This is a genomic window from Sneathiella sp. (assembly GCF_002694385.1).
Lineage (GTDB): Bacteria > Pseudomonadota > Alphaproteobacteria > Sneathiellales > Sneathiellaceae > Sneathiella.
Map to the genome: position 1 here is coordinate 57,672 of NZ_NZMB01000003.1, position 56,706 is coordinate 114,377.

The 56,706-nt window shown below is 56.4% G+C and carries 58 protein-coding genes, 1 tRNA gene, 1 other RNA gene and 1 pseudogene (2 of these 61 running past the window's edge); 25 read left to right on the forward strand and 36 right to left on the reverse strand.

Annotation, left to right across the window (positions count from 1 at the left end; translation table 11 throughout):
• Window positions 1-242: the 3' end of a T1SS-143 repeat domain-containing protein gene (locus CMN55_RS00390; RefSeq protein ID WP_293947525.1), read on the forward strand. Its footprint begins 3,886 nt before the window's first position; 242 of the gene's 4,128 nt are visible here — the last part of the coding sequence; the start codon falls outside the window, past its left edge; the stop codon is at window positions 240-242.
• Here CMN55_RS00390 and CMN55_RS00395 read toward each other — a convergent pair.
• The 13 genes from CMN55_RS00395 to ygfZ all read right to left on the reverse strand — a co-directional run bounded on the left by CMN55_RS00395 (window position 239) and on the right by ygfZ (window position 9,330).
• Complete coding sequence (locus CMN55_RS00395; RefSeq protein ID WP_293947526.1) at window positions 239-1,102, reverse strand: adenylate/guanylate cyclase domain-containing protein; 864 nt, start codon at window positions 1,100-1,102, stop codon at window positions 239-241. The genes CMN55_RS00390 and CMN55_RS00395 overlap by 4 nt on opposite strands.
• Before the next feature lie 33 nt (window positions 1,103-1,135).
• Window positions 1,136-1,426, reverse strand: coding sequence for an immunoglobulin domain-containing family protein (locus CMN55_RS00400; RefSeq protein ID WP_293947527.1), 291 nt, complete (start codon window positions 1,424-1,426; stop codon window positions 1,136-1,138).
• Window positions 1,427-1,497: 71 nt separating this feature from the next.
• The gene (locus CMN55_RS00405) at window positions 1,498-2,376 is read right to left on the reverse strand and encodes a haloalkane dehalogenase (protein ID WP_293947528.1); all 879 of its coding nucleotides are present in this window, start codon (window positions 2,374-2,376) and stop codon (window positions 1,498-1,500) included.
• A 400-nt stretch (window positions 2,377-2,776) separates the two neighbouring features.
• Complete coding sequence (locus tag CMN55_RS16910; RefSeq protein ID WP_366931920.1) at window positions 2,777-2,989, reverse strand: DUF4169 family protein; 213 nt, start codon at window positions 2,987-2,989, stop codon at window positions 2,777-2,779.
• A gap of 73 nt (window positions 2,990-3,062) precedes the next feature.
• Window positions 3,063-3,332 (reverse strand): ribbon-helix-helix domain-containing protein, encoded by a 270-nt coding sequence (locus CMN55_RS00410; protein ID WP_293947529.1) that lies wholly within the window; start codon window positions 3,330-3,332, stop codon window positions 3,063-3,065.
• A 2-nt stretch (window positions 3,333-3,334) separates the two neighbouring features.
• Window positions 3,335-4,945 carry a fumarate hydratase gene (locus tag CMN55_RS00415; protein WP_293947530.1) on the reverse strand — a complete coding sequence of 537 codons (1,611 nt, stop codon included), beginning with the start codon at window positions 4,943-4,945 and terminating at the stop codon, window positions 3,335-3,337.
• Window positions 4,946-4,999: 54 nt separating this feature from the next.
• Window positions 5,000-5,485 carry an SspB family protein gene (locus CMN55_RS00420; protein WP_293947531.1) on the reverse strand — a complete coding sequence of 162 codons (486 nt, stop codon included), beginning with the start codon at window positions 5,483-5,485 and terminating at the stop codon, window positions 5,000-5,002.
• 96 nt (window positions 5,486-5,581) lie between these two features.
• Window positions 5,582-5,917: a transfer-messenger RNA gene (gene ssrA / locus CMN55_RS00425) on the reverse strand.
• A 12-nt stretch (window positions 5,918-5,929) separates the two neighbouring features.
• On the reverse strand, window positions 5,930-6,451 hold the full coding sequence (locus tag CMN55_RS00430) for a dihydrofolate reductase (protein WP_293947532.1): 522 nt from the start codon (window positions 6,449-6,451) through the stop codon (window positions 5,930-5,932).
• A 5-nt stretch (window positions 6,452-6,456) separates the two neighbouring features.
• Window positions 6,457-7,251, reverse strand: coding sequence for a thymidylate synthase (locus tag CMN55_RS00435; RefSeq protein ID WP_293947533.1), 795 nt, complete (start codon window positions 7,249-7,251; stop codon window positions 6,457-6,459).
• Window positions 7,252-7,372: 121 nt separating this feature from the next.
• Entirely contained in the window at window positions 7,373-7,711 is a 339-nt protein-coding gene (locus CMN55_RS00440) for a DUF1491 family protein (RefSeq protein ID WP_293947534.1), read from the reverse strand.
• A gap of 71 nt (window positions 7,712-7,782) precedes the next feature.
• Complete coding sequence (locus CMN55_RS00445; RefSeq protein WP_293947535.1) at window positions 7,783-8,361, reverse strand: DNA-3-methyladenine glycosylase I; 579 nt, start codon at window positions 8,359-8,361, stop codon at window positions 7,783-7,785.
• Window positions 8,362-8,445: 84 nt separating this feature from the next.
• Window positions 8,446-9,330 (reverse strand): CAF17-like 4Fe-4S cluster assembly/insertion protein YgfZ, encoded by an 885-nt coding sequence (gene ygfZ, locus CMN55_RS00450; protein WP_293947536.1) that lies wholly within the window; start codon window positions 9,328-9,330, stop codon window positions 8,446-8,448.
• Window positions 9,331-9,456: 126 nt separating this feature from the next.
• Between ygfZ and pyrC the strand changes: the two genes are divergently transcribed.
• A complete protein-coding gene (gene pyrC, locus CMN55_RS00455) occupies window positions 9,457-10,545 on the forward strand; it encodes a dihydroorotase (RefSeq protein WP_293947537.1) in 1,089 nt (362 codons plus the stop codon).
• Window positions 10,546-10,554: 9 nt separating this feature from the next.
• Here pyrC and CMN55_RS00460 read toward each other — a convergent pair whose 3' ends face one another.
• The gene (locus CMN55_RS00460) at window positions 10,555-10,818 is read right to left on the reverse strand and encodes an usg protein (protein ID WP_293947538.1); all 264 of its coding nucleotides are present in this window, start codon (window positions 10,816-10,818) and stop codon (window positions 10,555-10,557) included.
• Between the two features lie 164 nt (window positions 10,819-10,982).
• On the opposite strand from CMN55_RS00460, the gene acuI reads away from it, so the two are divergent.
• Entirely contained in the window at window positions 10,983-11,972 is a 990-nt protein-coding gene (acuI, locus tag CMN55_RS00465; RefSeq protein ID WP_293947539.1) for an acrylyl-CoA reductase (NADPH), read from the forward strand.
• Between the two features lie 12 nt (window positions 11,973-11,984).
• On the opposite strand, the gene cysQ is transcribed toward acuI, so the two are convergent.
• Both cysQ and CMN55_RS00475 read right to left on the reverse strand, forming a co-directional pair.
• Window positions 11,985-12,755, reverse strand: coding sequence for a 3'(2'),5'-bisphosphate nucleotidase CysQ (cysQ, locus tag CMN55_RS00470; RefSeq protein WP_293947540.1), 771 nt, complete (start codon window positions 12,753-12,755; stop codon window positions 11,985-11,987).
• 99 nt (window positions 12,756-12,854) lie between these two features.
• Window positions 12,855-13,907: an acyltransferase family protein gene (locus tag CMN55_RS00475; RefSeq protein WP_293947541.1), complete on the reverse strand. Its 1,053-nt coding sequence runs from the start codon at window positions 13,905-13,907 to the stop codon at window positions 12,855-12,857.
• Between the two features lie 130 nt (window positions 13,908-14,037).
• Between CMN55_RS00475 and mobA the strand changes: the two genes are divergently transcribed.
• Complete coding sequence (mobA, locus tag CMN55_RS00480) at window positions 14,038-14,658, forward strand: molybdenum cofactor guanylyltransferase MobA (protein ID WP_293947542.1); 621 nt, start codon at window positions 14,038-14,040, stop codon at window positions 14,656-14,658.
• On the opposite strand, the gene CMN55_RS00485 is transcribed toward mobA, so the two are convergent.
• A complete protein-coding gene (locus CMN55_RS00485; protein WP_366931923.1) occupies window positions 14,655-15,548 on the reverse strand; it encodes a DMT family transporter in 894 nt (297 codons plus the stop codon). The genes mobA and CMN55_RS00485 overlap by 4 nt on opposite strands.
• Before the next feature lie 120 nt (window positions 15,549-15,668).
• On the reverse strand, window positions 15,669-16,574 hold the full coding sequence (locus CMN55_RS00490; RefSeq protein WP_293947543.1) for a LysR family transcriptional regulator: 906 nt from the start codon (window positions 16,572-16,574) through the stop codon (window positions 15,669-15,671).
• Between the two features lie 103 nt (window positions 16,575-16,677).
• Between CMN55_RS00490 and CMN55_RS00495 the strand changes: the two genes are divergently transcribed.
• The 5 genes from CMN55_RS00495 (at window position 16,678) to CMN55_RS00515 (ending at window position 21,642) form a co-directional block, all read left to right on the forward strand.
• Window positions 16,678-18,171 (forward strand): CoA-acylating methylmalonate-semialdehyde dehydrogenase, encoded by a 1,494-nt coding sequence (locus CMN55_RS00495; protein WP_293947544.1) that lies wholly within the window; start codon window positions 16,678-16,680, stop codon window positions 18,169-18,171.
• Between the two features lie 59 nt (window positions 18,172-18,230).
• Window positions 18,231-19,118, forward strand: coding sequence for a 3-hydroxyisobutyrate dehydrogenase (mmsB, locus tag CMN55_RS00500; RefSeq protein ID WP_293947545.1), 888 nt, complete (start codon window positions 18,231-18,233; stop codon window positions 19,116-19,118).
• The gene (locus CMN55_RS00505) at window positions 19,115-19,918 is read left to right on the forward strand and encodes an alpha/beta fold hydrolase (RefSeq protein WP_293947546.1); all 804 of its coding nucleotides are present in this window, start codon (window positions 19,115-19,117) and stop codon (window positions 19,916-19,918) included. The genes mmsB and CMN55_RS00505 overlap by 4 nt, the downstream gene beginning before the upstream one ends.
• A gap of 63 nt (window positions 19,919-19,981) precedes the next feature.
• A complete protein-coding gene (locus CMN55_RS00510; protein ID WP_293947547.1) occupies window positions 19,982-20,905 on the forward strand; it encodes a DMT family transporter in 924 nt (307 codons plus the stop codon).
• Entirely contained in the window at window positions 20,902-21,642 is a 741-nt protein-coding gene (locus CMN55_RS00515; protein WP_293947548.1) for an enoyl-CoA hydratase/isomerase family protein, read from the forward strand. Before CMN55_RS00510 ends, CMN55_RS00515 begins: the two co-directional genes overlap by 4 nt.
• A 50-nt stretch (window positions 21,643-21,692) precedes the next feature.
• On the opposite strand, the gene CMN55_RS00520 is transcribed toward CMN55_RS00515, so the two are convergent.
• Entirely contained in the window at window positions 21,693-22,406 is a 714-nt protein-coding gene (locus CMN55_RS00520) for a type 1 glutamine amidotransferase (RefSeq protein ID WP_293947549.1), read from the reverse strand.
• 133 nt (window positions 22,407-22,539) lie between these two features.
• On the reverse strand, window positions 22,540-22,737 hold the full coding sequence (locus CMN55_RS00525; protein WP_293947550.1) for a DUF3553 domain-containing protein: 198 nt from the start codon (window positions 22,735-22,737) through the stop codon (window positions 22,540-22,542).
• Window positions 22,738-22,865: 128 nt separating this feature from the next.
• On the opposite strand from CMN55_RS00525, the gene CMN55_RS00530 reads away from it, so the two are divergent.
• From CMN55_RS00530 to CMN55_RS00555, 6 genes are all read left to right on the forward strand, one after another.
• Window positions 22,866-23,504, forward strand: a complete 639-nt coding sequence (locus tag CMN55_RS00530; RefSeq protein WP_293947551.1) for a histidine phosphotransferase family protein — start codon at window positions 22,866-22,868, stop codon at window positions 23,502-23,504.
• A 221-nt stretch (window positions 23,505-23,725) separates the two neighbouring features.
• Window positions 23,726-26,461, forward strand: coding sequence for a hybrid sensor histidine kinase/response regulator (locus CMN55_RS00535; RefSeq protein ID WP_366931924.1), 2,736 nt, complete (start codon window positions 23,726-23,728; stop codon window positions 26,459-26,461).
• Window positions 26,458-26,913, forward strand: coding sequence for a chemotaxis protein CheW (locus CMN55_RS00540; protein WP_293947553.1), 456 nt, complete (start codon window positions 26,458-26,460; stop codon window positions 26,911-26,913). Before CMN55_RS00535 ends, CMN55_RS00540 begins: the two co-directional genes overlap by 4 nt.
• 19 nt (window positions 26,914-26,932) lie before the next feature.
• Window positions 26,933-27,298 carry a response regulator gene (locus CMN55_RS00545; RefSeq protein ID WP_293947554.1) on the forward strand — a complete coding sequence of 122 codons (366 nt, stop codon included), beginning with the start codon at window positions 26,933-26,935 and terminating at the stop codon, window positions 27,296-27,298.
• Window positions 27,299-28,465 (forward strand): protein-glutamate methylesterase/protein-glutamine glutaminase, encoded by a 1,167-nt coding sequence (locus CMN55_RS00550; protein ID WP_293947556.1) that lies wholly within the window; start codon window positions 27,299-27,301, stop codon window positions 28,463-28,465.
• Window positions 28,462-29,298, forward strand: a complete 837-nt coding sequence (locus tag CMN55_RS00555; protein WP_293947557.1) for a CheR family methyltransferase — start codon at window positions 28,462-28,464, stop codon at window positions 29,296-29,298. The genes CMN55_RS00550 and CMN55_RS00555 overlap by 4 nt, the downstream gene beginning before the upstream one ends.
• 111 nt (window positions 29,299-29,409) lie before the next feature.
• On the opposite strand, the gene ctrA is transcribed toward CMN55_RS00555, so the two are convergent.
• Window positions 29,410-30,111 (reverse strand): response regulator transcription factor CtrA, encoded by a 702-nt coding sequence (gene ctrA / locus CMN55_RS00560; protein ID WP_293947559.1) that lies wholly within the window; start codon window positions 30,109-30,111, stop codon window positions 29,410-29,412.
• A gap of 134 nt (window positions 30,112-30,245) precedes the next feature.
• Here ctrA and fliI point away from each other — a divergent pair, with 134 nt between their 5' ends.
• The 3 genes from fliI to CMN55_RS00575 all read left to right on the forward strand — a co-directional run bounded on the left by fliI (window position 30,246) and on the right by CMN55_RS00575 (window position 33,005).
• Window positions 30,246-31,631, forward strand: coding sequence for a flagellar protein export ATPase FliI (fliI, locus tag CMN55_RS00565; protein ID WP_293947561.1), 1,386 nt, complete (start codon window positions 30,246-30,248; stop codon window positions 31,629-31,631).
• A 16-nt stretch (window positions 31,632-31,647) separates the two neighbouring features.
• Entirely contained in the window at window positions 31,648-32,064 is a 417-nt protein-coding gene (locus CMN55_RS00570) for a flagellar export protein FliJ (protein ID WP_293947562.1), read from the forward strand.
• A gap of 80 nt (window positions 32,065-32,144) precedes the next feature.
• Window positions 32,145-33,005: an isocitrate lyase/PEP mutase family protein gene (locus CMN55_RS00575; RefSeq protein WP_293947563.1), complete on the forward strand. Its 861-nt coding sequence runs from the start codon at window positions 32,145-32,147 to the stop codon at window positions 33,003-33,005.
• 11 nt (window positions 33,006-33,016) lie between these two features.
• Here the strand turns inward: CMN55_RS00575 and trhO are convergent, their stop codons facing one another.
• Entirely contained in the window at window positions 33,017-33,922 is a 906-nt protein-coding gene (gene trhO, locus CMN55_RS00580; protein ID WP_293947564.1) for an oxygen-dependent tRNA uridine(34) hydroxylase TrhO, read from the reverse strand.
• Between the two features lie 123 nt (window positions 33,923-34,045).
• On the opposite strand from trhO, the gene CMN55_RS00585 reads away from it, so the two are divergent.
• Window positions 34,046-34,399: an MmcQ/YjbR family DNA-binding protein gene (locus tag CMN55_RS00585; protein ID WP_293947565.1), complete on the forward strand. Its 354-nt coding sequence runs from the start codon at window positions 34,046-34,048 to the stop codon at window positions 34,397-34,399.
• On the opposite strand, the gene CMN55_RS00590 is transcribed toward CMN55_RS00585, so the two are convergent.
• From CMN55_RS00590 to CMN55_RS00655, 14 genes are all read right to left on the reverse strand, one after another.
• The gene (locus CMN55_RS00590; RefSeq protein WP_293947566.1) at window positions 34,396-36,054 is read right to left on the reverse strand and encodes a YML083C domain-containing protein; all 1,659 of its coding nucleotides are present in this window, start codon (window positions 36,052-36,054) and stop codon (window positions 34,396-34,398) included. The genes CMN55_RS00585 and CMN55_RS00590 overlap by 4 nt on opposite strands.
• 141 nt (window positions 36,055-36,195) lie before the next feature.
• The gene (locus tag CMN55_RS00595) at window positions 36,196-37,005 is read right to left on the reverse strand and encodes a nucleotide-binding protein (protein ID WP_293947567.1); all 810 of its coding nucleotides are present in this window, start codon (window positions 37,003-37,005) and stop codon (window positions 36,196-36,198) included.
• The gene (locus CMN55_RS00600; protein WP_293947569.1) at window positions 37,002-38,114 is read right to left on the reverse strand and encodes a flagellar biosynthesis protein FlhF; all 1,113 of its coding nucleotides are present in this window, start codon (window positions 38,112-38,114) and stop codon (window positions 37,002-37,004) included. Before CMN55_RS00600 ends, CMN55_RS00595 begins: the two co-directional genes overlap by 4 nt.
• Window positions 38,115-38,125: 11 nt before the next feature.
• Window positions 38,126-40,240 carry a flagellar biosynthesis protein FlhA gene (flhA, locus tag CMN55_RS00605; protein ID WP_293947570.1) on the reverse strand — a complete coding sequence of 705 codons (2,115 nt, stop codon included), beginning with the start codon at window positions 40,238-40,240 and terminating at the stop codon, window positions 38,126-38,128.
• Window positions 40,241-40,277: 37 nt separating this feature from the next.
• Window positions 40,278-41,651, reverse strand: coding sequence for a sigma-54-dependent transcriptional regulator FlbD (gene flbD / locus CMN55_RS00610; protein ID WP_293947571.1), 1,374 nt, complete (start codon window positions 41,649-41,651; stop codon window positions 40,278-40,280).
• Window positions 41,652-41,671: 20 nt separating this feature from the next.
• Complete coding sequence (locus CMN55_RS00615) at window positions 41,672-42,448, reverse strand: motility protein A (protein WP_293947572.1); 777 nt, start codon at window positions 42,446-42,448, stop codon at window positions 41,672-41,674.
• A gap of 12 nt (window positions 42,449-42,460) precedes the next feature.
• Window positions 42,461-42,850, reverse strand: a complete 390-nt coding sequence (gene fliN / locus CMN55_RS00620) for a flagellar motor switch protein FliN (protein WP_293947573.1) — start codon at window positions 42,848-42,850, stop codon at window positions 42,461-42,463.
• Window positions 42,851-42,862: 12 nt separating this feature from the next.
• Window positions 42,863-43,549, reverse strand: coding sequence for a FliH/SctL family protein (locus tag CMN55_RS00625; RefSeq protein ID WP_293947574.1), 687 nt, complete (start codon window positions 43,547-43,549; stop codon window positions 42,863-42,865).
• 14 nt (window positions 43,550-43,563) lie between these two features.
• Window positions 43,564-44,577, reverse strand: a complete 1,014-nt coding sequence (gene fliG / locus CMN55_RS00630; protein WP_293947575.1) for a flagellar motor switch protein FliG — start codon at window positions 44,575-44,577, stop codon at window positions 43,564-43,566.
• 15 nt (window positions 44,578-44,592) lie between these two features.
• Window positions 44,593-46,269 carry a flagellar basal-body MS-ring/collar protein FliF gene (fliF, locus tag CMN55_RS00635; RefSeq protein WP_293947576.1) on the reverse strand — a complete coding sequence of 559 codons (1,677 nt, stop codon included), beginning with the start codon at window positions 46,267-46,269 and terminating at the stop codon, window positions 44,593-44,595.
• A gap of 243 nt (window positions 46,270-46,512) precedes the next feature.
• Window positions 46,513-46,812 (reverse strand): CtrA inhibitor SciP, encoded by a 300-nt coding sequence (sciP, locus tag CMN55_RS00640; RefSeq protein ID WP_293947577.1) that lies wholly within the window; start codon window positions 46,810-46,812, stop codon window positions 46,513-46,515.
• A 150-nt stretch (window positions 46,813-46,962) separates the two neighbouring features.
• Window positions 46,963-48,285, reverse strand: coding sequence for a flagellar hook protein FlgE (flgE, locus tag CMN55_RS00645; RefSeq protein WP_293947578.1), 1,323 nt, complete (start codon window positions 48,283-48,285; stop codon window positions 46,963-46,965).
• A gap of 58 nt (window positions 48,286-48,343) precedes the next feature.
• Window positions 48,344-49,036: a flagellar hook assembly protein FlgD gene (locus CMN55_RS00650; RefSeq protein ID WP_293947579.1), complete on the reverse strand. Its 693-nt coding sequence runs from the start codon at window positions 49,034-49,036 to the stop codon at window positions 48,344-48,346.
• A 45-nt stretch (window positions 49,037-49,081) separates the two neighbouring features.
• A complete protein-coding gene (locus tag CMN55_RS00655; RefSeq protein ID WP_293947580.1) occupies window positions 49,082-50,680 on the reverse strand; it encodes a flagellar hook-length control protein FliK in 1,599 nt (532 codons plus the stop codon).
• A 299-nt stretch (window positions 50,681-50,979) separates the two neighbouring features.
• Between CMN55_RS00655 and CMN55_RS00660 the strand changes: the two genes are divergently transcribed.
• From CMN55_RS00660 to CMN55_RS00680, 6 genes and pseudogenes are all read left to right on the forward strand, one after another.
• Window positions 50,980-51,132: a hypothetical protein gene (locus tag CMN55_RS00660; protein ID WP_293947581.1), complete on the forward strand. Its 153-nt coding sequence runs from the start codon at window positions 50,980-50,982 to the stop codon at window positions 51,130-51,132.
• Window positions 51,129-53,225: a flagellar hook-associated protein FlgK gene (gene flgK / locus CMN55_RS00665; RefSeq protein WP_293947582.1), complete on the forward strand. Its 2,097-nt coding sequence runs from the start codon at window positions 51,129-51,131 to the stop codon at window positions 53,223-53,225. Before CMN55_RS00660 ends, flgK begins: the two co-directional genes overlap by 4 nt.
• Before the next feature lie 733 nt (window positions 53,226-53,958).
• The gene (locus CMN55_RS17415) at window positions 53,959-54,198 is read left to right on the forward strand and encodes a flagellin (protein ID WP_459253629.1); all 240 of its coding nucleotides are present in this window, start codon (window positions 53,959-53,961) and stop codon (window positions 54,196-54,198) included.
• 56 nt (window positions 54,199-54,254) lie between these two features.
• Window positions 54,255-55,403 (forward strand): annotated as a pseudogene (gene mnmA / locus CMN55_RS16915) (tRNA 2-thiouridine(34) synthase MnmA).
• A gap of 90 nt (window positions 55,404-55,493) precedes the next feature.
• Window positions 55,494-55,570 (forward strand) — tRNA-Met (locus tag CMN55_RS00675).
• Between the two features lie 193 nt (window positions 55,571-55,763).
• Window positions 55,764-56,706: the 5' portion of a thiolase domain-containing protein gene (locus CMN55_RS00680; protein ID WP_293947585.1), read on the forward strand. Its footprint extends 227 nt past the window's final position; the window shows 943 of its 1,170 coding nt (coding positions 1-943); it begins with the start codon at window positions 55,764-55,766; the stop codon falls past the right edge of the window.

Below are 56,706 nucleotides of genomic sequence, written 5' to 3' on the forward strand. Positions count from 1 at the left end.
TCATTGCGGATTTTGATATTGCGGAGGACAGTATCAATCTGGATCAGATATTTGACAGCCTTGGCCTGCTGGCGGAAGAGCGCGGACGCGGCGATGCCTGGGAGCTGTCGGATACGGGCGGGAAGGCAACGCTGAGTTTTCTCATTGCAGATGGCCCCTCTATTGTCATCGACAATTATCAAAGCCCGGATGTGCGCGCGCTCAGTGATATCGCATCAAAAATAGTGGTGGATGAGTCCTAGCGACCGTCCCGTCGATGTCGGGCCTTGATCTCCCGGATCTTCCGCTCTTCCCAGTCATCTGCGTGGCGGTTTCTGCTAAAGAGACGCACGGCCTCCATCAGCAGGACAAATCCCATGGCCCCCGCAGGCCAGAGGAACCACCAGTAGTCAGTCGAACTGGCCAGGTTGATAATGAAAAGGAGCAGGATGATGGCGCCGAAAGTCCCCGCGCGACGATAAAATGCGGCCTGCCGTTTGACATAGGCGCGAATACGGGCGTCTTCTTCCGAAAGGCCGGTTGCCGGATCCGCAGGGCCTTCTGGCAATGGCATGTGGGCGTTATCCGGGGCGGGCATTTCCGTCAGGGACAGGGAATAGACCGCGACAGGGTCGCTGATATTTTTGACTTCTTTGTTGCCTAGGAAACTAAATTTCCTCGGCAGCCGGTTTTTAATCTGTTCAAAGACAGAGCCGGAAATGCAGATGCCCCCGGCAGGCGCCAGCGCTTCCAGTCGGGCCGCGACATTGACGCCATCGCCGAAAAGATCGTTTCCCTCCACAAGCACATCACCAAGATTGATGCCAATGCGATAGAGCATGCGCCTCTCCGGCGGAACAGACCGGCTTTCGCGGTTGATGAGATTCTGCACTTCAACCGCGCATTCAACAGCGCGAATAACGCTGGGAAATTCGCAGACCAGGCCATCGCCCGCCGTATTGACGAGACGCCCGCCATGCTCACCCACGTGATGCAGAAAATCGGCATGAGTTTTTTTTAGCCGGTCGAGGGTCGTCTCTTCATCGGCATTCATAAGCCGACTGTACCCTGCGACATCAGCGCAGAGGATGGTTGTCAGCTTTCTGTCTCTATCAGACGGCATTGGATTTTTTTCCGCCTGTTGATTGGGCGGCTCCTAGTGATCCGAGGCGGCGGCGAAGTTTTTCTCAAGCCCCGTTGAGAAATTCAGGCCATCAGGGGTCAGAATGATTTCCTCTTCAAAATTATCGCGGACCAATCCCTTGCGGGACAGCGCCGTCCAGACAGATTTGTTGGCGAGGCCGCTCGCGTCCCGGCTGGCCACGACATACTGTCCGACATGCATGTGATTGCCATGGGCATGGGGCAGGCGGGTGATTCTCACCTCCCCGCTGTCACCGACGGGGCTGCTGCTGTCCGGGTCGCGCGCCAGCAGTTGGAGGAGCATCAGGGTCTTGCTCTGAAGGGCNTTTAATTTAACCGGCTTTTTTTCCACGATCGTTCCTGTGTANCTGATNACTAAAGGCGGGCGANAAATTCCGACACGGCCCGGCCNATATCATCCGGGCTGTCTTCCTGAATNAAATGCAGGCCANTGACGGTGACTTCGCTCTGGTTGGGCCAGCCGCGGCAANANTCGCGCTGGGCCCCGATCAGGATGGAACCCGGATCGGCATTGATGAAGAGTTTNGGCAGGTCACTCTGGCTGAGCCAGGCGGCATATTCNTCAACGATGGCCACGACATCTTCGGGCTCGCCTTCGANGGGAATCTGGCGCGGCCAGGTCAGGGTCGGCCNNCGNTCCTCCCCGGCATTGCGGAAGGGGCGGATATANTCNCGCATCTCCTCNTCCTCCAGNTTGCGGAGGATGGAGCCCGGCAGTACCCGTTCGACAAAGATNTTTTTCTCCANNACAAGCTCTTCCCCNGCGGGGCTGCGAAANGCCTGAAAGATGTTGCGCGCCGCCTCCGGCCAGTCANTCCAGCTTGCGATNGGCCGCACGATGGCCTCCATATAGGCGATNCCCTTCATGGCGGCCTGATTGCGATAGGCCCAATCAAAGCCGAGGGCCGAGCCCCAGTCATGGACGATGAGCGTGACATTCTTGCNCACCTCAAGATAGGCCAGCAGATCATCCAGNAAGGCGCGATGTTCGCGAAAGCTGTATTTGTCGGGTCCGCTGTCATGCAGCTTTTCGGAATCGCCCATNCCGATCAAATCGGGGGCAATCAGGCGACCCTGCCCTTCCAGATGCGGCATGACATTGCGCCATAGATAGGAGGANGTGGGGTTGCCGTGCAGAAAGACAATCGGATCNCCNTCCCCCTCCTCNATATAGGACATTTTCAATCCCCGGATGGTGGCCGATTTTTTCTTGTATCTGGTTGCTGCCGTCACGTTNCGACTGTCTCCCTGATGGCTNTCGTTCAATACCCGGTAATGATTGTGTTCGCGCGGATNATANCGCGAGCGGGCANTGCNGCACAACAAAAGAGTCGGANGCGGCGAGGAGGGAGNGNCCGCCCGTCAGGGNCNNANGGCCGGTGGGGTNGCCCTTTTCTGATATCGTTTGACAACCTTCTTGACGTCATCAACGGTCAGGCCATCGCGTTTCAGAACGGCNAGCATGACCGGATCTGCAAACAGATCCTTCAGTGCAGGTTCGGGGTATTTCTGTATTTCAACTTCCATGATACCTCCTNANGCGACGCCTTTGCGTCACTNTCCNTATGTAGAAGAAGGTTGCGTCAATTCTGTGACGGTATTTTGATTTTAAACNGGACAGGTAAATAAAGGGCTAACATTTGGCAGGNGGATCTTCNCCGTCNTCATCGTCGCGAATCAGCTTTTTCTGCTCGACNTCCGNCTTNTTCCGNTCGCTTTCGGCGCGATCCAGTTTTTTCTGCTGNCCCGTNCGACCATAGCGGATGCGGTTGTTGCGCGCGTCCTCTTCANTTTTCTTGCGGTCGCGGTTTTTGCGAAANCGGTTCAGATTGACAACATCNCCCATGTAAAAGACCGCCCTGAATTTGATGTCCNNTTNNTNTTTATATAGGAACTGATTNTNTCAGACCCAAGGGNAGTTATGGCTGGACNCANGTATCAGATGTCGTTTTNCGGATCAGNTCGTCGAGAATATAAAGCCGCACGGCGCTGGAAAGNTTGCCTTCCCGCTCGCGGTCGATTTCCGAGACAAGCTCGTTAATGCTGAGATNGCGGGCCGCNGCNGCGTCCCGCAGCAGATCCCAGAATTGCCGTTCCAGCGAGATGCTGGTCCGGTGCCCGGCGATGCTGATGGAATGTTTGACGATNTGCGCCTTNGAGNCCTCCGGCGCATCGCGGGGGTCATCCATGGTTACTTCCGGGCGAAGAAATCATTGCCCTTGTCATCTGTAACGATAAAGGCGGGGAAATCNTCCACCTCNATCCGCCAGATGGCNTCCATGCCGAATTCNTCAAATGCCTGGACGTCCACCTTNTTGATGTTGTTCTGGGCAAGGATGGCGGCNGGNCCNCCGATGGAGCCNAGATAAAANCCGCCATGCTTGTGGCAGGCATCGACAACGACTTTGGAACGGTTNCCCTTCGCCAGCATGATCATGCTGCCNCCGGCGGCCATGAACTGATCNACATAGGCNTCCATGCGGCCGGCNGTNGTCGGNCCGAAAGAGCCGGAGGCNTAGCCTTCCGGTGTTTTGGCNGGNCCNGCGTANTAGATNATATGNTCCTTGAAATATTGCGGCAGATCNTCNCCATTTTCCAGCATCTCGCGCAGCNGTTTATGGGCGAGGTCGCGGGCGACGATGATCGTGCCGGTCAGGCTGAGACGGGTGCGGATCGGATACTGGCTGAGGGTCGCCAGAATTTCCTTCATCGGGCGGTTGAGATCGATCTTGACGACATTGCCGCCCAGATCCTTGTCCGTTACCTCCGGCAGATATTTCGCGGGGTTGGTTTCAAGCTGTTCCAGAAACACGCCGTCCTTGTTGATCTTGCCCTTGATCTGCCGGTCGGCGGAGCAGGACACTCCGATGCCGATGGGGACGCTGGCGCCATGACGCGGCAGGCGGATCACCCTGACGTCGTGGCAGAAATATTTGCCGCCGAACTGGGCGCCGATGCCGAGCCCTTGCGAAACTTTGAGGATTTCCGCCTCCATATCGAGATCGCGGAAGGCGCGGCCATGCTCATTACCGCTGGTCGGCAGGGTGTCGTAATATTTGGTCGAGGCCATCTTGACGGTCTTCATGGTCTCCTCGGCGGAGGTGCCGCCGATAACCACGGCAAGGTGATAGGGCGGGCAGGCTGCCGTGCCGAGGGAGAGCATCATTTCCTCAATCGCCGGGACAAGCCGTTCGGGCGTCATGACGCTGGGCACCGCCTGATTGAGGAAGGTCTTGTTGGCCGAGCCGCCGCCCTTGGCCACGAACATGAAGTTATATTCATCCCCGTTTACGGCATACAGGTCGATCTGGGCGGGCAGGTTGGTGCCGGTGTTCTTTTCTTCGAACATGCTGATGGGGGCGAGCTGGGAATAGCGGAGATTGGTTTCCGTATATGTTTCAAACACGCCACGGGAAAGCTGTTCCTTGTCCGTCCCGTCCGTCCAGACATATTGCCCTTTCTTGCCCATGATGATGGCGGTACCGGTATCCTGACAGCCGGGCAGGATCATGCCCGCGGCGATATTGGCGTTTTTCAGAAGCTCGGTCGCGACGAATTTATCATTCTCGGATGCTTCATCATCTTTCAGGATATTGGCGAGCTGCTGCAGATGCTGCGGGCGCAGGAGATGCGCCACATCATGCATGGCCTCTGCGGCCAGCAGGCTGAGCGCCTCCGGCTCGATTTTCAGGATTTCCTGGCCCTCGACCGTGATTGTCGAGACATGATCGGACGTCAGCTTGCGGTAGGGGGTGTCGTCTTTGCCAAGGGAATACATTTCCTGATAATGAAATTCGGGCATGGTAGGGGCTTTCAATGCAGATATTGAGGGGTGATAGGTTGCGCGGAAGATTATCTATTTTTTACGGAACGCATCAAGGGTTATGACTTCCCCCTGCTTCTCGCCATCGGCCGCGGGAGCAGTTTCCGATGTTTCGGTGGATGCTGCGGGGGTCTGTTCCTCATTTTCCGCCTTCTCCCTTTCGGAAAGGGGGGGCGAAAACTGAAGGCCGAATTGTACAGACGGATCGGCAAAGGCGGTCAGGGCGCTGAACGGGATGCGGAGGGTTTCGCGCTTGTGATTGAAGCTGAGATCAACCGTAAAGTAATCGGGTTCCACGGTGACATCCCAAAACTGATGCTGCAGGACGATGGTCATCTCGTCCTTGTAACGCTCGGCCAGATGCGTCGGGATGGAAACGCCGGGATGATGGGTTCTGAAAGTGATATAGAAATGCTGATCCCCGGGCAGGCCCTTCACAGCTATATGACGAAGCGCATTGCGGACAACATCCAGCAACGCCGTCTCAACCATCTTGGCATAATTGATTTCGTCATTCATATGTTAATCCGACCCCCACCTTCAATGCGCCGACGGGCAGTCACATTCCTCTAATGCGGAAGACAGTTTAACCGGGCGTCGCATGCTGTAAAAACAAGTGGAGGGGCTTCTGTTGCCAGGTGCCCCTCCGAACCCCGTGTAGTGCAATTAAGCAGCTACGGCAAATGCTTCGTCGTTATCGTTAGCATTTATAGATTTGACCCCGTTATACGGTGGTATCATGCCGGGCAAAAATTACATCTTTACTGCGCGCGTCGAGCCTATTTCGCCCCCATCATAAAAACAGCCGTCGGTGCAACTGCGTCTGTCCTTATGGTGGAGGCGCCGGGTACCGCCCCCGGGTCCGCAACGTTTATTCCATGCAACGTTTATCGCCATAGTTGGTTTCCCAACAGACTGAATATAATTGTTTTAATGTAATTTTGAAAGGGGGAACGGTTAAATTTAACCGAGCTTCTGTCGTTCCAGTATAACGAAGCTGTGATCGAACTCATTCTTGTCCGATTTTTCATGGAATTCCCGGAAGGTTTCCGTCCAGTCTTCACTCCCGAAATCGGGGAGAAAGGCGTCCCCCTCCAGGGCTGCGTGGACTTCGGTGAGATAGATCCGGTCAAGCCGGTCGAGGCTTTGCCGGTAAATTTCCGCTCCGCCGATAATCATAACCTCATCCTGCTCTGCATTTGCCGCCTCGATCCTTGCGCGGGCGATGGCTGCATCCAGGCTGTGCACAACGATTGCCCCTTCAGGGGCATAGCCGGGCTGGCGGGTGATAACGATATGCGGCCGACCCGGCAGCAGGCCGGGCAGGGAATCGAACGTCTTTCGTCCCATGATCATGGGTTTGCCCATGGTCGTTTTCTTGAACCATTTAAGATCGTTGGACAGCCGCCAGGGCAGGGCATTTTTCCGGCCGATGACATGATTTTCGGAAACCGCCACGATGGCGGAAAGAAGAACGCCCGTCATATGTCTCAGACCGCGACCTTGGCCGGAATATGCGCCGCCGCCTCATACCCTTCCAAAGTGAAGTCATCATAGGTGAAGGCGAAAATATCCTTGATATCCGGGTTGATATGCAGGCTCGGCAGTTTGCCGGGAATGCGCGAGAGCTGCAAATCCGCCTGTTCCACATGGTTGGCATAAAGATGCGTATCGCCGAAGCTGTGGATGAATTCGCCCGGCTCCAGATCGCACACCTGCGCGACCATCAAGGTGAGCAGGGCGTAGGAGGCAATGTTGAAAGGCACGCCGAGAAAGACATCCGCGCTCCGCTGATAGAGCTGGCAGGAGAGTTTGCCGTCCGCCACATAGAACTGGAACAGGCAGTGACAGGGCGGCAGCGCCATATTGTCAACTTCCGCCGGGTTCCAGGCGCTGACAATCAGGCGGCGCGAATTGGGATTTGTTTTGATCTGCTGGATCAGCTTGGCGATCTGGTCGATACTGCCGCCGTCAGGCGTTGGCCAGGAGCGCCACTGCGCCCCATAAACCGGCCCGAGATCGCCATTTTCATCGGCCCATTCATCCCAGATACGCACGCCATTTTCCTTGAGATAGCGGATGTTGGTATCGCCAGACAGAAACCACAGAAGCTCATGAATGATGGATTTCACATGCAGTTTCTTGGTGGTGAGAACGGGGAACCCCTTCGACAGATCAAACCGCATCTGATGGCCGAAAATACTGTAGGTACCGACGCCGGTGCGGTCTGATTTGTAGACACCGTCGTTGCGGACAGTTCGAAGAAGATCAAGATATTGTTTCATCGGACAAATTTCGGCTAAAAATATGGAATATATTGTGGGAGGATAAAACAAAAGCCCCGTGAAGAACAGTCCGAATCAGCAGCAGTGGAATATTCCCTTCCATCGCCTGATTCGCCGATAGCTATTCGATTTTCTCCTCCAGAAAAGCGCGTCCCTCCCGGTCCTCGATTTCCAGTACCCAGAGATCGGGATCATTCTTCACTCGTCTTTCGATATAGGCGTCGGCATCCGCTTCCTCAACCCAGTCCGGCCCCGTGCCTTTCAGCCACATCCGCGCCCCGTCATCAAAATTCGTGGTGGGGGAGAGAACCATGCAGCCCGGCCCCAGCCGGTTGATCTTGATAAGAACGGAGCCCGCCGTCTCATCGCCGCGCCGGACAACCACCGCCGGAATATTAAAGGTGGCACATTTGCGGATATGGGCCTTGATCCAGATTTCCGCTTTCAGCCGTGGTTGCATGGGGTCTGTCCGAATATTTCAGGGAGCATGGGGCAGGAATGCCTCTGTTTGCCGGTGAGAGCAAGGGGAAATCAGCGCACCAGACGCTTTACTTCCGCATGGCGGGGGCAGCCGGTCATATGGTCGTTGACCATGCCGACGGCCTGCATGAAGGCATAGACAATGGTCGGCCCGACAAATTTGAAGCCCCGTGATTTGAGATCCTTCGATATGGCGCGGCTGAGGTCTGTCTCGGCAGGTACATCCGCGCGGGCCTTCCAGCTATTTTGCAGGGGCGCGCCGTCGAGGTAATTCCACAAAAGATGAGAAAAACCGTCCGGCTGTTTCTCTTCAATCTCCAGGAAAAGCTGCGCCCCTTTGATGGTGCCGACAATTTTGGCGCGGTTGCGAATGATGCCGCTGTCCTGCATCAGGCTTTCCACCTTCGCTTCATCATAGCGGGCGATGATTTCCGGGTTGAAATTGTCGAAGGCGGCTTTGAAATTCTCCCTTTTCCTGAGAATCGTGATCCAGGAAAGACCAGCCTGAAACCCGTCGAGGATGAGTTTTTCATATAGCGCCCGGCTGTCATATTCCGGTACGCCCCATTCCTCGTCATGATAGGCCTTGTAAAAGGGGTCGTCCCCGTACCATGTGCAGCTCTCGCTCATTTCCGGTCCTGTTTGCTTTTTCTGAGAATTACGTTCACTTTATGTTCTTTGTCGCCACCATGCAAGCATATTGCAGGCAGGAGATTATTCTGCGATTGCGGGGGTGATATAGTCCGGTTCAACAATCCGGATGCCTGCCGGTTCCAGCGCCGCGGGTTCCCCAGCCATTCCGTCCAGCCGGACCAGGGCAAGACCCTGACCATTCGCGAAGGAACGCACCTCGCCGATTTCCCGCCCCTCAAGGGTGATTTTATCGCCGTCGGTCAGTTCGCCGTCAAACTCGATGCGCAGCAGGCGTTTCTTGATCGTCCCGCGATATTTTGTGCGCGCGGTGAGTTCCTGCCCCACATAGCAGCCTTTTGCAAAGCTGACGCCGTTCAACTCCTCGAAATTGGCTTCCAGCAGGAAGTTTTTCTCCGGCAGGATATCGCGCCCGCCATCGGGAATGGCTAGCTTGAGGCGATGGGCGTCATAGGCCGCAGCGTCCGATTTGGTTGCATCCGGGAACAGGGACGCGGGATTGAAATCGGCCGCGGCAATGATCCGGACGCCGAGGGATTGCTGACGTGGATCGACATAGAGAATGCTTCCCGCCTGATCGACAGCGGCGCCCGGTTTCTCCGCTAGTCCGGCCGTAGCGATGGCGTCCGCGCCAAACAGCGCGAAAACGGCCTGATCTGTTGGGCTGATGGTGACATCGGCCCGCAGCTTGTACAGGGTCAGACGGCGGATCAGATCCTCCGCCCGGTCGCGGGCAACATCCAGAAGATACGCATCGCCGCTTTTCACAATGAAAAAGTCATGCAGGAATTTTCCCTGCGCGGTGAGCAAGGCGGAATAAAGGCCGTGTGTCTCGCTGACCCCCTTCATGTCATTGGTGATGAGATTTTGCAGAAACGTCCACACATCCTTTCCCGCAAGGGCAAGGATGCGGCGATTGTCGAGTTTTGTAACAGTCAGTTTCGCCATGGCTTATCGCAACTCCGGGCCTTTCCGCAACGTCCCTAACAGGTATGTCAGGAACGCGCCCTTGGCAAGAGCGACATCGCGTATTATGAAAGAGCGGCATCTCCGGAATTTGAGGATGGATCTTAGATGAGTGACGCAGGAACCGAAAAGAAGGTCAGCCCCGAAACGCGCACGGCGATCACGCTGCGCCGCCCCGATGACTGGCATGTGCATCTGCGCGATGGTGAAATGCTGAAGGTGGTCGCAGAATATACGGCGCGGCAGTTCGCCCGTGCCATTGTCATGCCGAACCTCGTCCCGCCCGTCACCACGATGGCGGCGGCGGCGGCGTATCGGCAGCGGATCATGGCCGCCTTGCCTGCGGGCGCCGATTTCACGCCGCTGATGACCTGTTACCTCACCGACAGCATTGACCCGAGAGAGCTGGAACAGGGCAAGGAGGCGGGCGTCTTTACCGCGGCCAAGCTTTACCCGGCAAATGCCACGACCAATTCCAGCCATGGGGTCACAAATATCCGCAATATCTATCCCGCGCTGGAGGTGATGCAACGGGTGGGCCTGCCGCTCCTCGTGCATGGGGAGGTGACGGATGCGCATGTCGATATCTTCGATCGCGAGGCAGTGTTTATCGAACAGGTGATGATCCCGCTGCTGAAGGATTTTCCCGGCCTGAAGGTGGTGTTTGAGCATATCACGACCGCCGATGCCGCCGCCTTTGTCGAAGCGGGCGGGCCCAATATCGCGGCGACAATCACGCCGCATCATCTCGTCTTTAACCGCAATGCCATCTTCAAGGGCGGCATTCGCCCGCATTTTTACTGCCTGCCGATCGCCAAGCGGGAGGTGCACCGGCTGGCGCTGCGCAAGGCCGCGACATCGGGTTCCGCGAAATTCTTTCTCGGCACCGACAGCGCCCCGCATGCGGCAAAGGATAAGGAGGCAGCCTGTGGCTGCGCCGGATTGTTCAATGCGCCTTATGCACTCGAAAGCTATGCCATGGTGTTCGAGGAGGAAGGGGCGCTGGACCGGCTGGAAGCGTTTGCTTCGGAAAACGGGCCGAATTTCTATGGCCTGCCGCTCAATGAAGGGCGGGTGACACTGGAGCCTGTCAGCTTTACGGCACCGGAGCGGATTGAGGCGCCAAACGGCGGCCTCGTCCCCTTTCTTGGCGGGGAGGAGGTCAACTGGCGCTTCGCGGGAAGCACCGGCGGGTAAGCTGATCGTCTAGTGCAGACGATAGGCGCTATCCGCAAAACGGATTTCGCCCGGATAAATCAGCTTGTTGGAGGCAAAGCGGACGGAATGCAGTTTTCCGTCCAGTTCCCGCTGCCAGAAATCAAGGAATTTCTGCAAGGTCGGGTATTTCGGGGCAAGGTCATATTCCTGCCAGATATAGGTTTGCAGAAACTCCGGATAATCTGGCAGATGATACAGAATTTCTGCCGTTGTCAGGACATATCCCTTAAGCTTTTTCTCCATTTCCAGCATAAGCAACTCCTTAACTGTCGGGTGACATCGGGAAGCGTCTTTCTATATAAAATAGTGTAAAATATTTTCCTTAAAAAACAATTGCTTGTGAGTTAGTATTTCAACGGGATGCGCGAACAGGCTGTAAAGGGTAAAAACAGCCAGTAAAAAATAAGGGAAAAAGCATGAGCGATACTTTCAGAGCATTGGTAATCGAAGATCAGGATGGTAAGCAGAAGGCAGGCTTCAAGACCCTCTCTGTGGCCGATCTGCCGGACGAGGATGTGCTGGTTGATGTGTCTTACTCCACTCTGAATTACAAGGATGGCCTTGCTGTCCTTGGCAAGGGTATTGCCCGCCGTCTTCCCATGGTTGGCGGGATCGACCTTGCCGGGACGGTTGCGGAAAGCAAATCGCCGGACTTCAAGCCGGGCGACAAGGTGATTGTTAATGGCTATGGCCTGTCAGAGCTTTACTGGGGCGGCTATAGCCAGAAACAGAAGCTGAAACCGGAATGGCTGATCAAGCTGCCGGACGCCTTCACGATGCAGGACGCCATGGCCATCGGTACGGCGGGCTATACCTCCATGCTGTGCGTTCTGGCGCTGGAAAAGGCGGGCGTGACGCCGGATAAGGGCGATATTCTGGTAACCGGCGCGGCCGGGGGTGTCGGTTCCGTTGCCATTGCCCTGCTGGCGAAGCTTGGCTATCGCGTCATTGCCTCAAGCGGTCGGGCAGAGACGGCGGATTATCTCAAGAAACTTGGCGCGGCAGAAGTCATCAGTCGTGAGGAAACCATGGGCAGCGGCCGTCCGTTTGACAAGGAACGCTATGCCGGGGCGGTGGATTGCGTGGGCAGTAAAATCCTGGCCGCCGTGCTGGCGCAGATCAAATATGGCGGGGCGGTTGCCGCCTGCGGTCTTGCCGGGGGCAACGACCTTCCGACATCGGTTCTGCCGTTCATCCTGCGGGGCGTCTCCCTTCTGGGTGTGGATAGCGTCATGGCGCCACGGGAGAAACGGATCGAGGCATGGAGCCGTCTTGCAACCGATCTCGACAAGTCGCTGTTCGCTGATATGACACGGGTGGAGCCGATGACCAACCTGCCGTCACTGGCGGCGGATATCATCAACGGCCAGATCAAGGGCCGTGTTGTAATTGATGTGAACGCCTGACCCTATGCCGGTTTAAAGACGGCCTCTGGCAACGAAATAGGGGTTGTCGTGGCCGTCCTTGCCATAGCGGAGGGGGGCGCCGTCCAATGTTTCGACGGTGCCGCCCGCAGCCTCCAGAATGGCCTGTCCGGCGCCGATGTCCCATTCCATCGTCCGTCCGAAGCGCGGGTAGAGGTCGGCCTTGCCTTCCGCCACCAGGCAGAGCTTCAGGGATGAGCCTGCGGAGATAAGCTCTTTCACGGTGAATTTTTCAATATATTCATCCGTCTCCGGCGTCCGGTGAGAACGGCTGGCAACGACGGTCAATCCGTCTTGCGGTGCGACGCGGACCGAAATGGGAGCGGGGGCGCCGTCCCCTTCCTGCCGCCAGACACGGCCGGGGCCTTCGGCGAAATAGGTGGTGCCCCGCGCCGGGACATGGATAACGCCCATGGTCGTCCGTTCATTCTCGACAAGGGCGATGTTGACGGTGAAGTCTCCGCGCTTATTGATAAACTCCTTGGTGCCGTCGAGGGGGTCCACCAGCCAGAACACGCCGCCGGAAAGATCGGGCACGCGCCCCGCGGCCTGGCTTTCCTCTGCAAGGACCGGGATATCGGGCGTCAGATCGGCAAGGCCTTTCAGGATGATTGCTTCTGCGGCCTCATCCGCTTCCGTCACCGGGGAACTGTCCGACTTCACTTTAAAATCGAAATCCTGATTATAGATGGTGAGGATCCTGTCCCCCGCTTCGCGGGCGATTTTTACAATTCCTTTTATCAGGGCGGGACGGTCAAAGGGCATAACGATATCCTGAAGCGTAACGTGTCAATTGAGGACGTAACATATCGACAAATACGTGGATGTCACTAGCGAAACTCCAAGCGAAAGCCCGTTTCCTTCTCAGATATTTGCGCGGCGGGATGCTCTTAAGCGCCGGGCAAGGGCAAGCGCAGGCTTCTCGACGAAGGTCCAGGACAGGACGGCGCAGGCAAGGGCCAGCGGAAAGGCCAGCAGAATATTCATCATGGGCGTCGTGACGCCGGAATAGGCAATGAGTTGCTGGATGGGAAAGGCATAGATATAAATGCCATATGAATAATCGCCGAGACGATTGTAGGAGCGGACCGATCCCGTCGGCAGGTATCCAAGCAGAAAAACCCAGTAGACCAGCGCGAAAACAAAGATCTCTCTGAAAACAAGGCTGCCATGGGCGGCGAGGGCGAGCAGGGCCAGCGCGATCCCGATCCACCAGCTCATGGGCAGGCGCTTGCGCCAGACAAAAAAGAGGACGCCGATCATGAAGGGAAACGCCAGCTTGGTGAGGGCGACAAGCCGCTTCTCCGGTTCAAGGTAAAGGGTCATCGCATAGAGAAGAACGAACAGGATCCAGACAAGAAGCATGAGGCGGGGATGCTTCAGCATCCCGGCGAGCCCCAGCAGGGTCACAAGAAAATAGCAAAGGAGTTCGTGGCTCAAGGTCCAGAGCGGAATGTTGATGGCGCCGCCGACGGGATTTCCTTTGAACACGCCGGGCAGGAACTGATCCAGCGAAAAGAGCGTGAAATTGCGGAGGATATATTCCGGTGCCTCCTTCAACACGGCATCAACTGTTGCAACCGTGATGATCGGCGCCAGCACCAGCGCCGTGATCAGCAGGACAACCAAGAGAGCCGGAAAGATACGCAGGGCGCGAGCAGTCCAGAAATGCGTCAGCTTCGGATCGCGGTCATAGCTTTGCGCGATCAGGTAACCGGAAATGGCAAAAAAGATATAGACGCTGATCATGCCAAGGTCGATGCCGTTCAGTAGAGTGGCAAGGGGTTGATCCTCAATCACGCCGGTTGAGACGGGCCAGGCATGGGAAATCAGCACGCCCGTCGCCGCGATCATCCGGATCAGGTTCAGATTGTTATCGCGCCCCTGCTCAATATCGGCCAGCGTGGCAAATTTCATATATACTCCCCTGACGCCGGACGTCACATATGTGAAAAGGTTCGTCATTCCGGCGCCTGATAGAGTGCATTTTACATGAATATGGTAATTAAATTCTTACATTTCGGTTTTCGGCAGGGTGGATGAAGTCATGAAAGGCGCAATTCCGGCGGTTATTCTGGCGGGCGGGCGGTCACGCCGTATGGGCGGCGGCAGAAAGTATTTGCTGGAACTTGACGGCCAGACGCTGCTTGAGCGGACTTTTGCCCGCCTGCGTCCGCAAACGGCAGAGATATTGCTGAACCTGAATGATCCTGATGGCATGGTATTCAGCTCGGAGATTGCCATCCGCCCGGATTGCATAGAAGGCTTTCTTGGCCCGCTTGCCGGGATATTGACCGGCCTTGATTATTTTGCGGGCAGAGGCATCACGGAGGGACACATGCTGAGCGTGCCAACCGATGTCCCCTTTCTTCCCGGTGATCTTGTCAGTCGGCTATCGTCCAATGAGATAGTTGACAAGGAAACTATCGTCATGGCCCGGTCGGGTGACCGCACACACCCTGTGATCGCCCTCTGGCCCCTGTCCATCATCGGGGCATTGCGCCATGCGCTGATGAAAGACAATCTGCGCAAGGTAACGGACTTTACGGCCCGCTATCCCTGTCAGGAGGTGGAATGGCCAATCGGGAACGGGGATCCTTTTTTCAATATCAACCGGCCGGAAGATATGGAGCTTGCGCGCGAGAGGGTGAAGAACGGCTGTTCCTAGGGTTTCCGCGCAGGGATATTGATCAGCGCAACGCCGAGGATGGCGATGGCAACCCCGATTGCAACGGTGAGGGAGAGTTGTTCTCCGAATATCAGGATACCAAGAATGACCCCGACCCCCATACGCAGATAGCTCTGGCTCGCCGCATTCATGGAGCCGAGCGTATTGATCAGCCGGAAATAGATCAGCAGGGCAATGGCGGTTCCGAATGTGCCGAGAACCATCACCGCGGCGAGGGAGCGCAGACTCGGCTCCAGCGTCCAGGGCTGGTCAACAATTAAACTGGCGGGCACCAGCACGGCGGAGGCCATGATCATGACGCCCGCCGCCGTGACGGTGGAGGGCAGGTGCGCGAATTTCTTGCCGCGGATGGCGGCATAGCCGAACAGCATGGCCGCGAGCAGGATGACGAGCTGGGCGAAGACCTGCTGCCCCAGACTTTGCAGGGCATCGACCCCGATGATCAGGATGACCCCGGCAAGGCCAATGAAGGCGCCTGCGATCTTGCGGAAAGTGACGGTCTCATGTCTGGTGATCAGCCAGGTGATCAGGAAAACAAAGATCGGCGAGGTGGAGTTGAGCACCGTGGCCAATCCGCTATCCACAAATTGCTGGCCCCATGCGACCAGCGTCCATGCGCCGAAGCCGTTCAGGAAGGACTGAACGAAAAAATTCCACCAATCCGTCCGGGTGGTCGGCAGCCGGTATCCCTGACGCCAGATGACCAGCAGGAGGATCAGCGAGGCAAAGGAGACACGCAGCGCAACCAATGTTGTCGGCGGCAGCGATTCCAGCCCCATCTTCGTGAACATATAGGAAGAGCCCCACAGGCAGGCGAGCAGGATCAGCAGCAGATACTCTTTCGGGCGATTGATTTGCGGGACGGTAATGGCTCTGACCTCTTCTTGTTATGTTTTACGGGGAGCCCAAGAATAGCGGGGGATATGTCTCAATGATTCGATGCAGGCCGAAGTATCATTAAAATCTTTCGGCGGGCGGGTTTTGACGGCTCAGTATTCGCCCATCAGTTTATTGCGCTTTTCTGCAACAACGTCACTTAAAAAATCACTGACCGCCTTGATGCGGGCAAGGTCATGAATATCCTCCGGCGTGTTCAGCCAGTAGCTTCGTTCAATGTTGATTTCACGGGGCAGGATGGGAACCAGCGCCGGATATTCTTCGGCGGAGAAACAGTGCAGAATGCCAATCCCGGCCCCTGCCAGTACGGCCTGAAACTGAAAGATGATGCTGGAGCTTTTCAGGCGGATCTCCGGGTTGCCTATCACATCCCTGAGATAGAGAAGCTGCGGGTCCGGAACCAGCTCCTCGATATAGGTGATGAAGCTGTGATGGCGTAAATCCTCCCGCCGGCGTATGGGCGGATGCAGGTCCAGATAATCTTTTGTGGCATAGAGGCGCAGACGATAGTCGGTGAGCTTGCGGGAAATGAGCCGGCCGGATTTCGGACGGCCGAGGGTAATCGAGAGGTCGGCCTCCCGCTTGGACAGGCTGACAAAGCGGTCATTGGCGACAAACTCCAGCTCCAGATTCGGGTGCTGGCGTTGAAACTCCGGGATTTCATGGACCAGAAACTGACTGCCGAAGCCTTCCGGCACGCCAAGGCGCACCGTGCCGGTGAGGGTCTGGTTCTCTCCGCCCACCATATCCTGAATGGTGGCGGAGGAGCTTTCCATCTGCTCGGCAAGGGGCAGCAGCCGTTCCCCCGCCTCGGTCAGGACAAACCCCCGTGCCGTGCTTTCGAACAGCTTGGCGTCCAGTTTCTGTTCAAGCGCCAGCACGCGGCGGCTGACCGTCGTGTGATCAACTTTCAGTGCTTTAGCCACTTCCGTCAGGCGGCCTTTACGGCTAAGCTCAAGGAAGAAACGGATATCGTTCCAGTCAAAAATAACGATCACCTGATGTGCGTTTTTACACAGGGAATGTGCATTCTTATCTAATTACTTTGCATTTTTACCTATGTAAAGTTCACGATATAAGAATCCTATGGGAGCAGATTACATGACCGAACAATTAAAGCATTTTATCGACGGCAAATATGTGGCCGGGAAATCGGGCCGCTTCGGTCCCGTCTATAATCCCAGCACCGGGGAACATAAGGCGGATGTGCCGCTCGCGACGGAGGCGGAAGTCGGTGACGCGGTTGCCAGCAGCCTTGCGGCCTTTCCGGAATGGGCGGCCACATCGCCCATCACCCGCGCCCGGGTGATGTTCAAATTCAAGCAGCTCGTCGAAGACAACCTCGATGATCTGGCCGCCCTGCTGTCCAGCGAGCATGGCAAGGTGCATTCGGACGCCAAGGGCTCCGTCATCCGTGGCCTGGAAGTGGTCGAGTTTGCCTGCGGCATTCCGCATCTGCTGAAAGGTGAGTTCTCGGACAATGTGTCGTCCGGTATCGACATGTATTCCATGCGCAAGCCCCTGGGGGTGGTGGCGGGAATTACGCCGTTTAACTTCCCGGCCATGGTGCCGATGTGGATGTTCTCCGTGGCGATTGCCTGTGGCAATACATTCGTGCTCAAGCCGTCTGAAAAAGATCCGTCCCTGCCGATGCGCCTGGCGGAGCTGATGCTGGAAGCAGGTGCGCCGAAGGGTGTTCTTAACGTCATCAATGGCGACAAACTTGCCGTCGACACCATTCTCGATGATCCGCGCATCAAGGCGGTCAGCTTCGTTGGCTCCACGCCGATTGCGAAATATGTCTATTCCCGCGCCGCCGCCGCAGGAAAGCGCTGTCAGGCCATGGGCGGGGCCAAGAACCACATGCTGGTGATGCCGGATGCCGATATGGACAAAGCCGTCGATGCGCTGATCGGCGCGGGCTATGGCTCTGCCGGGGAACGCTGTATGGCCATCTCCGTCGCCGTGGCTGTGGGCGATGCGGGGGACGAGTTGATCGAAAAGCTGGCGCCGCGGGTGCGCAATCTCAAAATTGGACCGAGTGCGGCCGATGGCGATATGGGGCCGCTGGTGACCCGCGAGCATCTGGACAAGGTCAAGGGCTATGTGGACCTTGGTATGCAGGAAGGCGCGGATCTGGTTGTCGATGGACGCGAACTGTCGCTGCAGGGCTATGAAAATGGCTTCTATATGGGCGGCTGTCTGTTTGACAATGTGAAGACCGACATGCGGATTTATAAGGAAGAGATTTTCGGACCGGTTCTGTCCGTCGTCCGCGCGCCGACTTTCAATGACGCCATCGAGATGGTGGACAAGCATGAATTCGGCAACGGCACGTCCATCTTTACCCGGAATGGCGATGCGGCGCGGGCCTTCTCCAACAATGTTGAAGTCGGCATGGTCGGCGTCAATGTGCCGATCCCGGTTCCGCTGGCCTTCCATAGCTTCGGTGGCTGGAAAAACTCCGCTTTTGGTGATCATAACCAGCACGGTCCGGAAGGGGTGCGTTTCTATACCAAGGTGAAAACGGTGACTTCCCGCTGGCCGGACAGCATCAAGGCCGGAGCCGAGTTCATCATGCCAACCCATAAATAAGAAAAGAATGGCGGCTCCGGTCTGATGGCCGGGGCCGTCTTTTTGACAAGGAGAAGGATATGGCCAGAATTGGATTTGTCGGGGTCGGGAATATGGGCGGGCCGATGGCCCTCAATCTTCTGAAGGCGGGGCATTCGGTCAAGGTTTTTGATCTGTCCGCCGACGCGGTTGCCAAATGCGTTGCCGAAGGCGCGACCGCGGCGGCGACCGCGGCGGAGGCGGCAAAGAATGTCGGCATTGTCGTCACCATGTTGCCGAAGGGCGATCATGTGCGCGCCGTTTATCTGGGCGATGACGGGATTGTCGCGGCCGCGGATCAGGGCACGCTGTTTATTGATTGTTCCACCATTGATGTCGCCACCGCGCGTGAGGTTGAGGCGGCTGTCGCTGCCGCGGGCAAGAGCATGGTTGACGCGCCGGTAAGTGGTGGCGTTGGCGGGGCGGCCGCGGCGACGCTTACCTTTATGGTGGGCGGCACCAAGGGTGCGTTTGAGACGGCGAAGCCGATCCTGGAAGCCATGGGTAAGAATATCGTTCATACCGGCGGCGCCGGGAACGGCCAGGCCGCGAAAATCTGCAACAACATGATCCTCGGTATTTCCATGATCGGGGTGTGTGAGGCGTTTGTGCTGGCGGAAAAGCTGGGCCTTGAGCATCAGACCATGTTTGATATCGTCTCAACCGCGTCCGGCCAGTGCTGGTCCCTCACCAGCTATTGCCCGGTTCCGGGCCCGGTCCCGGCAAGCCCGGCCAATAATGGCTACAAACCCGGATTTTCAGCGGTCAATATGCTAAAAGACCTGCATCTCAGCCAGGAGGCCGCGGAAGGCTTCGGCGCGTCCACCGCGCTCGGCAAGGCGGCGATGGACCTTTATGAGAGTTATGTCGGCGGAGAGGGGCGGGAAGCCGACTTCTCCGGCATCGTCAATATGATCCGGAAATCGTGACGGCAGGGCCGGATTTTAGAACTGACATTATTGCGAACCGCCGGATCGAATACCGCCTCATTGGGGAGCCTGATCCGGCGTCTCCAGCTCTTGTTTTTCTGCATGAGGGGCTCGGCTGTACGGCTCTCTGGCGGGATTTTCCGGATCGGCTCTGCGCGGCAACCGGCCTCGCGGGGCTGGTGTACAGCCGCCAAGGGTATGGCGGATCGGATCCGTGCGACCTGCCGCGCCCTCTCGATTATATGGAGCGGGAGGCGTGCGATGTTCTGCCGGAAGTGCTGGCCCATTTCGATATCCGGAAATTCATTCTCGTCGGCCATTCTGACGGTGCGTCGATCGCCCTGATCTATACGGGCCTGCCGGATGTCAAGCCGGCCGAGGGGATCATCGTCATGGCACCGCATGTGTATGTCGAGGATGTCTCAATTGCCGGAATCCGGGCCGCAAAAGCTGCCTATGAGCAGGGGGATCTGAAACGGCGGCTTGAAAAATTCCATGGAAATAATACCGACTGCGCTTTTCGCGGCTGGAACGATGCCTGGCTGAACCCCGCCTTTCTGAAATGGAATATTGAACGCTTTCTGCCTTTTTGCACCATACCCGTTCTCGCCATTCAGGGGCGGGACGACAACTATGGGACGCTGGCGCAGATTGAGACGATAAAGGCGGCGGTTTCCGGGTCATTTGATGCGCTGATTCTGGAAAAGTGCGGGCATGGCCCCTGGCAGGAAAAGCCCGATGAAGTGCTGGCCGCATCGGCACATTTCATTGCGGGGCTTGTCCCGAAAGATGTTCGCTAAAATCTTCACCCTGACGACGAATATTGCTTGCGGTTTTTCATCTTTTGACTGACTAATTAAGCAATGAGCATACCCCTTTCGGACAATATGCGCGGGGCGGTCTTCATGTCGATCAGCATGGCCGCCTTTGTCGTGAATGATACCGCCATGAAACTGGTGGCGGAGCATCTCAGCGTGTTTCAGGCGATGTTCCTGCGCGGTATCATGACCAGTCTGATGCTGGCGGCTTTTTGCCATTACAAGGGGGTTTTGATCTTTCGCGTGCCGAAGGGCGACAGGTTGCTTGTCATCCTCCGTCTCATCGGGGAGGTTGGCGGCGCGGCGTTCTATCTGACGGCGCTGTTCCATATGCCGCTGGCCAATGCAACGGCGATCCTGCAGTCGCTTCCCCTGGCGGTGACGCTGGCGGGCGCGATCTTTCTGCGCGAACCCGTTGGCTGGCGCAGATATCTCGCCATTTCCGCCGGATTCATCGGTGTCCTGATGATTGTCCGTCCGGGAACGGAAGGATTTAACGAATATTCCATATACGCCGTTATTTCCGTATCATTTATTGTCATGCGGGATCTGGCAACCCGGCGTCTGTCGGTGGCGATACCGACGCTTTTTGTCACTTTCCTGACGTCATGTTCGGTGATGACGGTGGGCGCCGTCCTGTCGGCCTTTGCGGAATGGAAGCCGATCACGGTGGACGGGATCAGCCTGCTGGTGCTGGCGGCCCTGTTTGTGATGGTGGGATACCAATGCAGCATTACCGCCATGCGGGCGGGTGATCTCAGCTTTACATCGCCCTTCCGCTATACAATCCTGATCTGGGCGATCATTCTGGGTATCATCGTGTTCGGGGAGTTTCCGAATATCTGGATGATCCTTGGCAGTATTATCATCGTTGGCAGCGGTGTTTATACCTTCTATCGGGAACGGTATCTGATCCGTAAAATGAGAAAGGAACAGATGCTGAAAGCGGGGGAGGCGCTTAAAACATGACATCACTGGTTTTGAGAGAGAATGTGGATGGCATTGCGATCCTGACGCTGAACCGGCCGCAGGCGTTGAATGCGCTCAGCCCCGCGCTTTTTGTTGAATTGCGGGGGCATGTCACGTCACTGGCCCTTGAGACGGACGAAATCGGCTGCGTCATTCTGCGCGGGGAAGGGCGTTCGTTTTCTGCGGGAAATGACCTGAAAGCCATGCAGGCCGGAGAACAGGCGCCGTATCCGATGTATCAGGCGGAAGTGGTCGAGATGATCGAGGATCTGCCGCAACCCGTGATCGCCGAAGTACAGGGACATTGCTATACCGGCGCGCTTGAACTGGTGCTTGCTTGCGATCTGCTGATCTGCGGCGAGAGTGCGAAATTTGCCGATACCCATGGCAAATGGGGATTGACCCCGATCTGGGGCATGAGCCAGCGACTGCCCCAGCGTATCGGCGTTCTGAACGCCAAGGAAATGATGTATACCGGCCGCGTGGTCAGCGGGGAGGAGGCTTTCGAAATCGGCCTTGCCAACCGGTGCGTGCCGGATGCCCGCCTGCATGAGGAGACAATGCAGTTGGCGCGGGAAATTGTCGGCAATTCCTGGCATACGCTGCGGGCCGACAAAATGCTGGTGAACCGCAGTCAGGATTACGGTTTGAAAGAAGGGCTGGCATTTGAGCGCAAGAACAGCCCGGGGCGCGAGGCCGGGGCGGCGGAACGACTCTCCGGTTTCCGGAAAGAATAAGAATAGCAACGCTTGTCCCCATTGCGGGGAAGGGGCATTCGCAAGCGGCTTTATATGCGCCGTTCGCCTTTGAGAATATCGGCGATCCAGCCGCCATAGATTTCCTGGTCATTTGGCCCGGCGAGGGAGGCAAGCGCATCATCCGCATGCTCTGTCGTCAGTTGCAATCCGCGCCGCTGATTGATCAGGTCCACCATAAAGGGCAGTGTCAGCTCCGGATGTGCCTGCATGGAAAAGCAGCTGGGTGAATATTTGAAGCCGGCAAACAGGCAGAAATCCGCCGTCATGATCAGCTCCGCATTCTCCGGCGGCTCCATCACCTGATCTTCATGCGAAAAGTGCAGCCGTGCGTCCTGTGTGTTGACAAGATCGGTCAGTGTCATCCGGCCAATATTCCAGCCGCCGGGGAATTTCGCCACCTTGCCGCCCATGGCCTGCGCCATCAACTGATGGCCGAAACAGATGCCGACTGTCGGCTGCCCGCTGACAACGAGTTTGCGGATAAAGGTTTCAAGCGGTCTGATCCAGTCCAGATCTTCATAGACCGCGTGCTTGGAGCCGGTAATCACCCAGGCGTCGCATTCAAGCGGATGCTTGGGGAATTTCCTGTCTATGGCGGGGTAGACCGTATAGTCGAACGGCTCTCCCTTGAACAGGGTCATGAACATATCCGGGTATTCCCCGTATTTCACCCCTAGAGAGCCGCCGACGCGACCCGTCTGGATGATGCCGACTGTGGTTTTTCTTTCCAGATCGGAGGACATGTTGAGCCGTTTCCCTGCCCGTCGTTAACCATAATGAAGCTAACTTCCGCGATTTTTCAAGGGCGGTCAAGCGCCGGATGGTAACGGTTTGGCGAGAGGTGAAATATTTATGTGAAAGCCGTAAAGCCCCGGGTCAGGATTGCCGGTTTCTGGTGGCTTCCTCCTCGTCAATCACGATCAGATCAATGACGCTGACAATGATCATCTGCTTGCCGGCATGCTCAAAATTGACGGTAACGCGATCGGCGATGGCGGATTGCACCTGCCCAATTCCCCAGTCGGGTTCTTGTGGATGGCGGACGAATTGGCCGGGCGAAAGCCGTGTAAGCATGATTTTTCTCTTAACAGAAAGGGATGGATTGTTGCATAGTCGAGCCTATCAGATTGTCGCCCTGACGACAAAGATTGTGAGTAAGTTGATTAAAGAGTATGCCGCTACCCTGCGGGTCTGGAGAGAAAATGATTGATCTGAAACTGGCCTCCCTCATGAGTTCCAAGCTCTGTCATGATGTGATCGGACCCATCGGAGCGGTCTGTAACGGAATTGAGCTGGCAAGTGATGACAGCAATGCGGACATGCGTACCGAAGCGTTGAAACTGGTCAGCTCCAGCGCGGGTGACGCATCGGCACGGCTGCAATTCTATCGGCTCGCTTTCGGTCTTGCCGGGGGCATGGGACAGGATGTTTCAATCCGCGATGCGCGCAGTTTAAGCCGGGATCTGATGAGCTATGGAAAGGTGGCGCTGGACTGGCCCGATACGGCGGGCGGCGCGGAACTTCTGCCGAAGGATGTCATCAAGATTATTTGCAACCTTGTCGTGATTTCCGCCGCTACCCTGCCGCGCGGTGGCACGTTGGCCGTTTCCGGCGATGTGAAAGACGGGGCCTGGTCCTTCACCTTTCATGCTAGGGGGCCGCGCGCCGTCCTGCGGGAGGATGTGACGGCAATCCTGCAAAATGGATATGACGAGGAAGGTTTGACGGCGCAGAATGTCGGAGTTCAGTATCTGATGGCCCTGTGTGCAAATAATGGCGCGACACTCCATATCCGGGAAGTTGAAGATGAAAGCGTCGTCCTGTCAGTGCAGTCCGCCTGAAGATGTTTCGATCATACACGTCTGATATGGACTAGGCGTTTTTCCATGCTTCAGGGGGCGGCAATCCCCAAATATTACCCGTGAGAATCCGCGTATAAAAAGTCGCGAATTTCCGTATCGCATGTAACTGCTTGTTAACCTATATCCGGCATTCTGTATCCGGGAAATCCCGGGAAATCTGCCCCCGGGATGACATGACGATACGGAAAGTGTGCACGGAAATGGACGACCTTCTCAGCGAATTCCTTACGGAAACCAACGAAAGCATCGGTATTGTGGATGCCTCTCTAGTTGCTCTGGAACAGGACCCGGGTGACGAAAGTCAGATCGACAGTATCTTTCGTCTTGTGCATACCATCAAGGGGACTTGCGGCTTTCTCGGCCTGCCCCGGCTTGAGGCTGTCGCTCATGCCGGCGAGAATGTCCTCGGTAAGATCAGGGATAAGGAGCTGACGGTCACAGCCGATGTTGTGACCATCATTCTTGAGGCGATTGATGTCATCAAGGATATTCTGGCGACAATTGAGGAAACCGAACATGAGCCTGAAGGCAATGATGCGGATTTGATCGCCCGTTTGAATGATGTGGCGTTTGGCACGGCTGCGGTGGCTGCGCCTTCGGCCCCGGTTCCGGAGCCGGTTGCGGAAACCCCGTCCGGGCAAGTCTCTCTGGATGAGCTGGAAGCGGCCTTTCAGGCGGCGGCAGGCCCCGAAGAACGCGATCTGAAACCCGGTGAAGTCTCTCTTGAAGAATTGGAAGCAGCATTTCTGGCGGCGCCCGGCCCGGAAGAGATGGCCGAGCCTGTTACGCAGAAAGCCGAAGCCGTTTCGCAGGATGACAATAAATCCGGAGGAGAGCGCGCCGCCAAGGAATCGAGTCTGGCCAATCAGAGCATCCGGGTAAATGTGCAGATGCTCGAAAATCTGATGACCATGGTGAGCGAGCTTGTGCTGACACGCAACCAGCTTTTGCAGATGGTGCGCGGCATGGATGATAACGAATTTACGGTGCCGTTGCAGCGTCTCAGCCATGTCACGACAGAGTTGCAGGAAGGGTTGATGAAAACCCGTATGCAGCCCATCGGCAATGCCTGGTCCAAGCTACCGAGAATTATTCGTGACCTCAGCCATGATCTGAACAAGAAAATTGATCTGGTCATGCATGGAGCCGAGACCGAACTTGACCGGCAGGTTCTGGAGCTGATCAAGGACCCGCTGACCCATATGGTGCGCAATTCCGCGGATCACGGTCTTGAAATGCCGTCAGACCGTCTCGCCGCGGGCAAGCCGGAGATCGGTAAAATTGTGCTGGAAGCCTTTCATGAAGGCGGGCATATCATTATCAAGATTTCCGATGACGGGCGGGGCCTGAATGTTGCTAAAATCGGCAAGAAGGCCATTGAAAGCGGGCTGACGACGGAGGCGGAACTGGAGGGCATGAGCCCGCAGCAGATCCAGAGCTTCATCATGCGCGCCGGGTTTTCGACGGCCGAGAAAATTACCAATGTTTCCGGCCGGGGGGTCGGAATGGATGTGGTTCGTTCCAACATCGAAAAGATCGGCGGAACCATCGCGCTCAGCTCCGAAGAGGGGCAGGGATCGGTTTTCACCATCAAGATACCGCTGACACTTGCCATTGTCTCGGCATTGATCGTTGAATGCTGCGGGGAGCGTTTCGCTATTCCGCAAACCAGCGTACTGGAACTGGTCCGTGCCTCTACCAACAGCAGCAGCGATCATACCATCGAGATGATCAACCAATCGCCCGTCCTGCGCCTGCGTGATCATCTGCTGCCGCTGGTGCATCTTAACGATATCCTTAAGCTGGAAACGGCGGCCGATGAAGTGGCGGACCAGAGTAAGGCGCGGGGCGCCGAAGAGTTTATTGTTGTCATTCAGGTGGCCAGCTATGTCTTCGGGATTGTTGTTGATCGTGTCTTCGATACCGAAGAAATTGTCGTTAAACCGATTGCGCCGATCCTGAAAAACCTTGCCATCTTCTCGGGCAATACAATCCTGGGGGATGGCAGCGTCATCATGATTCTTGATCCGAACGGGATTGCCGCCGTGTCCGGTGATGGAATTGTCAATTCGGACAATACCGAACGGGAAACGGTTGCAGATAGCCAAAGGCAGGACGATAAGACCGCGTTGCTGGTCTTCCGGGCCGGCAGCCAGCATCCGAAGGCCGTGCCGTTATCGCTTGTCGCGCGGCTGGAGGAGATTGATGTTGCCTCTATCGAAGATGCAAACGGACGCCAGGTGGTGCAATATCGCGGACAGCTTATGCCGCTGACAACGATTGACGGGAAACAGTCCGTCCTTCAGGAGGGGCGCCAGCCGGTTCTGGTGTTCAGTGATCAGGATCGCAGCATGGGCCTGCTCGTGGACGAGATTGTCGATATCGTCGAGGACCATCTCGAAATCGAAATGGCCGCCAAGCTGGATGGGTTTGTCGGCAGCGCTGTCATACAGGACAAGGCGACGGACATTGTGGATGTCGGCTATTTCCTGCAAAAATGTTTTGGCAACTGGTTCGGCATGAGGGACGCGCGTCCCTTTGGACAGAAAAAGGGCAAGCAGAAGATTCTTCTGGTCGATGACAGCCCGTTTTTCCGGAACATGCTGGTGCCGCTGCTGAAAACGGCCGGATATGATGTCACAACGGCGGAAAATGGCGTCGAGGCATTGAAGCATCGTGAGCTTGGGAAGCAATATGACATCATCATCAGCGATATCGAAATGCCCGAAATGGACGGGTTTACCTTTGCCGAGGAAGTGAATGGGGACGGACGTTGGAGCGAAACACCCATTGTCGCGCTGTCGTCCCATACAACCGCCGATGATTTTGATCGGGGGCGGGCGGTCGGCTTCTCGGATTATGTCGCCAAATTTGACAAGGATTCCCTCATGACGGCCCTGTCGCAAACTCTCAAAGCAAGTGGAAGTTCACGATGACCAACAGCAATATGCAGGATTATGTGACCATTCTTATCGCGGATCAGCTGTTCGGCATCCCGGTGTTGAAAGTGCATGATGTACTTCGTGGTCTGAAACTCACGAAAATCCCGCTTGCCCCGCCGGAAGTCGCAGGCGCGCTCAACCTGCGGGGGCGTATCGTGACCGCAATCAATGTGCGAAAACGCCTTGGTCTGCCTGAGCTTGAAGTGGTCAAGGAAGGAATGAGTATCGTTGTGGAGCATCACGGAGAGCCTTACAGCCTGATGATCGACAATGTGGGTGAGGTGCTCAGTCTCGATCAGAATGGGCTTCAGCCGACCCCGGTTACGCTGGACAGTTGCTGGAAGGAAATTTCGGGCGGCGTCTATCGCCTTGAAGATAAGCTGCTGGTTGTCCTGCAAATCGAGCGACTGCTGGATTTTGCAGGTAACACGACAATAGCAGCCTGACAAGAAACGGAGAAATAGAATGCCGTCATGCTTGATTGTTGATGATTCCAAGGTTGTCCGGATGGTGGCCCGGCGGATTTTGGAGGATCTGAGTTTTGGTATCCTGGAAGCTGAGGATGGAAAAAGCGCGTTGAGCAGCTGTCAGGAAAAAATGCCGGATGTTATCCTGCTGGATTGGAATATGCCGGTGATGAACGGTATTGATTTTCTGAGAACCTTGCGCGGTTCGAAAGAGGGCGAACAGCCGATTGTCATTTTCTGCACGACGGAAAATGATATGGCGCATATCCGCGAGGCGATATCGGCCGGTGCGAATGAATATATCATGAAACCGTTTGATCGGGCCATTATCGAGGCAAAATTCTCGCAGGTGGGAGTCCTCTAGGTGAGTCAACCGCAAAGCATTGTTGGAAGAACCGGATCGCGGGCGGCGGCGCCATATCGCGTGATGATCGTGGATGACTCTGCGGTTATCCGCGGATTTCTTATCAGGTGGCTTGAAGCGGAGCCGGATATTGAGGTTGTGGCCATCGCCAGTAATGGCGCGCATGCGCTGCGTGAGTTTGATCGCGCGCGCCCCGAACTGGTGGTTCTGGATATCGAAATGCCGGAAATGGACGGGTTGACGGCTTTGCCGGCGCTGGTTAGGCGTGATCCCGATGTCCAGGTTATCATGGCGTCTACCCTGACCCGCCGCAATGCGGATGTCAGCCTTAAAGCCCTTTCCATGGGCGCGGCGGATTATATTGCCAAGCCTGAATCCACCCGCGTGGTCAATGAGAAGGAAATGTTCCAGCGCGGTCTTGTGGAAAAGATCAGAGCGCTTGGGGCGACCCGCCGGGGCCGGGATGCCGCCGCAGGGAAAGCGGTTGCACGGTCTGAACCCGCGCAGGCTATAACAGCATACAAGCGACCTGCGGCCCAATCTGTAAAGCCCCCGATTGCGTTGCGTTCGCTCAAAACGCTGCCGGTTCCCAAGGCGATTGCCATTGGCGCGTCGACGGGCGGCCCGCAGGCGTTATTCAAACTTTTCGAAGCCCTGAAAGGCAAGATCGACTTGCCAATCTTTGTGACGCAACATATGCCGGAAACCTTTACGGCTATCATGGCCGAGCATCTCAACAGGTTATATGACAAGGAATGCGTTGAGGCGAAGGATGGTCAAAAGGTCTCTCACAACGGTGTTTATATTGCGCCCGGCAACTGGCATATGACGATTGTCAATAAAGGCGTGGATATGTTTATCAGACTCAATCAGGAGCCGCCGGAAAATTACTGTCGTCCGTCTGTTGAGCCGATGCTGCGTAGTCTGCACACTGTCTTCGGCGCAAATCTCCTGACGGTTATTCTGACAGGAATGGGGCATGACGGACTGGATGCCTGTAAAAAACTTGCGGAGTCAGGAGCTGTGGTGATTGGTCAGGATGAAGAAACAAGCATCGTTTGGGGCATGCCGGGGGCGGTTGCCAATGCGGGTCTCTGCAACAGGGTGCTGCCATTGCAGGAAATTCCGCAAGCCATTGAAAGTGTCATCAGGGGGAGACTGGTATGAATAGTCAGGATTTCCAGCTTTTTGGCGACATCGTCAGGACACGCTCCGGTCTGGTTCTGACCGAGGAAAAAATCTATCTGCTGGAAAGCAGGCTTATCCCTCTGGCGCGGCGCCGTGGCCTTGACAGCCTTGAGGCGCTGGCAGCGGAAGTCAGGCGGACCAAAGACGAGCGGTTGCTGATGGAAATAACCGAGGCGATGACGACGAATGAAACCTTTTTCTTTCGTGATACCCGCCCCTTCGACACCTTCCGCGATGTGGTTCTGCCGCAGCTTCTGAAAGCCCGGGCAGCCAAAAAATCGCTCCGGATCTGGACGGCGGCCTGTTCAACCGGGCAGGAACCCTATTCCCTTGCCATGCTGCTCAAGGAAGAAGCCGCCAAAATGGCGGGCTGGCGCGTTGAAATTCTGGCGACGGATCTTTCCAATGAAGTTCTTGAAAAAGCCAAAGCCGGCCTTTATTCCCAGTTCGAAGTGCAGCGTGGCCTGCCCATCCAGCTTTTGATGAAGCATTTTCAGCAAGTGGGCGAGATGTGGCAGATTGACAGCTCCATCCGGGCGATGGTGAAATTTCAGCCGCGTAATCTGCTGGAGGATTTCAGCTCTATCGGCCAGTTCGATGTGGTTTTCTGCCGGAATGTCCTGATCTATTTTGATCAGGCAACCAAGAGCCAGGTTCTGAACCGCGTCTATGACATTCTGGCCGTGGATGGCGCCCTGTTTCTTGGGGGGGCCGAAACTGTCCTGGGCATCTGCGACCGTTTCAAGCCGGTCGAGGGTCAGCGCGGTGTCTACACATCCGCCGAGAGTGGTTTGCTGGCGGCTGCCGGATAAGAATATCCGCCGCTTTCCCGCGGCGCTGTGCTGATTGGTTCGCAAAACAAACCCCGCAGAATTTGCAGTTCTGCGGGGTTGTTTATTTGCTATATTTAGGGAGAGAGGCGATCAGCTCGCCCGCGCCTGAAGGGCTTCTTCCGGGTCACGCAGGACATATCCGCGACCCCAGACAGTTTCGATATAATTTTCGCCATTGGTTGCCGCAGCCAGTTTCTTGCGCAGCTTGCAGACGAAAACGTCGATGATTTTGAGTTCCGGCTCATCCATGCCGCCGTAGAGGTGATTGAGGAACATTTCCTTGGTCAGGGTTGTTCCCTTGCGCAGGCTGAGCAGTTCCAGCATGCCATATTCCTTGCCTGTCAGATGCAGGCGCTGGCCGCTGACTTCGACCGATTTGGAATCCAGATTGACCACAAGGCGGCCTGTCTGGATGGTTGATTGCGCATGGCCCTTGGAGCGGCGCACGATGGCGTGAATACGCGCCACCAGTTCATCTTTGTTAAATGGCTTGGTCAGGTAATCATCCGCGCCGAAGCCGAGACCCTTAACTTTGTCATCCGGTTCCGACATGCCTGACAGGATCAGGATCGGGGTGGATACCTTGGCCGTCCGCAGCTTTTTAAGGACGTCATAACCGGACATGTCGGGCAGGCCGAGATCCAGTATAATAATGTCATAGTCGTAGAGTTTTCCGAGGTCTACGCCCTCTTCACCGAGATCGGTGGTGTATACATTGAAGCCCTCTGCGCTCAGCATCAATTCGATGCCACGCGCCATCGAGCTATCATCTTCTATCAATAAAACCCGCATCTTACTGTACCTCCTGTACGCAACCATTATTAATAAATTAACTTAACAAATAGTTAAAATAAAAGATAAAAATTAACTATCTTTGTTAACCCCGATTTACGCCATTTACGAAACATTAAAAGGTGTCGGGCACAATGGCCGGTGAGATCAACTACTGGGTTCTCCAGATCGACCGGTGGAGCATTTTTTTGCAGAATATAATTTCAGAAGTCAGCCGTCTTCCGACAGCGCAATATTATGGCCGCGTGGCCGCGATACAGGGGCTGCTGATTGAAATCGGCGGCATCCAACGGCGCCTGAGCATCGGCAGCCGTGTCAACCTCTGTGCCCGTGATGGGGGCAGGGTGAAGGGGGAGGTGGTCGGCTTCCGCGATGACCGGGCGCTTCTGATGCCGTTCGGAGCGCTTGACGGGATCGGGATTGGGTGCAAGGCGGAAATCGCCGAGCGTGATCCGGTGATCTATCCGAACCCAAGCTGGCTTGGTCGGGTCGTCAATGCAATGGGAGAACCGATCGACGGGGGGCCACCTCTCAAGGCGGGGAGTGATGCCGTTCCCTTCCGCAATGCCCCACCACCCGCCCATGCGCGGCAGCGGGTGGGGGAGAAGATAGATCTCGGCGTTCGGGCGCTGAACAGTTTCGTGACCTGTTGTCGCGGGCAGCGGATGGGGATTTTTGCGGGCTCCGGCGTCGGCAAATCCGTTCTCTTTTCCATGCTGGCGCGGAATACGGCGGCGGATGTCAATGTGATCGGCCTGATCGGCGAGCGGGGCCGTGAAGTGCAGGAATTTATCAAGGACGACCTTGGCGAGGAAGGGCTGAAACGCAGCATTGTCGTGGTGGCGACATCCGATGAGTCTGCCCTGATGCGACGGCAGGCCGCCTACCTCACCCTTGCCCTTGCCGAATATTTCCGCGATCTGGACAATGACGTTCTCTGCCTGATGGATAGCGTGACCCGTTTCGCTATGGCACAGCGGGACATCGGCCTGTCGGGCGGGGAACCGCCGACCAGCAAGGGCTATACGCCCACTGTATTCAGTGAACTTCCCAAGCTGCTGGAACGGGCCGGACCGGGAACGGGTAAAGGTTCTATCACCGGGCTGTTCACGGTGCTTGTTGAGGGCGACGACCATAACGAACCGGTGGCCGATGCGGTGCGCGGCATTCTCGATGGGCATATCGTGATGGAACGCGAGATTGCCGAGCGCGGACGATACCCGGCCATCAATATTCTGAAATCCATTTCCCGCACCATGCCCGGCTGCAACAGCGAGGAAGAAAGTTTCCTAGTCAACAAAGCAAAACAGTATCTGTCGACCTATGATGACATGGCCGAGATGATCCGTCTTGGCGCCTATCGCCGGGGCAGCGATGCGCTGGTTGATGAGGCGATCCATTTCTATCCGCTTCTTGAACAGTTCATGAGCCAGGGCAAGAAGGAACGGACAACCCTTGCCGACTGTTTTGCAGCGCTTTCCGACATTCTGGAACACAAGCCAGAATTTGAACCAGCCTGAAATGAGAATATGACGCATGAAGGGACTGGAAAATCTGATCCGGGTGCATAAATGGAAGCTCGATGAAAAACGGCGGGAGCTTGCCGATTTTGAAGAGCTCCGCCTCGGTTTCGTCAAACAGCTTCGCACACTTGAAGAGCAGCATCTGCGGGAACAGGAAGTGTCCGCCGGAAACCCCGAGGTTGGATTTTCCTATGCCGGCTATGCCGCCGCCGTGAAAGAGCAGAGCGGGAATATTCGCGCCAGCATTGCCGAGGTCGATGCAAAGATCGCGGAACTCACGGAAGAGGTTTCGGAATGCTATCAGGAGCTTAAAAAGTATCAGATAGCCCTTGATGCGCATAAGGCGAAAGAGAAATATGAGCAGAAAAGGCTTGAACAGATGAGCCTGGATGAAATTGCGCTCGAACTGCACCGCCGTAAAAGCCGTTAAAACAAGACTTTCATAAATTCCGGGCATCATTCGCTTTTTTAGTTGCGAGGGAGCTTCAAGTTGTATAGCATGAACAAATCATGAACATTGAGGCTGTGATTATGAATGTTCGGGAAAAGGCAGAGCTATTCAAGGCCCTGCATCAGCGGCAGCAAGCCTTTATCCTTCCCAATCCGTGGGATGCGGGTTCGGCAAAAATGCTGACGGCGCTCGGGTTTGAGGCCTTGGCGACAACAAGCGCGGGCTATGCCTTTTCATCCGGCAAGGGAACGGCAATCGGTGAAATCAGCCGGGAAGAAGCGCTTGATCACGCGGCCGGAATTCTTGCGGCGACGTCTTTGCCGGTCAGTGCCGATTTTGAAAATGGATACGGGCATAAGCCGGAAGACGTGGCGGAGACTGTCCGCCGTGCCGCCGAAATCGGCCTTGCCGGCTGCACCATAGAGGATACAACCGGTGATCCGAATAACCCCATTTATGATCGGGGGCAGGCGATTGAGCGGATTGCCGCAGCGGCGGAAGTTGTGGCGGGCCTCGACCGGCCTTTCATGCTGACGGCGCGGGCCGAGAATTACCTGTTCGGCAGGCCCGATTTTGCGGATACGCTGGCCCGGCTCCAGGGGTATGAGGCGGTCGGCGCCGATGTGTTGTATGCCCCGGCCCTTCCTGATCTTGAAACCATCGCGACAGTTTGCCGGGAAGTCTCGAAGCCCGTCAATATTGTCGCCGGTATCGGCCTGCCCGGGATTACGGTTGCTGAACTCGAAAAAGTCGGGGTGCGCCGGATCAGTGTCGGTTCCGCATTCGCCCGCCTGGCGTTTGGCGCAATGGTGAATGCCGCACGGGAAATCCGCGAAACCGGCTCCTTCGCCCCGTTCCAGTCCGCCGCAACCTTTGCCTCGCTTGAAAAGCTGATCAGGTCAGCCTCGCCATCACTGTGACGACGAGGTGATTACTTGCTGCCGATATGCGTTTCGTTGCGCGCCCTGGCGAGATGGATCTGTTTCTGCCGGTCGGCGAAGCGCTTTTTTTGATCCAGGCTCAGCTCGTCATGACAGCGCGGACAGCAGACTCCTTCCACATAAAGGTGCGATGATTTTTCTGCGTCCGTAATTGGCCGACGGCAGGCATAGCATTGATCATAGGAGCCTTTTTCAAGATCATGATTGACCGTCACCCGCTGATCAAAGACGAAACATTCCCCTTCCCAACGGCTCTGTTCTTTCGGAATATCCTCCAGATATTGCAGAATGCCGCCTTCAAGGTGGTAGACATTCTCGAACCCTTTGGACAGAAGGTAGGATGTGGATTTCTCGCAGCGGATCCCGCCCGTGCAGAACATGGCGATTTTTTTATCGCGCACCGGATCCAGCTTCTCTTCGACGAATTTTTTGAACTCGCGGAAGGTTTTCGTCTCCGGGTTGACCGCGCCGCGAAAGGTGCCGACCTCAACCTCGTAATCATTGCGCGTGTCGATCAGCAGCATATCGGGTTCATTAATCAGCCGGTTCCAGTCTTGCGGCTTGATATAGGTGCCGACTGTTTCACGTGGATCCAGCCCCTCTGCGCCAAGCGTGACAATTTCTTTTTTGAGCCGCACTTTCATACGATAGAAAGGCTGCTCCTGATGCAGGGCTTCCTTATGCTGAAGATCATCGAAACGGGAATCGGATTTCAGAAATTCAAGCAGCGTATCAATCGCCTCGCGGCTGCCGGATACCGTGCCGTTGATCCCTTCTTCCGCAAGCAGGAGGGTGCCCTGGATACCGTTCCGCTTGCACAGGGCGAGCAACTTGCCCTGCAATTCCGCATAGTCCGGTAGCTTTACGAATTTATAGAGTGCCGCAACGACGAACATGTCCTGCTTTCCAAAATGAAAATATGCGGCGAATATGGCGTAGCCGTCCGGTTCAATCAAGATTGAATATTGACATGTTCGGCGGAAGGCGGCGGCGGGCGGTAACAGGCGGAGAAGAAAACCATGACACGCTATGAATTCGATCAATTCTGTCGCTCGCTTCCGGCGACAACACATGTCATTCAGTGGGGCGATGCCTCCGTCTGGAAAGTCGGGGACAGGATTTTTGCCATCTGTTCAAACTGGGGGGCGGGCGAGGGGCCGAAGATCAGCTTCAAATGCAGCGATCTTGCCTTCCGGATCTTGAGCGAACAGAAGGGGATTATTCCCGCCCCCTACCTTGCCCGCGCCAAATGGGTGCAGCTTGCCCGATCCGGGGCGATGCCGGATGACGATATCCGCGATTACATTCGGGCGGCGCATCGTCTGATAAGCGGGAAATTGCCAAAGAAGCGGCGTGAAGAACTGGGCCTTTAGGGGCTCGGCGCGGCAGTTCCCTCTTCCCACTCTGCCAAGGGGTCTAGCGGAAAGGCGGGGCTGGCCCGGAAGGTAAGGTGACCCTTGAGACCGGAAATTTCCATATGTTCGGTGAAGATGCGGCTGATTTCCATCCGCATGGCGTCGGAAAGGTCGCTATGGCTGCGAATGGCAAGATTGAACTGATGGGCCTTGAACAGGCCGTCGAGTTGCATCTGACCGGAGCGAGTCAAGTTCAGCTCGATCACGAATCTTGTTGTTTCCGGCTGGCCTTCATTCTCCGGGTTGCCGTGACGGCGATAGAACATTCGCACCTGCCGTAAATTGGCGCCGTCGAAGAAGGGGAAGTTGAGGCTTTTCCAGTCTTGCCCGCCGGTCTCCCCCTGCAGGCGGCCGAGGCTTTTGAAATCATCGTCGAGCGCCTGCAACAGGGCGCCCCGGCCGCTGCCGCGCAGGGCACTGGTGAATTCCTGCCCCAGCCATTTGTCGATGGACCCGAGGCTGAGCGCGACGATGAAGAACAGCAGGCTGTTTGAAAGCTGGGCATTGGCCTGCGGGATCGCCTGACTGATCACATTCTGTGCGATGATCGGATCGGTCCGCGCAAGATGGTTGAGGGCTTCGCGCAAATTCGGCCAGTCCGCCATCAGCGGCTGCTGCGGGGCCTTGCTCCCGGCAATCCGGAGGTCTCCCTCCGGCAGTGGGAAAGCCGTGATTTCATTGGCAGGGGCGAACTGCATCGTCGTGCCGATAGAGGGGGGCGTTTTGCTGTTGAAAGCAAGCGTGCCGAGGGGCGTTTGCAATGTCACTCGCGCGAAGACAGTCGGCTCCGCCGCCCGCGCAATGGCGATGACACTGCCCTGGTAAATTCCTTCGCGCGGGGATAAGGGGGTGCCGGCGGTTTGCGGGCGGATGATAATATTGAATTTTTCCGTGCCTGCCGGGTGTGCAGCCTCTTGCGGACGCCCGGTTGTCATGCCGGGTGGGGACAGGATTTCCGCGCGGACAAGATGCTGTAGGGGATGGCTCTGCGCGCCGCCGGGGCGCGGCGGCGAGAGGGGGGGGTGCACTCCGCCTCCCGCCGTCGGGGCAGGATTGTAGGAACGCTGATAGGCTGCGAAACCATGAGAGTGAGTCGTTCCGACATTGCCCGGCGGCATTTCGAAGCCATCCGGCAGCGGCGGGAGCGTTCTTATCGCGACGGTGGCCGGAGGCGCTGAGGCCGCGGACGGAACTTCCGGTGACGATGGCAAAGGCGGAGTTGTCGATGGGGCAAGACGCAGGGCCAGAGACGACAAAACAGGTCTATCGGTAGCGACCTGCGCCGGATTAAGCTGGCCCGCTCTGACATAGCCCTCGGCCGTAAGAGGCGGTTTGTCAATGATTGGCAGCAGCCGAACCTCAAGCGGCGGGCTAATCTCGCGTCCGTTAAAGGCGATGAGGCGGGCCATCACCACATCCTGATGCTGAGTAATTTCAAAAGTGATATGGCTGCCAATCGGAAACTGCAGGGGGGTAGTGATGCGGAAATTACCAAGCTCGGTGTGCAGCACAACATGATCGTTGGATGTTTTCGCCATGACTACGGCGTGCAGGACCGTATTTTCCTGTAATTGCCGGGCGGGCGGCTGCGGTTGGCCGTTTTGCGCAGGCAAGCCGTCTCCCTGCCCGGTGGAAGGGGCGGTGCTGGCGGGCGCAACTGGCCCTTGACCACTGGCAGGTGAAGCCGCGCTTCCTGCAAGGGTTGGTGGGACGCCGGATGATGCGCGAATGCCGCTCATGCCTTTACCGCATTGCTATGCGGTCCCCCTGATAATATAGCGGGCGAGATCCTCAACGGCGCCTGCCGCGCGGCTCGTCGGGAAGCGGGTCATCAGCCCCATCTGTGCCCGGATGGCATTCGAGACTTTTTCATCCTGTTCGATAATTCCTGCGAGCGGCGGCTCGATCTGCAGGAAATTCCGACAGGCGCTCAGCAGCTTGTCATAAATCTTGAGCCCTTCCGCCTCTGATTTCGCCATATTTATCAGAATGCGTAAATCTGCCTCCGGCGCCGTCTGGGTCGTCACCTTGATATAGGCATAGGCGTCGGTCAGCGATGTCGGATCACCGGTTGTAATAACAAGTTTCGGGCCCAGGCCGCTGGAAAGCGTCTTGACCGCATCATCAATCCCGGCGCCAAGATCAAGGATGATATAATCATACTCCGCGCCCAGCAGGGCAAGATCCTGCCGGATTTCCCGAAGCTGGGTGACACCGAGGGAGCCGAGCGAACCGGAGCCGGAACGCCCGGCAATGAGGTCGAACCCTCCAGCGTCACAGCGGAAAATGACATCGTGAAGAGACATCTCTCCGCTGATCACGGTGGCAAGGTCCAGCTCCGGCATGAGGCCAAGCTGAATATCCACATTGGCGAGGCCGACATCGCCGTCAAACAGCAGGACTTTCTTGCCGGCATTGGCAAGGGCCTGCGTAAGACTGACCGCGAGAACCGTTTTGCCGACGCCCCCCTTGCCAGAGGCGATGGTGATGATGTTATTGCCCGCAGGGCGCATGGCGGGATGCATTTCGGGCCGGTTGCGAAGGGGGCTTTCTGTCTGGATCATGGTTTTACCTTGTCAAATTCCTTGCCGACTTCCGGGCGGGTGGGATCGCGAAGCAGAAGCCGCGCCAGATTTACCGGGTTGATGGTGTGAAGGCCGGTTGCGACGGACGGCGAGACGCTGGCGTAGGAAAAGCTGAGCTTTGCACTCCGCGCCGCCGTGAAAATACCGCCATAGCGGCGTGTTGTATCAAGGCGGGTAACGATCATCCGCCGGGCGCCGAGGGCGGCAAACCCTTCTGCGGTGTCGCTCATCTCGGCGGTGTCTGTGCCCGCGGCCAGAACGACAACCGGCTCCGCGCGGGCCGCAATGATATAGCGGGTGAGGGCGGCCACCTCTCCTTCGTCATAAATATTGATGCCACCGGTGTCGATGAGGATATCGGCCGTACCGTCGATCTTGCTGCTTTCCAGCAGTGCTTTGAGTGCTTCCGGCGTTTCGATTACTTCAAGGCTGAAGCCGAGAATGTCCGTATAGGCCCTGAGCTGTTCGATGGCGCCCGCCCGGCTGGTGTCGGTCGTGATTACGTGAACCTGCCGCCCCTGCATTTTGGCGGCGGCGGCGAATTTGGCGATTGTCGCGGTTTTGCCAACGCCAGGCGGGCCGACCAGCATCATCGGCGCCTTGCGTCCCGATAGGCGGGATGAATAGGCGAAGTGGCTGTCAAAGGCCGCCGCGAGGGCCATTTCCGTATCCTCCGTCTTGACCGCAAGGGCTGTTCGACAAAGTATTTCCGCAAGCCGTGTGGGAATGCCGTGATAAGCCATGGACTGTACAAGCGTTTCCATTTTCGGCGTGACCCGGATGGGCTGGCTGGCGTCAGAGGACTGGACACGCGCGTCCTGTTTCGGTGTCGGCATCTGTCCATGACCATTGACGGCATCAGGGGCGGGCGAGCCGGTTTCGGCTTTCCAGTCCCGGTCCCAGTCAGCCGCCCAGCTGTCCGCTTTATGCGCCGCCGGTTTTTCCATCTGCTCGACAGCGGCCGTCAGCTGGATTTCCCCGCTGTCCATCGTCTGGCTTGACAGGATGATCGCTTCCGGGCCCATTTCAAGACGCAGCAGGCTGATCGCCTTTTCCATGGAAGGAGCTGTGTAAGTCTTGATCCGCATTCAGCCGGTCCTCACACTTGCGCCAAAGTTTTGAGGCGGGCTTTCGGATGCACCTCATTTTGCGACATTACGACGGTCGTCGGGCGGAACCGCTCGATAATGGAGCGGACATAAGGCCGGATGACCGGGCTGGTCAGCATCACGGGGCTGTGCCCCTGTCTCGCCAGCGTGTCGAACACGTCGCGGACGCGGGCAATGAATTCCTGAAGCTGGCTCGGCGCCATGGAAAGCTGGCGGTCATCGCCCTGCCCGATAATGGCATTGGCGAAATTCTGCTCCCACTGCGGCGTCAGGGTGACCAGCGGGATATAGCCGTCATCCGCCGTGTTGACGGCCGAAATCTGCCGCGCAAGCCGGGCCCGGACATGTTCGGTAATAATGTTGATATTCTTGGAATATCCGGTGGCTTCGGAAATGCCTTCCAGAATGGTTGCCAGATCGCGGATTGAAATCCGTTCCGCCAGCAGGTTCTGCAAGATGCGCTGGACACCGCTGACTGAAATATGGGTCGGGATCAGATCGGCGATGAGCTTCTGGTTAATGCTTGGCAGATCATCGAGCAGTTTCTGCGTCTCGGCATAGGACAGCAGGTCCGGCATATGATCTTTGAGGATTTCTGTCAGATGCGTGGTGATGACGGTTGACGGATCAACGATGGTATAGCCACGGAAGGATGCTTCCTCGCGCTGTCCCGTATCCACCCAGATGGCGGGCAGGCCGAATGTCGGCTCTACCGTTTCCTCGCCCGGCAGGTCGATACTCCTGCCCTGCGGATCCATGATCAGCAAGTTGTTCGGGCGGACATCGCCGGAACCGGCCTCCACTTCCTTGACGCGGACAAGATAGCTGTTCGCCGGAAGCTGCATGTTATCAAGAATGCGCACGCTTGGCATGACGAAGCCCATCTCGCTCGCAATCTGGCGGCGCAGGGCCTTGATCTGATCGGTCAGGCGGTAGCCTTCCGTGTCATTGATAAGGGACAGCAGGCCGTATCCGAGTTCAAGTCGCAGATCGTCGATGGCGAGCGCTGTGGATATCGGCTCTTCTGCCGGAACGGCGGCCTTTTTGCTTTCGAGTTTGAGCTGTTCTTCCTGGCTCGCCTGCAGTTCCTGTTTACGGTTGAGGACAAAGGCGGAATAGCCAATCCCCCCGGCGAGGATGAGAAAGGGGATCATCGGCACACCGGGCAGCAGCGCCAGACCAACCAGCAGGGCGGCGCTGACGCCAAGGGCGCGCGGGTATCCGCCAAGCTGGTCGAGCAGGGCCTTATCCGTTGTCCCGGTGATCCCGCCGCGCGAAACAAGAAGGCCCGCCGCAACTGAAACGATCAGCGCGGGAACCTGGCTGACGAGACCGTCACCAACGGTGAGCAGGGTATAGCTGTTGGCAGCGGCGGAAAAGGTCAGGCCTTCCTGCGCGACGCCGATAATGATACCGCCGATGATATTGATGAAGGTGATGAGCAGACCGGCAATGGCATCGCCGCGCACGAATTTGGACGCACCGTCCATGGAGCCGTAGAAGCTGCTTTCATCCTCCAGCTCCTTGCGCCGCTTGCGGGCAGTGTCTTCATTGATCATGCCGGCGGAAAGATCGGCGTCGATGGCCATCTGTTTGCCCGGCATGGCGTCCAGGGAGAAACGGGCTGCGACTTCAGCAATACGTCCCGAACCCTTGGTGATGACAACGAAATTGACAAGGATGAGAATGGCAAAAACGATGATGCCGATCACAAAATTCCCGCCCATGACGAAACTGCCAAAGGCCGCAATCACATGACCGGCAGCCTCTGGTCCCGTATGCCCCTCTGACAGGATCAGGCGGGTCGAGGCGAGATTGAGGGCCAGACGCAGCATGGTCGCAATCAGGAGTACTGTCGGGAAGGAGCTGAAATCGAGAGGCTTCGAGATAAACAGGCAGGTCATGAGGATCACGACCGAAAAGGTGATCGAGATGGCCAGGCTGAAATCCAGCAGCCAGCTCGGCATCGGCAAGATCAGGACCATCAGGATGCAGACGACGCCGAAAGCAAGGCCGATATCGCTCCGTCCGACGAGCTGTGTCGCCCGTCCCAGAAGGGCGCTGCCGCCTCGCATGGCTCCTGCGGATGACTGAGTGTCACTCATGTATCAGTTCTTTCAATAAAAGGATCGCGGGGCATTCTCAGGCGCGGGCCTGATAGCGGGCTTCGCCTGCGGCCGCCGGGATATCAATGCCATCATCGGAGTAGAGCTTGAGCTTGTTCCGCAGCGTACGGATTGAAATGCCGAGAATATTGGCGGCGTGCGTCCGGTTGCCGAGGCAATGATCCAGGGTATTGAGGATCAGGTCTTTTTCCACATCGGCAACTTTCCGCCCGACGAGGGTGCTGACCGGTGCAGCGCCTGCTGCGGCAATACTCATGGCGGCGACGCCTGAATGGGTATCCGGTGTGGCGCTGCCATCCGGCATCAGGATCGCATCTGCGGTAATGGCATCCCCCTGACACAGCAGAACGGCGCGATGGATAGTGTTTTCCAGCTCCCGCACATTGCCTTTCCATGGATTTGCCTTCAGCTTGGCCATGGCACCCTCATTGATCTTGCGCTCGCTGAGGCCATTGGACTCTGAATATTTCTTGGCGAAATGCCGGGAAAGGATCTCGATATCCTGCGGGCGCTGGCGTAGCGGCGGAATTTTCAGCGTGACGACATTCAGGCGGAACAGCAGATCCTCGCGAAATGTCTTTTCGGCCACAGCTTCGGCGAGGTCCCGGTTGGATGTCGCAATGATGCGGATATCGACGGGGACCGGCTTTGTGCCGCCGACGCGGTCGATCATCTTTTCCTGAATGGCGCGCAGCAGCTTGGCCTGAAGCTGAATGTCCATTTCACTGATTTCATCGAGCAGCAGCGTGCCGCCGCTCGCTTCTTCGAATTTGCCGATGCGGCGGGCGATGGCGCCAGTGAACGCGCCTTTTTCATGGCCGAAGAGCTCGGATTCCAGCAGGTTTTCCGGGATGGCGGCGCAGTTCACGCAGACAAAAGGCTTGTCCGCGCGATTGCTTTTCGAATGCAGATAGCTCGCCATGACTTCCTTGCCGGTTCCCGTTTCGCCATTGATCAGGACAGAGGCGGAAGAGGGGGCAATCTGATCGGCAAGGGCGACAACGTCGCCCATGGCGGGATCGGCGAAAACCAGCCGGTTGTTTTCCTGGGAAACGGCTTCCAGAACGGCGGCGATGAGCTCAGGATCCGGCGGCAGCGGCAGAAATTCCTTCGCGCCCGCCCGGATGGCATTGGCGGCGGCTGTCGCGTCCGTATTCACGCCGCAGGCGATGACCGGCAGATTGATCCGCTCGCTGGAGAGCATGGAGACGAGATTGCGGATTGGCAGATTGACATCAATCATGGCCATGTCCGCGCCCTTGCCCGCCCGGAGCGATGCCATCGCCATTTCGATATCGTCCACATGGCTGACCTTGGCGCCGCGCGACATCGCAATCTGGCTGGCGGCACCGATCTGACCGTTCAGGGAACCGATTATTAGCAACCTCATCGAATTACTCTCCTAAAGACTTAGCTGTAGTACTGCACGCGGCTTGCGGGCGGCAGCAGGGTGTTTAACAACATTTCAAGGCGGCGCGGATTTTCCTGCCGGCCGATAGAGGCGGCGCCAAGCATGAAGACACGGTTCAGCAGCACTTCCTCGGCGGAATTGCGCTCCAGCTTCGATGCCAGCGGATTAAAGAACATGTTGGCGAGAACAGCGCCATAAAAGGTGGTGAGCAGAGCGACGGCCATGGCGGGGCCGATGGTGCTCGGGTCATTCAGATTGCCCAGCATCTGGACAAGACCGACCAGCGTGCCGATCAGGCCCATGGCGGGGGCAACTTCGGCGGCTTTGCGCAGTACGCCCGAGCTGGTGTTGTGTCGCGCGATCATGCCATTCAGGTCATTCTGAAGAATGCGATTGACTTCCTCTGCGGGCAACCCGTCGATGACAAGCTGCAAGGATTTGCGCTGAAAGCTGTCTTCTTCCAGCATCTGGATGTAGTTTTGCAGGTGGAGCACGCCTTTCCCGCGGCATTTGTCCGCCAGTTCGAGCATGGAATAGGCGGCGAAATCAGGCGATAAATTCTTGGTGAAGAGGGTGCCCACGATAAGCTTCTGCGCCCGAATGACTTCGCTCAGCGAAAAGCTGATTGTGGTGACAAGAAATGTCCCGCCCAACACCAGGAGAACGGAGGGCAGATTAAAGAATGACGCAAGCGACCCGCCCAGCAGAACGGCGCCGGTGACCAGCGCGAAACTGCCGAATAGTCCAAGAACGGTTGCCAAGTCAAATCTGTTCACAACGTGCTCCGCTTATCCCTGACGGCGATCTGCTTTGATGATTTCGGTCATGGTGACGCCGAGACGGTCTTCCACGACGACGACCTCACCGCGCGCGACGAGCCGGTTGTTGACATAGATGTCGATGGCCTCGCCGACCTTTCGGTCCAGTTCGATCACTGCGCCGCGTCCGAGCTTCAGAAGCTGGCTGACCCGCATCCGTGATTTGCCCAGAACGGCGGTTACATGAACGGGAATGTCGAAGACAGCTTCAAGATCCGCCGCTGTACGGGCGATCTCGCTGTCGTCTTCTGCATTGAATTCATGGCTTTCTGCAGTTTCCGTCTCATCGCTGACGGCGACATCGGCGGATTGCGCTTGCGGTTTGCCAAGATCTTCAAGGTCGAATTCATCATCTGCCACTTTCATTACTCCTTAAAGCGGGCCAGTTTCGGACTGGCTGAATGGGTTATCTGTTGGTTCCGCGCTGCCTTCAATAGAGCGGATGAAGCGGCCGATCATTTCATCAAGCCGCCCTTCAATATTGCTGAGACGCCGTTCCGTCCCCCCATCGGCCCATTCAATACGGCAATCGCCGGACTGGGCCTCATCGTCAGGCAGCAGGATCAACTTTCCCTGAAATCCGGCACGCATGCCGATTTCGTCAAGCCGGGGGGCAATACGCTGGCAGGTGTCATCGCTGGCGCGAACCACGATCCGTGGTTCGTCGTGCAGATCGGCCAGGCATTCTTCGATCAGACGCCGGACTTCCGATTCCGGAGCCAGTTCAATCATCTTTGGGGCGAGCCGGGATGCCAGCGCAAATGCAAGGCTGGCGGCCTCGCCTTTGATCGCATTGACCTTCTGTTCGTGATTTCCGATAAGCCTGCCGAGCTGTGCGCCGATTGATCCGATGGTTTCCGCAATATTTGTTTCCAGGCCCTGCAATGCCTGGCTCTGGCCTTGCCGCCGGCCATTTTCAAAGGCCTCTGCCTTCAAAGACGCGACTTCGGTTTCGGTGAAGACGACCTCTTCGCGCGGGGCCGGTTTCGAGGCCTGCTTTCGGGCGGCGCCTTCAATTCCGAATTCGGTATCGAACATAAATTTGGTGGTGACGGTCATAACGGATTGCGCCCTCAGTAAATCAGTTCATCATCACCGCCGCTATCGGCGAGAATGATGTCGCCGTTATCGGCCAGATCTTTGGCGATATTGACAATTTCCATCTGGGCTTCATCCACGTCGCGCAAGCGGACCGGCCCCATTGCCTCCATATCCTCGCGCAGGATTTTGGCGGCGCGTTCCGACATGTTCGTGAAAAACAGATCCCGCAGGCTTTCCGAAGCGCCTTTGAGGCAGATCCCCAGGCGTTCCTTGTCAACATTGCGGAGCAAGGTCTGCACGCCTGCCGGATCAAGTTTCAGCAGATCTTCAAAGGTGAACATGAGGGCCTTGATTTTTTCAGCGGAGTCGCGGTTGCGTTCCTCCAGCGCGGAAACGAAGCGGCCTTCGGTATTGCGATCAAAATTATTGAAGATTTCGGCCATCATTTCATGGCTGTCGCGCTTGTTGGTTTTGGCGAGGTTGTTCATAAACTCGCTGCGCAGCGTATCCTCTATCTTGTCGAGGACTTCCTTCTGCACGGATTCCATCTGCAACATCCGGTTCACAACTTCGAGGGCAAAATCCTCGGGCAGCGTCGAGAGGACCTTTGCCGCATGTCCGGGGCTGATTTTGCTCATAACGACGGCGACGGTCTGCGGATACTCATTTTTGAGATAGTTCGCCAGCACCTGTTCATTCACATTGGCAAGCTTGTCCCACATTGTTCGCCCGGCGGGACCGCGGATCTCTTCCATGATGCCTTCAACACGGTCTGTGGAAAGCGCTTTCATCAGCAAACGTTCCGTTGCCTCATAGCTACCGACGATATTGCCGGTGGATGAAATCTTGCTGGCGAACTCGACGAACAGGGTTTCCATCACCGATGCCGATATTGATCCCAGATTGGACATTGCCTGCGATATTTCCTTGATCTCCTCCTCGTCAAGGCGGGTCCAGAGATCTTTTGTATGCTCCTCGCCGAGAGCGAGCATCATGACGGCGGCTTTATCCACGCCGTTCAGATATTTTGCATCATTAATGACCATGAATAAGCGCCCTTTTTACGAGTCGTGGTAGAGCCAGCTACGGAGAATGGAGATGGCCTCATCGGGGTGTTTGTCGACGATTTCGGAGACCTTGTTGAGGGCGGAGGTTCTGACCTGACCGTCCACCTTGTCGATGTCGATCATGTTGTCCACTTCGTTCAGCGTTTCAGATCGTGGAGCACTGGCCTGGGCCTGACCATGGGCGATTGCGGGGACCGCACCGCCCCCAGCAAGGGCGCCGACAGCACCGGCAGGTCCGGCAAGAGCGGGGGTTGCACCACCAAGAGCAAGGGCACGGTTGAGCAGCGGACGGACGACGAGAAGCAACGCCAGTATGGCGACAATCACCAGAACGCCCATTTCGCCAATTTTGAACAGATCCTTTTTCGTCAGCCCCATAAAGAGAACGTCGCTTTCGACTTCTGCTTCGGGAAAGGGCTCGGCTACCATGGCGAAAGGCATGTTGACCACCTCGACAACATCGCCGCGCGCGTCATCGAAGCCGATTGCCGATTTGACCAGTCGGCTGACTTTTTCCAGCGCGTCTGCTTCCAGCGGCTGGTAGTTTCTGGTTCCGTCTTCTGCGATAGACGTCTGGCCGTTGACAAGAACGGCGACCGTAAGACGCCGGACCGGCCCGGCTTCCCGTACTTCTGTCGTAACGGTTTTCGAAATTTCGTAATTGACGGTTTCTTCCGTTCGGGAGGTGGCATTTTCAGAGCTGGAACCGGCGCCATTTCCTGCATCGGCTTCAGGAAGGTTGTTTGCGACGGTAACGGCCTGATCGCCCGTGGTCCCTTCATTTGAACTGCTGTTTTCCTCAACAAGCTGAGAGGAGCGGACAACCTGGCTGTCGGGATCGTAGGTCTCGGAGTGCACGGTAAGCTGGTCGAAATCCATAACCGCGCTGACTTCCGCCCGCACATTGCCCCGGCCAAGCGACTTTTCGAGAAGCTCTTCTATCTGGTCTTTCAGACGGCTTTCATAAGCGATACGCTTGAAGTCATTTTGTGAACTGATCCCGACGCCCGGCGTTTCCTTGCCATCGCCGCGGGCCAGCAGGTTGCCATTTTCATCGACGATTGAAATATGTGACGGGGAAAGTGACGGGACGGCGGATGCGGTCATATGCTGGATGGCGGAAATCTGGTCTTCGGTCAGGCGCCCGCGACCATTGAGTTTAAGGACAATGGAGGCGCTGGCCTCCCGTTTGTCGCGACTGAAGACTTCCCGCTTCGGCAGGACAAGATGCACACGGGCCGCGGCGACACTGTTGATCGCGCGGATGGTACGCGCCAACTCACCTTCAAGTGCGCGGACATAATTGACATTCTGGACGAAGCTGGTTGTGCCGAAGGTATCTGAATTGTCGAAAATTTCATATCCGACGGAACCGCCGTTCGGCAACCCGACTTCCGCCATCTTCAGGCGGATAAGGGCAACCTGGTCTTCGGGAATGAGGATATCACGGCCGTTGGCTGAAACCTGAAAGGGGATATTGTCCGTTTCCAGCTTGGCGACGATCGAGGCGGAATCCGACGGTTCCAGTCCACCATAGAGAAGCGCATAATCAGGGCTGCTGATCCGGCTCGCCATCAACATGATCAGCGCGATCAGGCCTATTGCGACTGATCCCAGAATGACAACTTTAACTGTTCCCAAACTTTGAAGAAGCTGGCTTAGTCCGTTCACAGGCGCCCCACTCGATTAAAATATGCGTAAAATTATTTCACTTCCTGAAAAATACGCGGAGGAGATAAACAACTGGTTAACGGCAGGCAATTTTTGCCGGGCAGTCGGAAAATTTTGCCTAGCATGTTTCAACAGGGCGTCAGGGAAAGAGAGCGGGACAGGGGAGATATTTCTGAATACGCCAAAATAAAAGCCCGGCGGAATGCCGGGCTTTGCATAAAAATGGAATAACAAGTGACTTAATCAGTCATTTTTGTGAATGGGATCGCTGGGGCGATATTCCTGAATACGGGTCGTCCGGAGCCCCGGAAGGCCATGTTTGTCGATTGCTTTTTGCCAGGACAGAAATTCCTCGACAGAAAGTGTGTAGCGGCGGCATGCATCATCCAGACTTATAAGTCCGCCGCGAACGGCAGCAACGACTTCCGCCTTGCGCCGGATAACCCATCGTTTGGTATCCTTGGGCGGCAGATCATGGATCGTCATCGGCTGACCATCCAGCCCAATGATACGATTTACCTTGCGGTCCATTTGCGACTGCATTTTCGCATTACCTCATACTTGTGTTTTCTCTTGAGCCGTCATCATATCCGCTGCGATTTAACAAACCGCTAATGAGGTTGGTTAATTTAACCTTCATGGCGAAAAGGGCTGTTTTCCGCCATGAAGATATGATTTCAAGCCCCTGATCCGTTACCGTTTCAGACGGATCAGCTCTTCCAGCATTTCATCGGCCGTGGTGATGATTTTGCCGGACGCGGAATAGGACCGCTGGGTGACGATCATGCGGGTAAATTCTTCCGCAATATCCACTGTTGACGCTTCTGTCGCCGAAGAAATTATCTTGCCCGCGCCACCAATGGTGGCTTCGCGCAGGGTAAAGGTGCCGGCTTCGGGCGTTTCGTCATAGGCATTGCCATCCCGGCTTTGCAAGCCATTGGGGTTGGCGAAGGTGGCGATTGGAATCTTGTAGATTTCCTGCGAGGTGCCGTTATCGAACTTGGCCACCAGAACACCCTGCTCATTGATGTGTACAGATTCAAATGCGCCAAATAGTGCGCCGTTCACGTCAGAGGAAACAAGTTCGGATACTGCGCCTGATTGCGTGAACCCATTGGACAGACCATCAGTACCAAAAGAGAGATCAATCGCCTGCGGGGAATTGATCCCCATTGTGGCGGCCCAGGGGATGCTGATGGAGTTGGGCAGTGTTGTCGCGCCCATATCCAGTGTACCGTCAGAGTTGAAACCGACAATAGCGGAGGTGATCATGTTTTCCGCGCCGTCGCCGTCCGTATCAGCCGTTATCTCAACCGTCCATTCGTTGGGTGTCACGCCGGAGCCGGTTCGCAGGAAGTTAAGCGTTACCGTATGAGCGGCACCGAGACTGTCATAAATCTGGAACGAGCGGACGAAATGCGGCTCGACTGTACCATTGGTCATGTCACCCGCCACATAGCCGGGACCATAGGTTGTCTGGTTGGCGGAAAGATTGGCTTGTAGTGAGATGCTGGAGGTTGCCTCGGCATTGCCCGTCAGACCGGTGATATTGACCGGCGACAGCGCCGCAAGATCTGACCGGTTGGCGGGAATGTTTCCATCGGGATCAATTTCCCAGCCTTGCAGATAATAACCCTGTGCATTGCGAAGCAGGCCGTTCGCATCCGGCTCGAACGTACCGGCGCGCGTAAAGACATAGTTATCGCCGGTCGTGCCGGGGTTCGCCGAAGAGCTGACGACAAAGAAACCATCGCCAGCAATGGCCATATGGGTATCGCTTGTCGAGCCGGAGACCAACCCCTGCCGATCAATCTGCGTACGTGGATGGACCTGAACACCGCCGGCAGTATAGGTGGTGTCCGTTGAGCTTTCGGTTACAAGGGTGGAAAAGATTGCTTTCGTTCCCTTGTAGCCGATGGTGTTGGTGTTCGAAATATTATCCGAAATCGTTGCCATCGCCATAGATTGCGCGGCCAATCCGGAAACACCGGAAAACATTGCTGCAGTCAAACTCATTTTCTCTCTCCTATATTACCGCCCGCCCAGGGGACGCGGCGTGTTGCAGTTGCCGCGATCAGGCGGACGGTTCATTCAGATTTTGCTGGGTGACGGAATTGATATAGTCCAGACCGACCGGAACTTTGCCGATCTTCAGAACGGTTTCACCATTGAGGGTTTCAACGCTTGTGGCGATGCCTTCGAAACTATAGTCAACCTGCACCTTGCTGCCCCCGGCTGTTTTGCCGTTCACGACGAGATAATAAACGCCGTCGCTTGCGGCGGCGCCGCTGGATTTTGTGCCATCCCAATGATACTGCTGTGCGCCAGCCGCGGCGCTGTCTTTCGTCTCACTGAAGACGCGCGTACCATTCTGGTCATAGATTTCATAGGTTGTCTCACCGGCGCTGCTGCCGAGGCTGAGATTCCAGCTCGCCTCCCCGCCCTCAAGGGCGGCCACATTCAGGTTTGTCCCGATGGATTTGCCAAGATAGTTGATCATCGTGGCGGACATCATATTTTGCTGTGACATCTGCTGAAGCTGAACCAGTGTTTCCAGATTCTGGTTGGTTGCGATCGCCTGTTCGACATTTGTGAAATTCACCAGTTGATTGGTGAATTCCGTGGTGTCCGTCGGGTTGAGCGGATCCTGATTGGTGAGCTGGGTTGTCAGCAATGTCAGGAAGTCATCAAAATTATTCGCCAGATTTTTTTGTGCGGTTGTGGCCCCGCCATTCTGGGACTGGTTTGCAGAGGTTATTTCCGTCATGGTCATTAACTCACTTTCTGGAAATCAATAAATGTAATCAATTTGTTAGACCTGAATATCGAGATTGCCGTCGTTCCTGCCGCTGCCTGTGTAGGCGGGCAGGGGCGTCTCCGCCCAGATGTCATCGTCCGGCAGGCGATCAGGTGAGGGCTCAAGCCCGGCAAATCCGGCGCCTCTTTCATGTCCTTCGCCACCGTCCTGACGGAGGCTGAAATTCAGGCTGTTGGATCCGGTGTCGAAACCGGCATTCTGAAGGGCGCGTTCAAGACTGCGGGCATCCCGCTGCAACAGATCAAGGGTTTCCTGGCGATCAACCGAAACAGCCGCCAGAAGGCGTCCGTCATGACCGATATCGAGTTTGACTTCAACCCGGCCGAGTTCCGATGGATGCAAACTGATCTTGATACGGTCATGACCTTCCTTGATCGCGCTGCTGATATGGGTTGATAGCTGCTCCGCGACCGGGGCATGAGCGGCGCGGGCCGCATTGGCGGCCTGGCTGGCGTTATTGGCGGCTGTCGCCTCCACATGCTGAATGGCGCCGGTCGGGGCTGTCGGCATTATCTGTGCTGTTGTATCGGGCGTCATGCCTTGCTGCGTGGAGGACGGCGCTGGATGGGTTGTCTGTGGGATCAGGCCGCCCATCTGCATCTGCGCATTGGCGAGTGCGGACGGGGCTGCATTTGGCGTTGCTGCCGGGTTGGCGGCCATACTGGCCGTCACCAGTGTCGTGCTGCTGGCAAGGGTGGACTGAAAGCTTTGCTTCTTGCCTGCATTGGCGGCGAGGCTGCCATTGCCATCGCGCAGCATCTCGGCAATCTTGGCAGAGAGAATGTCTTTTTCGCTCATTTTGGCGGTTGCTTCCGCGCGGACCGTTTCAAGGGCTTTGGGCGGCACTAAATCAGTCGCAACCTCCGCCTTGCCGGATGTGGGCTGGTTTGCTTGCGGGGCGCTTCTCTCGCGATTCCCGGCTGCTGCGGCCTGCATTAATGCGGATTCGGCAGTCTTGGCTTCACCACTCGCGTGTGGTGCTACTTTAGGGTCAGCCGTTGCGCCCGCGTCTTTTGGCGGCTGCGTTGGTAAGAGTGCGCTGGCGCCCGCCTCTTTTTGCGCTAGCGTTGGCACGGGGGCCGCGTCGCCCTGCTTTTTGATCTCAGCCTTTCCCGGATCGGTAATGATGCCTTGCGTCAAGTCGATCTCGGGTTGGGCGTCCGCGGGCATCCCGGTCGGCAGAGCGATGGTTTCCTCATTCCCGTTAGCGGTCTCCACAGGAGAGGGCTCTCCGTCTTTTGTTAACGGATTACCGGTCGTTGCAGCGCCTTTTGTCTCCCCCTTCGGGAGAGCAGGCGAAGGATCGGCCCGCTTGTCATCTTTATCTGTCGGCGCCTCTGCCGTGGTGGTCTTCTCGGAATTAGCGGCACTTTTATCCATCTTCCCGTTGTCTGGCGTTCCATTGGCAGTCGAAGCACCGTCGGCGTTCTTTGCGGACGGCCGCTCTTTTGCGGCGGGGTCCTTCAGGAAGCTGGAAAACCCGTCTTCTCCCGCCTTGGGAACATCCTTGTCCCGGCGGGGTGGCTCGCTTGTCATTCCCAATACTTGACCAACATCCATGACATGTTTCTCGCAATTAATTCTGTCCCGCATCGCGCGGTTTCCTCGGCTGTTATCAAGCAAGGCTCGGGCCAGTTTTTTAAATTTGAGAAAAACGTACTTATATCAATAGGATAAATAAGAATTTCCGAAAACCGGAGAGGGAAAAATCGACCATACGTCACTCAACTTTTTCCGGTTGGACATTTTTTGCCGGGCAGAAACAGCCGTTCCCAGCGCCGTTCTTTAGATGTGTCGTGGAGATTTGTAAAAGCTGGCATCATAATTGCTTGGTATGTGTCAGAAATCTTGTCTGGGCGGCAATCCGTTCGTCCCGATTAAGGGTAGAAGTTATGAAAACTATTGAAAATCAAAGGATTGCAATAATTTTTCCAGTCGCTCCCGGCAGCTGTGGGAAGAGGCTGCCCGGTATCTTTTGCCATGGGGCGGCTGATTTTGCCGCTGCCAACCTTCTCTTTTCATTCGCCCTGGAGCAAATGTCATGAGCCTGAATGCAATTATGAACTCCGGTATCAGCGCCATGTTGACAAACCAGAGCGCGCTTAATGTGACCTCGAGCAATATCGCCAATGTGAATACGGATGGATATGCGCGTAAGACGGTTGATTTCAGTGCGGTTTCAATCAACGGCTTCGGCTCCGGAGTGGAGATTGCCGAAGTCCGGCGCATTACCGATGAGTATATTGCCAAGGAGCTTCGGCTCGCGACGGCCGGTTCCGAGCAATATAAGGCGATGTCAAAGCTGTATGATCAGCTTCAGTCTCTGCTCGGCGATCCGGCCGCAAACAGCTCCCTGACAGGTAAGCTTGATAGCCTTCATTCGGCCTTTGCGGCGTTGACGACGGATCCGACGATGCCCGTTGCCCGGAAGACAGTGCTGAATGAAATTTCAAGTTTCGGGGTTGAGGCGAACCGGCTTCTCAGCCAGATACAAGTGTTGCGAAAAGAGGCGGACAGCCATATTGGACAGGAGATTGAAACCGTCAATAATGCGCTGTTACGTATTCATGAACTGAATATTGAAATCCGCTCCGGGAACCAGAGCAGCCGACCGGTGGGCGATCTGCTCGATCAGCGGGATCAGGCTCTGGCCGAAATTTCAAAGATCATGGATGTCAAAACCTATCCGATGACGGATGGCGCAGTTGCTGTTGTCACCGATACCGGCCATCAGCTTCTCGATTATCAGCCGCGTCAGCTTGTCTATTCTCCGGCGGCATATGTCGGCAGCGATACGATTTTTAATCAGATCACCATTAATAACTATGATGTGGCGACGAAAGAAGTGGCGGCGACGGGGTTGCCGCTGGATTCCGAATTGACAAGCGGGTCTCTGCGCGGCTGGCTTGATATGCGTAATACGGAATTGCCCAATCTCGCCAGTCAGATAGGCGCCCTCTCGGCGGGTGTGGCGGAGCAGCTCAATGCGGTGCATAACGAAAACATCACCGTGCCGCCGCCCGCTGTCATGACGGGGGTGAATTCCGGTGTGCTGGCAACTGATGCACATGGGTTTACAGGGCAGGCGACATTTTACAGCTTTGATGCGAATAATAACGTCCTGGCCTCTCATACCGTCGATTTTGACGACCTGGGAACCAATACGATGGCCGATGTTCTGGCCGAGGTGAATGGAGCGCTGGGTGCGGGGACTCTCTCCCTTGCCAATGGTGTCTTGACTATGTCCGCCCAGGGCGGTGCAGCGGGTATTGGCATTGGGCAGGATGCGGCGAGCCCGTCTGAACGGGGCGGGCGCGGATTTTCGCATTTTTTCGGCATGAATGATCTGGTCCGGGCGGATATTAAAACATCCTTTGCAACGGGAATGTCCGCAGGAGACGCCCATGGATTTAGCGGCACCACGACGCTGGAACTGATGGGGCCAAATGGCGAAAGTCCGGTTTCGATGACGCTCGATTTCGGGGCGATTGGCGGGACGATGGCGGATGTCGTCAATGCCATCAACAGTAATCTTGGTCCCTATGCGACGGCATCGCTCGATGCCAGCGGGGCACTGGTGTTCAGCACAGCCACCGGCTATGCGGGATATCAGATTAACGTTACGGAAAATAGCTCTCTTCGCGGCGCGACAGGCGTCAGCTTTCCGGAAATGTTCGGGGTCGGCCTGCGTTATCCGGCGGACGCCGGACTGGGGTTTACCGTCAATCCGTCGATTGACGCCAATCCACAGCTTCTTGCCACCGCCAGAATTGATCCCGCGGGCACGCCAGCGATCACGGTGGCGGATAACCGGGGGGCGCTCGCGTTTCAGGAACTGGCGACGGCAAGCATTGCCTTTCCGACGATAGGCGGCCTTACGGGTTCCACGGTTTCTCTTGGGGATTATGCTGCACAGATCCTGGCAAAATCCGGGCTGGATGCCGCCCGCGCTGACAGCCTGCATAGTGATCGTTCGGCCCTGGCCACGGAGTTTCAGAGCCGGATGCAGGAAGTGTCCGGCGTCAATATGGATGAGGAACTCGCCAATCTCATTGTTTTTCAGAATGCCTATAACGCGTCCGCGCGCATCATTACGACGGCGCGCGAAATGTATGACATTCTGATCGATCTCGTTTAGGAGAAAAGCCATGACACGCATTTCGACATTTCAGCAGAGTCAGTCTCTCATCAGTGAGATGCTGAAAGCGCAAAGCAATGTTGCGTCAGCCCAGAAACAAGTTTCGACCGGGCATAAAGCGGAATATTACAAGGACATCCATATGGATGTTTCCAGCCTCGCAGGGTCAAAATCCCTTCTCTCGCGTCTGGAGCAGCATGAGGCGAATAACGGCAAGGTGATGAACCGCCTTGCCCTGTATGACCAGTCGCTTGCCGGGATGGAAAATGCGGGAAGCGATGTTCGCGATGCCGTCATGTCGGCGGTTAGTTCCTCCTCGCCGCAGGGATTGACGGCAACGATTGANGGGGCNTTCGAATCGGTGATGAACTTCCTCAATTCGCGTAATACGGAGGGNTATCTCTTCGCCGGTTCCAATGCNGATACNGCGCCGGTCAATATTTCATCGCTTGCAGAATTGCGGGCNGCCGCACAGCCACCGACGGATATTTTCGAGAATAACGACCTGAAGGCAACNGTGCGCATTGATGAAAACCGNACGTTGGAAGTCGGNATGCTGGCCGATGAGATGGGNCTTGAAATCATGACGTCGCTGCAGCGGCTGGCGCTTTGGGCGGATGGNACTGTGCCGACCACNGCGCCNGTGCCGACGGGCCCNTCNAACGGCTTTGCCGCGCCCCTGTCACAGGAAGATCAGGATTTTCTGATCGGTGAAATTGCCAGCCTTGAGACCATGATCGACAANCTNGCCGCCCAGCGCGGTGAAAATGGCCTTAATCAGCGCGCCCTTGAAGATACCACGGAAACGCTGGCNCAGCAGATCACCCAGACCAAGATATTTATCGGTGATATAGAGGATGTAGATCCGGCCGANGCNATCACCAATCTCAACCAGCGCCAGTTNGCGCTGGATATCTCATACAGTGTTCTAAGCTCGATCAACCGGACCAGCCTTCTGAACTTCCTGCAATGATNGCACGGGCAAGAGAGGCCCTTGCATATTGAGTGGCGCACTCTATATTGCCCGCCATGAATTCATTAGGGTTTGACACAGCGCCGGAAGAGACCCGNGTCGTNGTCGCCATGTCCGGCGGCGTCGACAGTTCGGTGACGGCTGCCCTTCTGAAAGATCAGGGNTATGATGTCATCGGCATTACCNTGCAGCTTTATGATCATGGNGTTGCGGTCCAGAAGAAAGGCGCCTGCTGCGCGGGGCAGGATATTCACGATGCCCGCCGTGTGGCCGANGCNATCGGCATTCCCCANTATGTGCTNGATTACGAAAGCCGTTTTCGCGACAGNGTNATGGACGAATTTGCCGACAGCTATCTGCGTGGNGAGACGCCGGTTCCCTGTGTGCGCTGCAATCAGACNGTNAAGTTTCANGATCTTCTNGAAACATCNNNGGATCTGGGGGCNCNGGCNCTGGCGACCGGGCATTATCTCCGCCGCGAGATGGTGGATGGCCGCGCGCGGCTNTANCGGGGGAANAATGCNCTCAAGGACCAGAGTTANTTCCTGTTTGCGACAACNCAGGCNCAGGCGGATTACCTNCGGTTNCCNNTGGGCGATCTNACGAAGGANGAGACNCGCNCNCTNGCGGANAANTATAACCTTGCNGTTGCAGCAAANCCGGAGAGCCAGGANATNTGNTTNGTNCCGAATGGCAATTANGCNAGNGTNATCGANNGNNTGCGNCCCGGNGCNGCNGTTCCNGGNGANATTGNNGATCTNNANGGCNNNATTCTNGGCCGTCATACNGGCATCATCAATTATACCATTGGACAGCGNCGGGGNCTNGGGATTGCAACNGGNGTTCCNCTTTATGTGGTNCGCATNGATCCGGCNCGAAACCGTGTGATNGTNGGTCCGCCNGAGGCATTGCTGGTATCCTGCCTGACACTTCGGGANGTGAACTGGATTGGNGATCNCCCGCTCNATATGGANGGCGTTGAGGTGANGGTNAAGGTNCGCTCGACGCAGGAGCCGTTATCNGCAANGGTTTTCGGGACNGCNGATGGNTGGGCCGAAGTGCATCTTGACNCNCCGGAAGGCGGTGTTTCGGCNGGGCANGCCTGNGTCCTGTATGACGGAGACCGCCTGCTGGGCGGTGGCTGGATTGCCGGAACGGAAGCCCCCGTCAAATTGGCGGANGNCNCATCACAGGCGGTCCTGTAAATATCATTTCCTTGCTTGACAGGACTTTGTAAAAACCCTAAAAACCGGGCTTCGACGGACCTGNCGCTATCAGGGGCNGGNGTCTTCGGAGGCTCCTTAGCTCAGTTGGTTAGAGCGGTGGAATCATAATCCATGTGTCCCCAGTTCGAGTCTGGGAGGAGCCACCATTNCCTTTCATTCATTGTAACGNCATCATGTCGCTGACATCCGGTCCGAACTTGTGCCCGCTGTCGGCNCNGTCTNCTGTCCGGCAGGCGTNNNATTCAATATATCGTTGAATACNGCNATGCGCTTTGCTAGGTTTTACTTNCAAACATGCTGCAATGGCATGGANAATAATAANAACAGGACNNCNTTCTCATGANCATAAAAGGTAAAGCTTATATCGCAGGTGCCTATGAGCATCCGACGCGAAAAGCNGATGGAAAATCGCTGGCGCAGCTTCATGCCGAAGTGGCCAAGGGGGCGNTGGATGACGCCGGNCTNACCAAGGANGATGTNGACGGCTATTTTTGCGCAGGCGACGCGCCGGGNCTNGGNGGCCTTTCCATGATNGATTATATGGGGCTGAAGCTCCGNTATATGGATACGACGGAAACNGGCGGNTCCTCCTANATGGTGCATGTCGCCCATGCGGCGCGCGCGATTGCCGATGGCAANTGCCGGGTCGCGCTCATCACTCTCGCGGGACGGCCGCGCGCCNCAGGCGAGGCGACGGGTACGAAGCCGCGCAATTATGGAAATGATTCNCCCGATGTTGCNTTTGANCTGCCGTTCGGGCCGACCATCGTCAACAGCTATGCCATGTGCGCCCGCCGNCATATGTATGAGTTTGGCACCACNAGCGAGCAACTCGCCTGGATCAAGGTNGCCGCTTCTCACCACGCCCAGCATAACCCGCANGCGATGCTCNGGAAGGTCGTTACGGTTGAGGATGTGGTGAACTCTCCNATGATTGCCGATCCGCTGCATCGCCTTGACTGTTGCGTCATCAGTGACGGGGGCGGGGCGCTGGTCGTTGTCGCGCCNGAAGTCGCGAAGGAGCTGAAGCGCCCCATGGTCCGGATNATCGGNNCNGGNGAAGCGCCNAAGCATCAGATGGGNGGNCGGGTTGATCTCACCTATTCCGCGGCGGCGGCCTCCGGTCCTGTGGCCTTTGCCGAAGCAGGCGTGAAGCCGACGGATATCAAATATGCCTCCGTCTATGACAGCTTTACGATTACCGTTCTGATTCAGCTTGAGGATCTCGGCTTCTGCGCCAAAGGAGAGGGCGGAAAGTTCGTTGCCGACGGCAACCTCATCT

Bases quoted from the DNA above. Each gene is read 5' to 3' on its own strand.
- cysQ (WP_293947540.1), bottom strand. From the start codon at position 12,755: ATGCCCTTTGACCGTCCCGCCCTGATAAAAGGAATTGTAAAAATCGCC.
- CMN55_RS00575 (WP_293947563.1), top strand. From the start codon at position 32,145: ATGAACATTGAGGCTGTGATTATGAATGTTCGGGAAAAGGCAGAGCTA.
- CMN55_RS00540 (WP_293947553.1), top strand. From the start codon at position 26,458: ATGACCAACAGCAATATGCAGGATTATGTGACCATTCTTATCGCGGAT.
- CMN55_RS00515 (WP_293947548.1), top strand. From the start codon at position 20,902: ATGACATCACTGGTTTTGAGAGAGAATGTGGATGGCATTGCGATCCTG.
- flgK (WP_293947582.1), top strand. From the start codon at position 51,129: ATGAGCCTGAATGCAATTATGAACTCCGGTATCAGCGCCATGTTGACA.
- CMN55_RS00440 (WP_293947534.1), bottom strand. From the start codon at position 7,711: ATGCAACCACGGCTGAAAGCGGAAATCTGGATCAAGGCCCATATCCGC.
- mmsB (WP_293947545.1), top strand. From the start codon at position 18,231: ATGGCCAGAATTGGATTTGTCGGGGTCGGGAATATGGGCGGGCCGATG.
- mobA (WP_293947542.1), top strand. From the start codon at position 14,038: ATGAAAGGCGCAATTCCGGCGGTTATTCTGGCGGGCGGGCGGTCACGC.
- CMN55_RS00595 (WP_293947567.1), bottom strand. From the start codon at position 37,005: ATGATCCAGACAGAAAGCCCCCTTCGCAACCGGCCCGAAATGCATCCC.
- fliI (WP_293947561.1), top strand. From the start codon at position 30,246: ATGGCCGGTGAGATCAACTACTGGGTTCTCCAGATCGACCGGTGGAGC.
- CMN55_RS00625 (WP_293947574.1), bottom strand. From the start codon at position 43,549: ATGACCGTCACCACCAAATTTATGTTCGATACCGAATTCGGAATTGAA.
- sciP (WP_293947577.1), bottom strand. From the start codon at position 46,812: ATGCAGTCGCAAATGGACCGCAAGGTAAATCGTATCATTGGGCTGGAT.
- CMN55_RS00570 (WP_293947562.1), top strand. From the start codon at position 31,648: ATGAAGGGACTGGAAAATCTGATCCGGGTGCATAAATGGAAGCTCGAT.
- CMN55_RS00660 (WP_293947581.1), top strand. From the start codon at position 50,980: ATGAAAACTATTGAAAATCAAAGGATTGCAATAATTTTTCCAGTCGCT.
- acuI (WP_293947539.1), top strand. From the start codon at position 10,983: ATGAGCGATACTTTCAGAGCATTGGTAATCGAAGATCAGGATGGTAAG.
- flhA (WP_293947570.1), bottom strand. From the start codon at position 40,240: ATGAGTGACACTCAGTCATCCGCAGGAGCCATGCGAGGCGGCAGCGCC.
- ctrA (WP_293947559.1), bottom strand. From the start codon at position 30,111: ATGCGGGTTTTATTGATAGAAGATGATAGCTCGATGGCGCGTGGCATC.
- flbD (WP_293947571.1), bottom strand. From the start codon at position 41,651: ATGAGGTTGCTAATAATCGGTTCCCTGAACGGTCAGATCGGTGCCGCC.
- trhO (WP_293947564.1), bottom strand. From the start codon at position 33,922: ATGTTCGTCGTTGCGGCACTCTATAAATTCGTAAAGCTACCGGACTAT.
- CMN55_RS00400 (WP_293947527.1), bottom strand. From the start codon at position 1,426: ATGCTCCTCCAACTGCTGGCGCGCGACCCGGACAGCAGCAGCCCCGTC.
- CMN55_RS00395 (WP_293947526.1), bottom strand. From the start codon at position 1,102: ATGCCGTCTGATAGAGACAGAAAGCTGACAACCATCCTCTGCGCTGAT.
- CMN55_RS00650 (WP_293947579.1), bottom strand. From the start codon at position 49,036: ATGACGGAAATAACCTCTGCAAACCAGTCCCAGAATGGCGGGGCCACA.
- CMN55_RS00445 (WP_293947535.1), bottom strand. From the start codon at position 8,361: ATGAGCGAGAGCTGCACATGGTACGGGGACGACCCCTTTTACAAGGCC.
- CMN55_RS00475 (WP_293947541.1), bottom strand. From the start codon at position 13,907: ATGAAATTTGCCACGCTGGCCGATATTGAGCAGGGGCGCGATAACAAT.
- CMN55_RS00600 (WP_293947569.1), bottom strand. From the start codon at position 38,114: ATGCGGATCAAGACTTACACAGCTCCTTCCATGGAAAAGGCGATCAGC.
- CMN55_RS00495 (WP_293947544.1), top strand. From the start codon at position 16,678: ATGACCGAACAATTAAAGCATTTTATCGACGGCAAATATGTGGCCGGG.
- flgE (WP_293947578.1), bottom strand. From the start codon at position 48,285: ATGAGTTTGACTGCAGCAATGTTTTCCGGTGTTTCCGGATTGGCCGCG.
- CMN55_RS00430 (WP_293947532.1), bottom strand. From the start codon at position 6,451: ATGACGGGCGTTCTTCTTTCCGCCATCGTGGCGGTTTCCGAAAATCAT.
- pyrC (WP_293947537.1), top strand. From the start codon at position 9,457: ATGAGTGACGCAGGAACCGAAAAGAAGGTCAGCCCCGAAACGCGCACG.
- CMN55_RS00555 (WP_293947557.1), top strand. From the start codon at position 28,462: ATGAATAGTCAGGATTTCCAGCTTTTTGGCGACATCGTCAGGACACGC.
- CMN55_RS00460 (WP_293947538.1), bottom strand. From the start codon at position 10,818: ATGCTGGAAATGGAGAAAAAGCTTAAGGGATATGTCCTGACAACGGCA.
- CMN55_RS00535 (WP_366931924.1), top strand. From the start codon at position 23,726: ATGGACGACCTTCTCAGCGAATTCCTTACGGAAACCAACGAAAGCATC.
- CMN55_RS00435 (WP_293947533.1), bottom strand. From the start codon at position 7,251: ATGAAACAATATCTTGATCTTCTTCGAACTGTCCGCAACGACGGTGTC.
- CMN55_RS00585 (WP_293947565.1), top strand. From the start codon at position 34,046: ATGACACGCTATGAATTCGATCAATTCTGTCGCTCGCTTCCGGCGACA.
- CMN55_RS00530 (WP_293947551.1), top strand. From the start codon at position 22,866: ATGATTGATCTGAAACTGGCCTCCCTCATGAGTTCCAAGCTCTGTCAT.
- ygfZ (WP_293947536.1), bottom strand. From the start codon at position 9,330: ATGGCGAAACTGACTGTTACAAAACTCGACAATCGCCGCATCCTTGCC.
- CMN55_RS00520 (WP_293947549.1), bottom strand. From the start codon at position 22,406: ATGTCCTCCGATCTGGAAAGAAAAACCACAGTCGGCATCATCCAGACG.
- CMN55_RS00510 (WP_293947547.1), top strand. From the start codon at position 19,982: ATGAGCATACCCCTTTCGGACAATATGCGCGGGGCGGTCTTCATGTCG.
- CMN55_RS00525 (WP_293947550.1), bottom strand. From the start codon at position 22,737: ATGCTTACACGGCTTTCGCCCGGCCAATTCGTCCGCCATCCACAAGAA.
- CMN55_RS00545 (WP_293947554.1), top strand. From the start codon at position 26,933: ATGCCGTCATGCTTGATTGTTGATGATTCCAAGGTTGTCCGGATGGTG.
- CMN55_RS00655 (WP_293947580.1), bottom strand. From the start codon at position 50,680: ATGCGGGACAGAATTAATTGCGAGAAACATGTCATGGATGTTGGTCAA.
- fliG (WP_293947575.1), bottom strand. From the start codon at position 44,577: ATGGTCATTAATGATGCAAAATATCTGAACGGCGTGGATAAAGCCGCC.
- CMN55_RS00420 (WP_293947531.1), bottom strand. From the start codon at position 5,485: ATGAATGACGAAATCAATTATGCCAAGATGGTTGAGACGGCGTTGCTG.